At 68.3% G+C, this 55,767-nt stretch carries 52 protein-coding genes and 7 tRNA genes (2 of these 59 only partly in view); 38 read left to right on the top strand and 21 right to left on the bottom strand.

Annotated elements, in window-relative coordinates; all coding sequences use genetic code 11:
* Positions 1–258: the start of a glycine zipper 2TM domain-containing protein gene (locus VFG40_RS09410; RefSeq protein WP_324897099.1), read on the bottom strand. It extends 318 nt beyond the left edge of the window; the window shows 258 of its 576 coding nt (coding positions 1–258); its start codon is at positions 256–258; its stop codon lies beyond the left edge, outside the window.
* Positions 259–434: 176 nt separating this feature from the next.
* Here VFG40_RS09410 and VFG40_RS09405 point away from each other — a divergent pair, with 176 nt between their 5' ends.
* From VFG40_RS09405 to VFG40_RS09305, 21 genes are all read left to right on the top strand, one after another.
* Positions 435–1,229 carry a TatD family hydrolase gene (locus tag VFG40_RS09405; RefSeq protein ID WP_324897083.1) on the top strand — a complete coding sequence of 265 codons (795 nt, stop codon included), beginning with the start codon at positions 435–437 and terminating at the stop codon, positions 1,227–1,229.
* Between the two features lie 102 nt (positions 1,230–1,331).
* Positions 1,332–1,826 (top strand): MarR family winged helix-turn-helix transcriptional regulator, encoded by a 495-nt coding sequence (locus VFG40_RS09400; RefSeq protein WP_414649277.1) that lies wholly within the window; start codon positions 1,332–1,334, stop codon positions 1,824–1,826.
* Between the two features lie 4 nt (positions 1,827–1,830).
* Complete coding sequence (locus VFG40_RS09395) at positions 1,831–3,339, top strand: efflux transporter outer membrane subunit (protein ID WP_324897081.1); 1,509 nt, start codon at positions 1,831–1,833, stop codon at positions 3,337–3,339.
* Positions 3,326–4,534, top strand: a complete 1,209-nt coding sequence (locus tag VFG40_RS09390) for an HlyD family secretion protein (RefSeq protein ID WP_324897080.1) — start codon at positions 3,326–3,328, stop codon at positions 4,532–4,534. The genes VFG40_RS09395 and VFG40_RS09390 overlap by 14 nt, the downstream gene beginning before the upstream one ends.
* Positions 4,535–4,542: 8 nt before the next feature.
* Positions 4,543–6,096 carry a DHA2 family efflux MFS transporter permease subunit gene (locus VFG40_RS09385; RefSeq protein WP_324897079.1) on the top strand — a complete coding sequence of 518 codons (1,554 nt, stop codon included), beginning with the start codon at positions 4,543–4,545 and terminating at the stop codon, positions 6,094–6,096.
* 87 nt (positions 6,097–6,183) lie between these two features.
* Positions 6,184–6,687 carry a polyhydroxyalkanoate synthesis repressor PhaR gene (phaR, locus tag VFG40_RS09380; RefSeq protein WP_324897078.1) on the top strand — a complete coding sequence of 168 codons (504 nt, stop codon included), beginning with the start codon at positions 6,184–6,186 and terminating at the stop codon, positions 6,685–6,687.
* A 97-nt stretch (positions 6,688–6,784) separates the two neighbouring features.
* Positions 6,785–7,531, top strand: a complete 747-nt coding sequence (phbB, locus tag VFG40_RS09375) for an acetoacetyl-CoA reductase (protein ID WP_324897077.1) — start codon at positions 6,785–6,787, stop codon at positions 7,529–7,531.
* An 80-nt stretch (positions 7,532–7,611) separates the two neighbouring features.
* Positions 7,612–8,985 (top strand): FAD-dependent oxidoreductase, encoded by a 1,374-nt coding sequence (locus tag VFG40_RS09370; protein WP_324897076.1) that lies wholly within the window; start codon positions 7,612–7,614, stop codon positions 8,983–8,985.
* Positions 8,978–9,397: a DUF3293 domain-containing protein gene (locus tag VFG40_RS09365; protein ID WP_324897075.1), complete on the top strand. Its 420-nt coding sequence runs from the start codon at positions 8,978–8,980 to the stop codon at positions 9,395–9,397. Before VFG40_RS09370 ends, VFG40_RS09365 begins: the two co-directional genes overlap by 8 nt.
* Positions 9,398–9,497: 100 nt before the next feature.
* On the top strand, positions 9,498–10,127 hold the full coding sequence (ccmA, locus tag VFG40_RS09360) for a cytochrome c biogenesis heme-transporting ATPase CcmA (protein ID WP_324897074.1): 630 nt from the start codon (positions 9,498–9,500) through the stop codon (positions 10,125–10,127).
* Entirely contained in the window at positions 10,124–10,810 is a 687-nt protein-coding gene (gene ccmB / locus VFG40_RS09355; RefSeq protein ID WP_324897073.1) for a heme exporter protein CcmB, read from the top strand. The genes ccmA and ccmB overlap by 4 nt, the downstream gene beginning before the upstream one ends.
* 5 nt (positions 10,811–10,815) lie before the next feature.
* Positions 10,816–11,574, top strand: a complete 759-nt coding sequence (locus tag VFG40_RS09350; protein ID WP_324897072.1) for a heme ABC transporter permease — start codon at positions 10,816–10,818, stop codon at positions 11,572–11,574.
* Positions 11,571–11,774 carry a heme exporter protein CcmD gene (gene ccmD, locus VFG40_RS09345; protein WP_324897071.1) on the top strand — a complete coding sequence of 68 codons (204 nt, stop codon included), beginning with the start codon at positions 11,571–11,573 and terminating at the stop codon, positions 11,772–11,774. The genes VFG40_RS09350 and ccmD overlap by 4 nt, the downstream gene beginning before the upstream one ends.
* 20 nt (positions 11,775–11,794) lie before the next feature.
* Positions 11,795–12,271, top strand: coding sequence for a cytochrome c maturation protein CcmE (ccmE, locus tag VFG40_RS09340; protein ID WP_324897070.1), 477 nt, complete (start codon positions 11,795–11,797; stop codon positions 12,269–12,271).
* An 87-nt stretch (positions 12,272–12,358) separates the two neighbouring features.
* A complete protein-coding gene (locus VFG40_RS09335) occupies positions 12,359–14,341 on the top strand; it encodes a heme lyase CcmF/NrfE family subunit (protein ID WP_324897069.1) in 1,983 nt (660 codons plus the stop codon).
* Complete coding sequence (locus VFG40_RS09330) at positions 14,338–14,880, top strand: DsbE family thiol:disulfide interchange protein (RefSeq protein WP_324897068.1); 543 nt, start codon at positions 14,338–14,340, stop codon at positions 14,878–14,880. The genes VFG40_RS09335 and VFG40_RS09330 overlap by 4 nt, the downstream gene beginning before the upstream one ends.
* Positions 14,877–15,320 (top strand): cytochrome c-type biogenesis protein, encoded by a 444-nt coding sequence (locus VFG40_RS09325; RefSeq protein WP_324897067.1) that lies wholly within the window; start codon positions 14,877–14,879, stop codon positions 15,318–15,320. The genes VFG40_RS09330 and VFG40_RS09325 overlap by 4 nt, the downstream gene beginning before the upstream one ends.
* Entirely contained in the window at positions 15,317–16,387 is a 1,071-nt protein-coding gene (locus VFG40_RS09320) for a tetratricopeptide repeat protein (RefSeq protein WP_324897066.1), read from the top strand. The genes VFG40_RS09325 and VFG40_RS09320 overlap by 4 nt, the downstream gene beginning before the upstream one ends.
* Complete coding sequence (metX, locus tag VFG40_RS09315) at positions 16,384–17,526, top strand: homoserine O-acetyltransferase MetX (RefSeq protein WP_324897065.1); 1,143 nt, start codon at positions 16,384–16,386, stop codon at positions 17,524–17,526. The genes VFG40_RS09320 and metX overlap by 4 nt, the downstream gene beginning before the upstream one ends.
* A gap of 67 nt (positions 17,527–17,593) precedes the next feature.
* Entirely contained in the window at positions 17,594–18,175 is a 582-nt protein-coding gene (locus VFG40_RS09310; RefSeq protein WP_324897064.1) for a cysteine dioxygenase family protein, read from the top strand.
* 25 nt (positions 18,176–18,200) lie between these two features.
* Positions 18,201–18,286, top strand: a tRNA-Leu gene (locus tag VFG40_RS09305).
* A 59-nt stretch (positions 18,287–18,345) separates the two neighbouring features.
* Here the strand turns inward: VFG40_RS09305 and VFG40_RS09300 are convergent.
* Together VFG40_RS09300 and VFG40_RS09295 are read right to left on the bottom strand one after the other, a co-directional pair.
* Positions 18,346–18,579, bottom strand: a complete 234-nt coding sequence (locus VFG40_RS09300) for a hypothetical protein (RefSeq protein WP_324897063.1) — start codon at positions 18,577–18,579, stop codon at positions 18,346–18,348.
* Positions 18,580–18,765: 186 nt separating this feature from the next.
* A complete protein-coding gene (locus VFG40_RS09295) occupies positions 18,766–20,706 on the bottom strand; it encodes an SUMF1/EgtB/PvdO family nonheme iron enzyme (protein WP_324897062.1) in 1,941 nt (646 codons plus the stop codon).
* A gap of 125 nt (positions 20,707–20,831) precedes the next feature.
* Here VFG40_RS09295 and VFG40_RS09290 point away from each other — a divergent pair, with 125 nt between their 5' ends.
* Complete coding sequence (locus tag VFG40_RS09290; protein WP_324897061.1) at positions 20,832–21,950, top strand: ribonuclease D; 1,119 nt, start codon at positions 20,832–20,834, stop codon at positions 21,948–21,950.
* Between the two features lie 99 nt (positions 21,951–22,049).
* Positions 22,050–22,125: transfer RNA gene (locus tag VFG40_RS09285), tRNA-Ala, on the top strand.
* Positions 22,126–22,166: 41 nt separating this feature from the next.
* On the opposite strand, the gene VFG40_RS09280 is transcribed toward VFG40_RS09285, so the two are convergent.
* Together VFG40_RS09280 and VFG40_RS09275 are read right to left on the bottom strand one after the other, a co-directional pair.
* Positions 22,167–23,123, bottom strand: coding sequence for an alpha/beta hydrolase (locus VFG40_RS09280; RefSeq protein WP_324897060.1), 957 nt, complete (start codon positions 23,121–23,123; stop codon positions 22,167–22,169).
* Positions 23,124–23,580: 457 nt separating this feature from the next.
* A complete protein-coding gene (locus VFG40_RS09275) occupies positions 23,581–24,216 on the bottom strand; it encodes a hypothetical protein (RefSeq protein WP_324897059.1) in 636 nt (211 codons plus the stop codon).
* Between the two features lie 202 nt (positions 24,217–24,418).
* Between VFG40_RS09275 and ompR the strand changes: the two genes are divergently transcribed.
* Both ompR and VFG40_RS09265 read left to right on the top strand, forming a co-directional pair.
* Positions 24,419–25,138 (top strand): osmolarity response regulator transcription factor OmpR, encoded by a 720-nt coding sequence (gene ompR / locus VFG40_RS09270; protein ID WP_324897058.1) that lies wholly within the window; start codon positions 24,419–24,421, stop codon positions 25,136–25,138.
* Positions 25,135–26,436, top strand: coding sequence for an ATP-binding protein (locus VFG40_RS09265; RefSeq protein WP_324897057.1), 1,302 nt, complete (start codon positions 25,135–25,137; stop codon positions 26,434–26,436). The genes ompR and VFG40_RS09265 overlap by 4 nt, the downstream gene beginning before the upstream one ends.
* 102 nt (positions 26,437–26,538) lie before the next feature.
* Here VFG40_RS09265 and VFG40_RS09260 read toward each other — a convergent pair.
* A tRNA-Arg gene (locus VFG40_RS09260) sits at positions 26,539–26,615 on the bottom strand.
* Positions 26,616–26,747: 132 nt separating this feature from the next.
* Between VFG40_RS09260 and amaB the strand changes: the two genes are divergently transcribed.
* The 6 genes from amaB (at position 26,748) to murB (ending at position 32,301) form a co-directional block, all read left to right on the top strand.
* On the top strand, positions 26,748–28,283 hold the full coding sequence (gene amaB / locus VFG40_RS09255; protein WP_324897056.1) for an L-piperidine-6-carboxylate dehydrogenase: 1,536 nt from the start codon (positions 26,748–26,750) through the stop codon (positions 28,281–28,283).
* 95 nt (positions 28,284–28,378) lie between these two features.
* Positions 28,379–28,660 (top strand): DUF4190 domain-containing protein, encoded by a 282-nt coding sequence (locus VFG40_RS09250; RefSeq protein WP_324897055.1) that lies wholly within the window; start codon positions 28,379–28,381, stop codon positions 28,658–28,660.
* A gap of 20 nt (positions 28,661–28,680) precedes the next feature.
* Entirely contained in the window at positions 28,681–29,436 is a 756-nt protein-coding gene (locus VFG40_RS09245) for an SDR family NAD(P)-dependent oxidoreductase (protein WP_324897054.1), read from the top strand.
* 2 nt (positions 29,437–29,438) lie between these two features.
* Complete coding sequence (locus VFG40_RS09240) at positions 29,439–30,206, top strand: class I SAM-dependent methyltransferase (protein WP_324897053.1); 768 nt, start codon at positions 29,439–29,441, stop codon at positions 30,204–30,206.
* Between the two features lie 3 nt (positions 30,207–30,209).
* A complete protein-coding gene (locus tag VFG40_RS09235; protein WP_324897052.1) occupies positions 30,210–31,247 on the top strand; it encodes a quinone-dependent dihydroorotate dehydrogenase in 1,038 nt (345 codons plus the stop codon).
* 28 nt (positions 31,248–31,275) lie between these two features.
* Positions 31,276–32,301, top strand: a complete 1,026-nt coding sequence (murB, locus tag VFG40_RS09230) for a UDP-N-acetylmuramate dehydrogenase (RefSeq protein WP_324897098.1) — start codon at positions 31,276–31,278, stop codon at positions 32,299–32,301.
* A 64-nt stretch (positions 32,302–32,365) separates the two neighbouring features.
* Here murB and VFG40_RS09225 read toward each other — a convergent pair whose 3' ends face one another.
* A complete protein-coding gene (locus VFG40_RS09225) occupies positions 32,366–33,121 on the bottom strand; it encodes a Bax inhibitor-1/YccA family protein (RefSeq protein WP_324897051.1) in 756 nt (251 codons plus the stop codon).
* A gap of 205 nt (positions 33,122–33,326) precedes the next feature.
* Here VFG40_RS09225 and ppk1 point away from each other — a divergent pair, with 205 nt between their 5' ends.
* Positions 33,327–35,501, top strand: a complete 2,175-nt coding sequence (ppk1, locus tag VFG40_RS09220) for a polyphosphate kinase 1 (RefSeq protein ID WP_324897050.1) — start codon at positions 33,327–33,329, stop codon at positions 35,499–35,501.
* Between the two features lie 34 nt (positions 35,502–35,535).
* Here ppk1 and VFG40_RS09215 read toward each other — a convergent pair whose 3' ends face one another.
* Entirely contained in the window at positions 35,536–36,096 is a 561-nt protein-coding gene (locus tag VFG40_RS09215) for an NADPH-dependent FMN reductase (protein ID WP_324897049.1), read from the bottom strand.
* Positions 36,097–36,415: 319 nt separating this feature from the next.
* On the opposite strand from VFG40_RS09215, the gene VFG40_RS09210 reads away from it, so the two are divergent.
* Positions 36,416–38,161: a sensor domain-containing diguanylate cyclase gene (locus tag VFG40_RS09210; protein ID WP_324897048.1), complete on the top strand. Its 1,746-nt coding sequence runs from the start codon at positions 36,416–36,418 to the stop codon at positions 38,159–38,161.
* 15 nt (positions 38,162–38,176) lie between these two features.
* Here the strand turns inward: VFG40_RS09210 and VFG40_RS09205 are convergent, their stop codons facing one another.
* From VFG40_RS09205 to VFG40_RS09190, 4 genes are all read right to left on the bottom strand, one after another.
* Positions 38,177–40,462, bottom strand: a complete 2,286-nt coding sequence (locus VFG40_RS09205; protein ID WP_324897047.1) for a thiamine pyrophosphate-dependent enzyme — start codon at positions 40,460–40,462, stop codon at positions 38,177–38,179.
* Between the two features lie 111 nt (positions 40,463–40,573).
* A complete protein-coding gene (locus VFG40_RS09200) occupies positions 40,574–41,092 on the bottom strand; it encodes a nucleotidyltransferase family protein (RefSeq protein ID WP_324897046.1) in 519 nt (172 codons plus the stop codon).
* The gene (locus VFG40_RS09195) at positions 41,089–41,631 is read right to left on the bottom strand and encodes a GNAT family N-acetyltransferase (RefSeq protein ID WP_324897045.1); all 543 of its coding nucleotides are present in this window, start codon (positions 41,629–41,631) and stop codon (positions 41,089–41,091) included. Before VFG40_RS09195 ends, VFG40_RS09200 begins: the two co-directional genes overlap by 4 nt.
* Before the next feature lie 153 nt (positions 41,632–41,784).
* A complete protein-coding gene (locus tag VFG40_RS09190; RefSeq protein WP_324897044.1) occupies positions 41,785–42,954 on the bottom strand; it encodes an acyl-CoA dehydrogenase family protein in 1,170 nt (389 codons plus the stop codon).
* A 179-nt stretch (positions 42,955–43,133) separates the two neighbouring features.
* On the opposite strand from VFG40_RS09190, the gene lexA reads away from it, so the two are divergent.
* The 5 genes from lexA (at position 43,134) to VFG40_RS09165 (ending at position 50,432) form a co-directional block, all read left to right on the top strand.
* On the top strand, positions 43,134–43,754 hold the full coding sequence (gene lexA, locus VFG40_RS09185; RefSeq protein WP_324897043.1) for a transcriptional repressor LexA: 621 nt from the start codon (positions 43,134–43,136) through the stop codon (positions 43,752–43,754).
* An 11-nt stretch (positions 43,755–43,765) separates the two neighbouring features.
* Positions 43,766–44,398: a translesion DNA synthesis-associated protein ImuA gene (imuA, locus tag VFG40_RS09180; RefSeq protein ID WP_324897042.1), complete on the top strand. Its 633-nt coding sequence runs from the start codon at positions 43,766–43,768 to the stop codon at positions 44,396–44,398.
* A gap of 9 nt (positions 44,399–44,407) precedes the next feature.
* Entirely contained in the window at positions 44,408–45,844 is a 1,437-nt protein-coding gene (locus VFG40_RS09175) for a Y-family DNA polymerase (RefSeq protein WP_324897041.1), read from the top strand.
* Between the two features lie 77 nt (positions 45,845–45,921).
* On the top strand, positions 45,922–49,068 hold the full coding sequence (locus VFG40_RS09170) for an error-prone DNA polymerase (RefSeq protein WP_324897097.1): 3,147 nt from the start codon (positions 45,922–45,924) through the stop codon (positions 49,066–49,068).
* A 260-nt stretch (positions 49,069–49,328) separates the two neighbouring features.
* Positions 49,329–50,432 carry a GGDEF domain-containing protein gene (locus tag VFG40_RS09165; RefSeq protein WP_324897040.1) on the top strand — a complete coding sequence of 368 codons (1,104 nt, stop codon included), beginning with the start codon at positions 49,329–49,331 and terminating at the stop codon, positions 50,430–50,432.
* 60 nt (positions 50,433–50,492) lie between these two features.
* On the opposite strand, the gene VFG40_RS09160 is transcribed toward VFG40_RS09165, so the two are convergent.
* From VFG40_RS09160 to aroA, 9 genes are all read right to left on the bottom strand, one after another.
* Positions 50,493–50,579, bottom strand: a tRNA-Leu gene (locus tag VFG40_RS09160).
* A gap of 186 nt (positions 50,580–50,765) precedes the next feature.
* Positions 50,766–50,839 (bottom strand) — tRNA-Cys (locus VFG40_RS09155).
* Between the two features lie 48 nt (positions 50,840–50,887).
* Positions 50,888–50,963: transfer RNA gene (locus VFG40_RS09150), tRNA-Gly, on the bottom strand.
* 157 nt (positions 50,964–51,120) lie between these two features.
* Positions 51,121–51,196, bottom strand: a tRNA-Gly gene (locus VFG40_RS09145).
* Between the two features lie 51 nt (positions 51,197–51,247).
* The gene (locus tag VFG40_RS09140; protein WP_324897039.1) at positions 51,248–51,889 is read right to left on the bottom strand and encodes a CDP-alcohol phosphatidyltransferase family protein; all 642 of its coding nucleotides are present in this window, start codon (positions 51,887–51,889) and stop codon (positions 51,248–51,250) included.
* 78 nt (positions 51,890–51,967) lie between these two features.
* Positions 51,968–53,794 (bottom strand): excinuclease ABC subunit UvrC, encoded by a 1,827-nt coding sequence (gene uvrC, locus VFG40_RS09135; protein ID WP_324897038.1) that lies wholly within the window; start codon positions 53,792–53,794, stop codon positions 51,968–51,970.
* 64 nt (positions 53,795–53,858) lie between these two features.
* Positions 53,859–54,344: a low molecular weight protein-tyrosine-phosphatase gene (locus VFG40_RS09130; protein ID WP_324897037.1), complete on the bottom strand. Its 486-nt coding sequence runs from the start codon at positions 54,342–54,344 to the stop codon at positions 53,859–53,861.
* A complete protein-coding gene (kdsB, locus tag VFG40_RS09125) occupies positions 54,323–55,093 on the bottom strand; it encodes a 3-deoxy-manno-octulosonate cytidylyltransferase (protein WP_324897036.1) in 771 nt (256 codons plus the stop codon). Before kdsB ends, VFG40_RS09130 begins: the two co-directional genes overlap by 22 nt.
* Positions 55,094–55,156: 63 nt before the next feature.
* Positions 55,157–55,767, bottom strand: partial view of a 3-phosphoshikimate 1-carboxyvinyltransferase gene (gene aroA / locus VFG40_RS09120; protein WP_324897035.1) — the 3' end only. 703 nt of this gene lie beyond the right edge of the window; only the last 611 of its 1,314 coding nucleotides appear in the window; its start codon lies beyond the right edge, outside the window — the gene reads right to left on this strand; the stop codon is at positions 55,157–55,159.

Genomic DNA, 55,767 nt, shown 5'->3' with positions numbered 1-55,767 from the left:
GCCGGCGATCTGGTGCTCGTCTTTCGGAGCTGTCGTGTGGGTGACGGTTTCGTCGTGGCAGACCTCCCGCGGGTTGCTGACCGTCTTGCGCACCGGATCGACGCTGACCACCTTGGCGTACTTCGGGCCGGTTGCCGCTTCACTTGCGGTGCCAGCCGTGCCTACATCCGCGCTGGCGTCCCGGTTGCATGCTGCCAACCCGGAAGCCAGTGCCGCTGCGATGCCCACCTGAAGCACGTTGACTATCAACCGATTCATCATGACTCTCCTCGTTAAGAACCCCCGCGAGGCAGCGCGAATTGCGCCCCTTCGCATTCACGACGTTATTGAAGCCGTCCGTAACTGAATAAGACCTAGCTCGTCACGTTATCCGGCGTTTACTGCGTCACGATTCCACACTCGCCGTTCACACGGCGTCACAGTGCAACCGCCCCATGACATTTCTCGTTGACAGCCACGTGCACCTTGACGACGAACGGTTCGATGAGGACCGCGACGCAGTGATCGAGCGCGCGGCGCGCGTCGGGGTGCGGGACATGATCGTTCCATCCACCGACCACGCCAGCTGGTCACGTATCGGCAGCATCGCACGAGCTCACAAGAACCTCTTCCCGGCGTTCGGGCTGCACCCGATGTTCCTCACCCACCACCGCCTGGAACATCTGCAGGCATTGGAGGGTTGGCTCGATCAACAGCCTGCGGTGGCCGTCGGGGAGATTGGCCTGGACCTCTCCGATCCCGCGCTGGACCGGAAGGCACAGGATCGCTATTTCGAGCGCCAACTGGCGATTGCCCGCGAGCGCGATCTGGCGGTGATCATCCACGCACGGCGGGCGGTCGAAGAGGTGCTGCTCGCGCTTCGTCGACATCCCGGATCCACGGGCGTGGTGCACAGTTTCTCCGGCAGCGAGCAACAGGCTCAGCGACTGATGGACATGGGGTTTTGCCTGGGCCTCGGCGGCCCGGTCACCTACCCGCGCGCGCAACGTCTGCACCGCATCGTCTCGGCCATGCCGATCGATTTCCTGATGCTCGAGAGCGATGCGCCCGACCAGCCAGGCGTCGACCACCGCGGCGAACGTAACGAACCGGCCTTTCTCTCGACCACCGTGCGCGAGATCGCGGCGCTACGGCAGGAAAGCGAGGCAAGCATTGCGCAGGCCACCACGGCCAATGTCGAGCGCGTGTTCCGGCTCACCCGTTTTCGCGAGCGAAGCACGCCCACGTAGGACAAACGCCTTGCGGCCCGGCGACGCAGCTTGCTATCGTTTTATTTCATCAATGAAATATGAGCTGGTGAAATGGCGTCGCTGGGAAAGTGCATCCAGATGATGGACGAAGGCATCGGCCGGCTCGGCGCGACGCTCCCCGGCATGCCGGCAGAGCAGGCCCGGCTGAGCCGGTTGATGCTGATGACCGGGGGCCGCCTGCAGGAGGAGCTCGAACTCACGTTGCATCCGCACAAGCTGAACCACAGCGAGTTTCTCACCCTGATGATTCTGTACAGCCGGCCGGACGGGCGTTCCACGCCTGGCGAGCTTTGCGAATACACCTCCCAGGGGGCGACCAACATGACGCGGATCGGCAATGCGCTGGTCGATCGCGGGCTGGTGGTCCGGGCGCCTTGCCGGGAAGACCGGCGTCGGGTCGAGGTGCACATCACCGCCGCCGGTCGGCGCTTCGTGCAGAAAATGCTGCCGACGCTGTTTCCCCGTGTGAGTGCGATGTTCGCCGGTTTCAGCGATCACGACCGTCGCCATCTCGACCGGCTGCTGCGCAAGCTGGCCAAGAATCTGGACCACCTGCACGACCCCGAAGCTGCATGAACCGATGATCATGATGAATTCTTCGATGACATCCGGCCGTCGCGCCAGGCGGGCCATCATGGTGGCCGCCATGGCGGGCGCCCTCGCCTCCTGCGCGATGCCGCCGCGACCCGTGGACCACCCCACGCTGCGCGATGACGTTCCGCTCGCGGGGCTGCCGACGCAACCAAGCGCCGACTGGCCGCGAAGTGACTGGTGGGCGGTTTACCGTGATCCACAGCTCGATGCTCTCGTTGCCATGGCCACGGACAAGGCACCTGATCTTGCGGCGGCGCGCGCACGCCTGGGGAGTGCAGAGCAGTCGGTGCGGGCGGCGGCGGCACAGGCCGGGCTCAACATCAATGGCAGCGCCCAGGTCGCGCGTCAGCGACTAAGCGAACACGGCCTCATCCCAAGCCGCTTTCTCGGATTCACCTGGTACAACCAGGCTGACTTAGGCGTGCAGCTGCAGTACGACTTCGACTGGTGGGGCAAGCAGCGCGCTTTGGTCGAAGCGGCGGTGGATCAGGCGCGTGCGGCCGAGGCGGAACGCAGTGCCGCAGCCCTGGCAATCCAGTATGCGGTGGCCGAAACCTATTTCGGCTGGCAGGCGGACCAGGCGCGGCTCGCGCTGGCCGATCAGGTCGTGGCGGTGCAGCAGGAGCTCGCAGATATCGCGGCGTTGCGGGTACGTCAGGGCGTGGATCTACCGGATGACTCCGATCGGGCCCAGGCTCAGCTGGCTGCGGCGCGCGAGCAACGTGCGGCGGTCGCAGGCTCGACGCAGATCCGCCTGGCCGCGCTGGCTTCGCTGGTTGGTGTCGCGCCCGAGGGCCTGCCGCCCCTGTCGCCGCGCCCGTTGCCGGCCGTCGACGCCGGCCTGCCCGCGGGTGCCAGTCTGGACCTCATTGCGCGCCGCCCGGATATCGCGGCCACCCGCTGGCAGGTGGAGGCGGCGCTGAAGAAGACCGACGCGGCTCGCGCGCAGTTCTTTCCAGACCTGAGCATCACCGCGCTGGCCGGCCTGTCGAGCATTGATCTGGGCGAGTTGTTCACCGCGAGCAGCCGCACCTTCGCCGTTACGCCGGCACTGCACCTGCCGATCTTCAATGGTGGCCTGCTCAAGGCCAACTATGGACTCAGCCGGACCCAGCTCGACGGCGCCATCGCCCAGTACGACCGCACCGTACTGCAGGCCGCACGCGAGGTTTCCACCCAGGCCCTGACGGCCCAGATGCTGCAGGCACGACAAACGCAGCAGTCGCTCGAGCTTGCCGCCGACCAGCGCGTGCTCAATGCCGCGCTGGCGCGAGCGCGCCAGGGTGTGCGCGACGCGCGCGAGTCGCTGGCCGCGCGTGCGCAGCTGATCCAGCGCCGCGACATGGCGGCCCAGTTGCGGGCGCAGGCGGTATTGACCGATCTGGCCCTGATCAAGGCGCTCGGCGGTGGCTATCGCGCGCCCGTTCAGCCTGCTGCGTACGCCGATTCTTCCTCACCTGAAAAAGCCGGAGCCCATGCCCATGAGCGCGACTGAGCCTTCCCATCAGCCAGACGCGTCGTCTGACGACAACGACAGCGGCATGGCGGCCAAGAACCCGGCCAAGCGCCGGCGCGCCTTGCTCATCGTCGCAAGTGTCTTCGTGCTGGCCGCAGCGGGATGGTTCCTTCTCTGGCTGCTGGTCTTGTCCAAGCGGGAAAAGACCGACGATGCGTACGTCGGCGGCAACCAGGTGGCGATCTCGGCCCAGGTTCCCGGCACGGTGGTGGCGATCATGGCCGACGACACGCAGCGCGTTAAGGCGGGCCAGGTCCTCGTCAAACTCGACAGCACCGATGCCGAGGTCCGCCTGCAGCAGGCGCGCAGCGCGCTTGCGCAGGCGGTCCGCGGGGTGCGCCAGCAGACCGAGAGCGCCTCCGGTGCCCAGGCGCAGGTGCAGGCCCGCCGCCTCGAGCTGGACAAGCTCCAGGCCGATCTGCGCCGGCGGTTGCCGCTGGTTGCCGCGCACGCCGAGTCGCCGGAGATCATTCAGCACCTTCGCGACGGCATCGCCCAGGCCAGGGCGGCGCTGGATGCCGCGAAAGCGCAGGCATCGGCGGCCAACGCCGCCGTCGAAGGGACCGACGTAGCGAAGAATCCGGCCGTGATGCAGGCAAGGGCAAATTTCCGCGCCGCCTGGGTCGCGACTCAGCGAAACGCGATCTATGCCCCGGTGTCCGGATTTGTCGCGCAACGCAGCGTGCAGCTGGGCAACAGCGTGCAACCGGGACAGCAACTGATGACCGTCGTGCCGCTGCACGACCTCTGGGTGGATGCCAACTTCAAGGAAAGCCAGTTGCAGCACATCCGGCTGGGGCAGCCAGCAAAGGTGGAGGCGGACATCTACGGCGGTGACGCCGAGTACCACGGGAAGGTCGTGGGCATCGGCGCAGGCACCGGCAGCGTGTTTTCGTTGCTGCCGGCGCAGAACGCGACAGGCAACTGGATCAAGGTGGTTCAGCGCGTGCCGGTGCGCATCGCGCTGGAGGACGCCGAGCTGGACAAGCATCCGCTTCGCGTAGGGCTGTCGACCACCGTCACCGTCGATATCAGCAACGACAGCGGCACCGTACTGCCGCAGGCACCCGCCAGCCAGCCGGTGGCCTCGACCGACGTCTACGACCAGATGGCCGCGCGGGCGGACGCGGAAGCCGACCGTGTCATCGAAGCCAACCTGCCCACCGCTCCGTGAGCTGACCCATGGCCGCCACGCCGAATGACGCCGCGCCGCTGAAGCCGCTGCAGGGCAGCGCGCTGGTGCTGTTGACGATCGCCGTTGCCTTCAGCACGTTCATGGAAGTGCTGGACATGACGATCGTCAACGTCGCCGTGCCGCATATCGCGGGCAGCCTCGGCGTCAGCCCGAGCGAAGGCACCTGGACGATCAGCTCCTACGCACTGGCCAGCGCCATCATGCAGCCGCTCACGGGCTGGCTTGCGCGCCGCTTCGGCGAGGTGCGGACTTTCGTGGTGTCGGTGATGCTGTTCGTGGTGTTTTCGATGCTCTGCGGGCTGGCCACCTCGATGCCGATGCTGGTGATCGGCCGCCTGATGCAGGGCGCCGGTTCCGGTCCCATGGTGGCGCTGTCGCTGACGCTGCTGTTGTCCAGCTATCCCAAAGAGAAGCAGGGTATTGCGCTGGCGCTGTGGGCCATGACGGTCGTCGTCGCGCCGATCTTCGGCCCGATCCTCGGCGGCTGGCTGACCGACAATTTCTCGTGGCCGTGGATCTTCTACATCAACCTGCCCGTCGGACTGCTCGCCGCGGCGATCACCTGGACGTTGCTGCGCAAGCGCGAAACGAAGACCTTCAACACGCCGATCGACGTGATCGGACTGGTGCTGCTGGTGGTTGGCGTCGGCGCGCTGCAGTTCATGCTCGACAACGGCAACGACCACGACTGGTTCTCCTCGCCAATGATCGTCACGCTGGGCATCGTGGCGCTGGTCTGCCTGACCTTCCTGATCGTGTGGGAGCTGCATGCGAAGCACCCGGTGGTGGAGCTGTCGCTGTTCCGCGAGCGGAACTTCACCGCCGGAGTGGTCGGGCTGTCGCTGGGCATGATGGCGTTCTTCGGCATCAACGTGGTTTTCCCGCTGTGGCTGCAGACCACGCTCGGATACACGGCGACCTGGGCAGGCCTGGCCACGGCTCCGGTGGGTATCCTGGCGTTCATCGTGGCCCCGATCCTGGGCAGGAACATGCACCGGCTTGACCTGCGCGCCGTGGTGACGTTCGCCTTCGTGATGTTCGCCATCACCTCCTACTGGTTTTCCACCTTCGACAGCGGCGCCTCCTTTTCCACTCTGGTGCTGCCGCGCTTCGTGATGGGTATCGCGATTCCCTGCTTCTTCATCCCGCTCAACCAGGTCTATCTTTCCGGCCTGCCAGCGTCCGAGATCGCCAGCGCATCCGGCCTTGCCAACTTCTGTCGCACACTCGGCTCAAGCGTCTCCACGGCGCTCTCGGTCACGCTGTGGCAGCACCGCGGCGAGTTCCACCACGCCACACTCACCGAACAGATCACTCCCAGCCATCCAGCGGCCACCGGCTTCCTGCAGCAGCTGTCGCATGCCGGCTTCTCCCGCATGGAGAGCCTGGGTGTGGTCGACCGACTGCTCAACCGCGAGGCGCTCACGCTGGCGGTCAACGACGTGTTCTGGGTCTGTGCGCTGCTCTTCGTGCTGCTGATCCCGGTGCTGTGGCTGGCCAAACCCCCGTTCGGCAGCGCAGGCGGCGGGGTCGGTCACTGAGCGCAAGGACGGCCGACGATTTTGCTGCACCGCAGGGTGCAGCAATCGCGCTGGTGCGCCGCAATACCTTCTGCTACGTTGCAGCGCATGGCACAAACACTCCGCATCATCAAGAAGTATCCGAACCGTCGGCTCTACGACACGGAAATCTCCAGCTACATCACGCTGGAAGAGATCCGGCAGTTGGTGCTGGACGGCGAAACCTTCGAGGTTCGCGACGCCAAGAGCGGCGAAGACCTCACGCGCTCGGTGCTGCTGCAGATCATCTCCGAGCACGAGGAGAAGGGTCAGCCGATGCTTTCGCCGCAGTTGCTCAGCCACATCATCCGCTTCTACGGCGACTCGCTGCAGGGATTCATGGGCCCGTACCTGGAGCGCAGCCTGCAGGTATTCCTCGATCAGCAGCAGCAGTTCCGCACCCAGCTGAACAGCCTCATGGGCCAGACGCCCTGGTCGATGGTGAACGATCTTACCGAGCGCAACATGGACGCCTGGAAATCGATGCAGCGCGGGTTTCTCGACGCTGCTTCCCAGACCAAGCCGGCCGCCGCTCCCCCGGGCACGCCGCCACGCGGCGGCAAGAAAGCCTGAATCGCCGGGGCGCGCGCACGCCGTCCCGACCGCCCTCTCCCGGGCTGACCGCTGCAGCACAGCACGTGCTGCCGTGCGGCATTGAGGACCAGCAAGCATGAGCAAGCGACTGGCCGTCGTCACTGGCGGCATCGGTGGTCTCGGCACAGAGATATGCCGTCACCTGGCACGCGACGGGCGCCGCGTGATCGCCGTGGATCTGGCTGCCCGCGAGGACCGCGTCGAGGCGTTCCTGTCCGACATGGCCAGCTTCGACGGAGCCGTCTCGTTCGCCCCCGTGGACGTGAGCGATTTCGACAGCTGCCGCACCCTGGTCGACCGGGTACAGGCGAGCCACGGCGACATCGACATCCTCGTCAACGCCGCCGGCATCACCCGCGACGCCAGCCTGCGCAAGATGTCGCCGGAACAGTGGCACCAGCTGATGCGCGTGAACCTCGACGGCATGTTCAACACCTGCCGCCAGGTGGTCGAAGGGATGACCCAGCGGGGCTTCGGTCGCATCGTCAATCTCAGCTCGGTGAACGGGCAGACCGGCCAGTTCGGGCAGACCAATTATTCGGCCGCCAAGGCCGGGGTGCACGGTTTCACAATGGCGCTGGCGCGCGAAACCGCGCGCAAGGGAGTCACCGTGAACACCGTGTCGCCCGGCTATTGCGACACACCGATGGTCGCGGCGGTCGCGCCGGAGGTCCGTGCGCAGATCGTGGCCGATATCCCGGTGGGGCGGCTCGGCTCGCCGGCGGATATCGCGCGGGCGGTGGGTTTCCTCGCTGCCGATGATGCCGGCTACATCACCGGTGCCAACTTGCCGGTCAACGGCGGGTATTTCATGAGTTTCTGAGTCGCTCGGCGGCGGATCCAGGCCGCCGCCCACGTACCTCGTCGGCCTCTCCCCTTCGCCCGATCGCGCCGGACCCGCCCTTGCCCTCTTCCACCATCACACTTGCCGGCGGCGGCCTGGTCGGCGCCTTGCTCGCGCATCTGCTTGCGCAGCGGGGCTTCGTCGTCGACGTGTTCGAGAAGCGTCCGGATCCGCGCCGGGCGGGCTACGAAGCCGGCCGCTCGATCAACCTGGCGCTGGCCGAGCGCGGCCTGCACGCGCTTCGCACGGCAGGGCTGGCCGAACGGGTGCTGGCGCACGCGGTGATGATGCGCGGTCGCATGGTGCACGTGGGCTCCGCTCCACCGGTGCTGCAGCGCTACGGGATGGATGACAGCGAAGTGATCTGGTCGGTATCACGGGGCGTGCTCAACATGCTGACGCTGGATGCAGCCGAGACGGCCGGGGTGCGTTTCCATTTCGGCCACGCGCTGGGTGACGTCGACTTCGCTGCACAGCGCATGCGCGTCACCGACGGCAGCGGAGAGCAACGCGATCACGCCTTCTCGGTACTGATCGGGGCCGACGGTGCGGGGTCCGCCGTGCGCGCTGCAATGAATCGGCACCGCCCGCTGGGGGAACGGGTCGAGGCGCTCGGACACGCCTACAAGGAACTGGAGATCGCGCCGGCCAGCGGCGAGCCGGGCGCCTTTGCGCTGGAGCCGCACGCCCTGCACATCTGGCCGCGGGGCGGTTACATGTGCATCGCCCTGCCCAATCCGGAGGGCAGCTTCACGGTAACGCTGTTCCTGCCCGGGGTCGGTCCGTTCCCGAGCTTCGCGACGGTGCCCGACGCGCCGAGCGCACGGCAGTTGTTCCAGACGCAGTTCGCCGACCTCCTGCCGCTGATGCCCCGTTTCGACGAGGACTTCGCCGCGCATCCCGCGCCCAACCTCTACACGCTCTACCTCGACCGGTGGCACCTGGACGATCGCGCGGTGCTGCTGGGCGACGCTGCGCACGCCATCGTGCCATTCCATGGTCAGGGCATGAACTGCGGCCTGGAAGACGCGGTCGAACTCGCCGACCTGCTCGCCGAGCATCCGGCTGACCCGGGCACGGCTTTCGCCAGCTTCCAGCAGCGGCGCAAGCCCAACGCCGACGCCATCGCAGCGATGGCGCTGGAGAACTACATTGAGATGCGCGACTCGGTCGCCGATCCACGCTACCTCGCCCGACGCGCCCTGGGCGCCAGGCTGGCCGACGCCGCGCCCACGCAGTTCATGACCCGCTATCGCATGGTCACCTTCACCCGCCTGCCTTACGCCTATGCGCTGGAACGTGCACGCGCGCAGGATGCCGTGCTCGACCAGCTGATCGAGCGCGCCGGCACCGCCGGTGAGGTCTCGACGGAAAGCGCCGTTGCCGCGCTCACGACCGCACTGCCACCGCTGGTGAACGTCGTTCGTGGATGAGACGCTGGAGGAAAGCTATCGCCAGACCGACTACCACGTTCGGCTGAGCACGGGCGGCAGCGCCGTCATCCACGTCGACACGCCGCTTCCGGCATCTCTGCAGACACGCGTGGGGACCCATCCCTGGGGCGTGATCACCGGCTGGAACCCGATGTCCCTTCGTGCTCCACGCGCGTTCAACCGGGCCGCGCAACGGGCGCTGCTGGCGGATCTGCGCGCCGAACCGGCATTGCTGTGGCTGCGACCGGCGATCGGCGTCGGCCGCGGCGACTGGAAGGAGCCGAGCCTGTTCGTGGCCGGGCTCGATGCGCGCACGCTGGACCGGCTCGGCCGACGCTATCGGCAGCTGGCGTACCTGGTCGGCGTCGGGTCCGGCCGCTCGCAGCTGCGCTGGGTGCGTTACCCCAGGTGATCCGGCCGACGCCGATAGCCGCGCGGCTGGCCCGGCGCACGGTTTCGGCGACAGCGCGCCACATGGACAAGCCGGGCAGGCATTGCGGACAATTGACCGGATGACCGCCGCCGCCCTCCCCCTGCTGGAAGCTCGCGCACTGAGCTTCCACCGCCAGGACGAACCCGTGTTCGGCCCGCTGCAGTTCCGGTTGCGCGCGGGCGAGCTGGCTCTCGTGGAAGGTGACAACGGCAGCGGCAAGACCACCCTGATGCGCGTGCTTGCCGGCCTGCTGCATGTGGACGAGGGCGAGCTGCTGTGGTGCGGCAAGCCCCTCGATCGTGATGCCTGCCAGGGCGAGATCGTCTTCATGGGTCACCAGTTGGGGCTCAAGGGCGACCTTACCGCCCGCGAGAACCTGCGCGTGGCGATCGGCCTGCACGGCTGCGTGGGCGGGCTGGCTCCCGACCTCACCTTGCAGGCGGTGGGACTGGCCGGGTTCGAGGACGAGCCGGTGCGCCAGCTTTCCGCAGGGCAGAAAAAACGGGTGGCGCTGGCGCGGCTGGTGCTGCTGCCGGCGCGCCTCTGGCTGCTCGACGAGCCCTACGCCAACCTGGATCGCCATGGCATTGCCCTGGTCAACGAGTTGCTGGGGCGGCATCTGGACGCCGGCGGTGCAGCCCTGGTGACCAGCCACGGCGCGGTCGGCTTCCACGGCGGCGAACCGCAGCGCATCCGGATGCACGCATGAGCCGCGCTCCCCTGTCGCGCGCCTGCGCCGCCGTGTTGCGGCGAGACCTCACGCTGGCCTGGCGTCGCCGTGGCGATATCGCCATGCCGGTGCTCTATGCGCTGATCGTGACCACGCTTTTCCCGTTCGCGCTGGGTCCGGACAACGCCCTGCTGCAGCGAATCGCCGGCGGCGCGGTGCTGGTGACAGTACTGCTGGCCATGCTGCTTGCGCTGGACGGCATGTTCCGCAGCGACATCGAGGACGGTTCGCTGGAGCAACTGGTGCTGGCGCCGCAGCCGCTGGCGCTGATGCTGGGCATGAAGATCCTCGCCCATTGGCTCACCACCGCATTGCCGCTGATCGTGATCGCGCCGGTATTGGCGAGCATGCTGCAGCTGCCTGCGGCCATCATGCCGGTGATGCTGCTCGCCCTGGTTCTGTCCACGCCCATGCTCAGTCTGCTCGGCGCCGTGCTGGTGGCGCTGACGGCCGGCACGCGACGCTCTGGTATGCTGCTCGCCCTGATGTTGCTGCCGCTTTGCGTGCCCGTGGTCATCTTTGCCGCCGGTGCGATTTCCGCGGCTCAACAGGGCCTGCCCTGGGTCGCCCCGATCGCCTGGCTGGGCGCCGCACTGGCGCTGACCCTGGTGCTCGCACCGCTGGCCTGCGCTGTCGCCCTCCGTATTGCCTTGGACGCGTAACGTCTATGTCCAGCTGGATTCCGCTCTGGTTGCACCGGCTCGGCTCGCCGCCGACCTTCTACCGATTCGCCGGGGCACTGCGCCCATGGATGCTGGCGCTTGCGCTGCTGCTGGGCGCGATTGCGCTGTACGGCGGCCTGGTGCTGGCACCGCCGGATTACCAGCAGGGTGACGACTACCGCATCATTTTCGTGCACGTTCCCAGTGCGTGGATGGCGCTGTTCATCTACGCCGTGATGGCAGTGGCCTCGTTTATCGCGCTGGTGTGGCGGATCAAGCTGGCCGAGGTGGTGGCGATGGAGTCCGCTCCGATCGGTGCGGCGTTCACCCTGATCACCCTGGTCACCGGCTCGCTCTGGGGCATCCGGATGTGGGGCACCTGGTGGACCTGGGACGCGCGCCTTACCTCTGAACTGGTGCTGCTGTTCCTGTATCTGGGCGTGCTGGGGCTGTACCACGCGTTCGAGGACCGCCGGCAAGGTGCCCGCGCCGCCGCGTTCCTGGCGCTGATCGGCATCATCAACGTGCCGATCGTGCATTTTTCGGTGAACTGGTGGAACACCCTGCATCAGGGCTCCACCGTGCGTCTGCTGGGGCCCTCGAGCATGAGCGATGCCATGATCTGGCCGCTGCTGACCATGATGGTTGCCACCAAGTGCTATTACCTCGCCAGCCTGTTCGCCCGCGCGCGCACCGACCTGCTGGCGTTGGAGAGCGGCAAGGAATGGGTTCGCCAGATCGCCATCACTGAGGGCCGCGCATGAGCGATTTCTTCGCCATGGGTGGCTATGCCGCCTACGTGTGGCCGTCGTATGCAGTGTTCCTGCTGGTGCTGCTGGCCGATGCCATCGCCCCGACCATGCGCCGGCGCCGGCTGCTGCGCGAGCTGCGCGCGCGGATCGCGCGACAGGCCGCGCGGCACAACCGCGACGGCGCCAGCCCGACGGCGCCCGAGCGCCCCTGATCATTCGTCCGAGCAGTCCCATGAACCCCACCCGCAAACGTCGGCTCATCATCGTTGTCCTGGTCCTGGCCGCCGCCGCCGTGGCCTCCGGCCTGACCGTGTTCGCGCTGCAGCAGAACATGAACTATCTGCTCACCCCGAGTCAGGTGCAGTCCGGCGAAGCCAGCGGCTACAAAACCTTTCGCCTGGGCGGCATGGTCAAGCAGGGCTCGATCCAGAAAGCAGGCGACTCGCTGAAGGTGACCTTCACGGTGATCGACGCGAACGGCGCGATGCCGGTCGAATACACCGGCATCCTGCCGGACCTGTTTCGCGACAACCAGTCGGTGATCGCCACCGGGCACATGGACAATGCGCACTTTGTCGCTACCGAAGTACTGGCCAAGCACGACGAGACCTACATGCCCCAGGAACTCAAGGACGCGATGGCCAAGGCGCATGAGGGCAAGAAAGTGGCCGGTGGCGACGATGCCATGAAAGGCACGGACAGCCGTTGAGCGGTTCGTCATGCTGCCAGCTGCACGCGCACTACCGCTCCCGTCGCACCCCCGCCGCATCGCGCGGCCCGCACCCGGTATTTCGTCATGACCCCTGAACTCGGCCAGCTCGCCCTCGTCCTCGCCCTGCTGCTGGCCCTGGCTCAGAGCATCGTTCCGCTGCTGGGCGCGTGGCGCGGCAACCGCGCCATGGTCGCCGTGGCGCGTCCGGCCGCGGCGGGCCAGGCCGCGTTCGTGCTGGTGGCGTTCGCATTGCTGGTCTGGGCCTTCCTGCGCTTCGACTTTTCCGTCGCCTACGTGGCGGACAACTCCAACCTCGCCCTGCCGTGGTACTACCGCATTGCGGCGGTGTGGGGCGCGCACGAAGGCTCGATGCTGTTGTGGGTATTCATCCTCAACGTGTGGACGCTGGCAGTGGCGGCACTGAGCCGCAACCTGCCGGAGGTGTTCGTGGCGCGCGTGCTGGCGGTGCTCGGGCTGATCGCGGTGGGGTTTCTGGCCTTCATCCTGTTCACCTCCAACCCGTTCGCGCGACTGCTGCCGATGCCGCTGGACGGCGGCGACCTCAACCCGGTACTGCAGGACCCGGGCATGACCTTCCACCCGCCCGTGATCTACATGGGCTACGTCGGTTTTTCGGTGGCGTTCGCGTTCTCCATCGCGGCACTGCTGGGCGGCGAGCTGGAGCAGGCCTGGGTGCGCTGGGCACGCTCGTGGACCAACGTGGCGTGGGCTTTCCTCACCGCCGGGATCGTCGCCGGCAGCTGGTGGGCTTACGCAGAGCTGGGCTGGGGCGGCTGGTGGTTCTGGGATCCGGTCGAAAACGCCAGCTTCATGCCCTGGCTGGTGGGCACGGCGCTGATCCACGCGCAGGCGGTGACGGAGAAACGCGGCTCGCTGCGCGCCTGGACCATCCTGCTGTCGATCTTTGCGTTCTCGCTGTCCCTGCTGGGCACGTTCCTGGTTCGCTCGGGCGTGCTGACCTCGGTCCACGCGTTCGCCTCGGACCCGCGCCGCGGGCTTTTCATCCTGTGCTTCCTGCTGGTAGTGGTGGGCGGCTCGTTGCTGCTGTACGCGCTGCGGGCGCCGAAGGTGGCCGGCGGCAAGGCGTTTGCGCCGGTGTCGCGCGAGTCCGCCATCCTCGTGGGCAACCTGATGTTCACCGTCGCCGCAGCGATGGTGCTGCTCGGCACGCTGTTTCCGTTGATCGGCGATGCTTTCAATCTCGGACGCATCTCGGTGGGCCCGCCGTACTTCGGCTTCCTGTTCACGCTGCTGATGGTGCCGGTGGTGCTGCTGCTGCCGTTCGGCCCGTTCCTGCGCTGGGGCCGCGGCGAGGGTGGCGTGCTGCGCGCTATCGCGCTGCGCGCAGGCATCGGCGCCGTGGCCTGCGCGCTGGTGGCGGCCGTGTTCGTGCATGGACAGCTCAAGGCGATTGCCGGCGTAGCGGCTGCCGTGTGGTGCGCGGTGGGCACCCTGCTGTACGTCTACAAGCGCTTCCGCGAGATGCCGCGGGGACGTCGCTATCCGGCGGAGATGGGCGGCATGCTGCTGGCGCACTTCGGCCTGGGCGTGTTCCTGGTGGGCGTGCTGCTGTCCGAATCGCTCAGCGTGACCCGTGACGTTCGCATGGCGCCCGGCGACGTGCAGACGGTGGGCGCGTATGCGTTCCGCTTCGATGGTGTGAAGCAGACCAGCGGCCCGAACTGGCGCGGCAGCCAGGGCACCGTGAGCGTAATCCGCAACGGCGAGACGCTCGCCGTGATGCACCCGCAGAAGCGCACCTACACCCGCGAGCAGGTGCAGACCGAGTCGGCGATTGATCCGGGTTTCACCCGCGACCTCTACGTGGCGCTCGGCGATCCGATGGATGCCAGCAATCCGGCTGGCGCATGGGCCATGAGGCTTTACTACAAGCCGTTCATCCGCTGGCTCTGGGCCGGCGGGCTCTTCATGATGCTGGGTGGCTTCCTGGCCGCGGCCGATCGCCGCTTCCGCGTGCGCCGCAAGAGCGAGTCGTCCGAGGCTGCCGCGCTGCCGCTGGCAACGGCCCGCGAGTCCCGCGCATGAGCCGGCTGCTGCCTTTCGTCGCTTTCCTTGCGCTGTGTGGCCTGTTCGGGTTCGGCATCTGGTGGAACAGTCATCACGACCAGACCGCCATCCCTTCGCCGCTGATCGACAAGCCCGCACCTGCGTTCGCATTGCCCGAGCTCGACGCACCCGAACGCACCGTCACCAAGGCCAGCCTGCTGGGCAAACCCTACCTGTTGAATGTGTTCGCCAGCTGGTGCATCGAGTGCGGCGTGGAGCACCCGCTGCTGCAGGCGGAGGCCCCCACGCTCGGCGTTACCCTGGTCGGCTACAACTACAAGGACCAGCCGGCGGACGCAAAGGCGTGGCTGGCCCGCCACGGCAATCCCTACGAGGTGCTGATGGCCGACCTGAGCGGCAAGACCGCGATCGATTTCGGCGTCTATGCCGCGCCCGAGAGCTTCCTGATCGATGCGCAGGGCGTCATTCGCTACAAGCACATCGGGCCGTTCACGCCCGAGGTGATCGAGAAGGAACTCAAGCCGGCGATCGCGGCGCTTTCGGAGAAATCGTCATGAAGCCGCTGTTGCTGGTGTTCGCCCTGCTGCTGGCGGCCTTTTCGGCGGCGCTGCCGGCGCAGGCGATCGAGCCACTGCCCTTCAAGGACCATGCGCAGGAGCTGCGCTTTCAACAGCTCACCGCCGAACTGCGTTGCCCGATGTGCCAGAACGAAACGCTCGCCGACTCCAACGCACCGATCGCGCGGGATCTGCGCCACCAGGTGTTCGATCTCATGCAGCAGGGCAAGAGCGACGCGCAGATCAAGCAGTACCTGGTGGACCGCTACTCCGACTACGTGTTGTACGACCCGCCGGTAAACCCGGCGACCTGGCTGTTGTGGTTCGGTCCGTTGCTGATCCTGGCGGCGGGCACCGTGGTGGTGGTGCTGACCATCCGCAAGCGCAGCCGCGCCGGCACACCCACCACCGGCACGATCGACCACGGGGACGACTGGTGAAGATTGCTTTCTATATTGCGGCCGCCGCGATGATCGCTGCGGCCCTCGCGCTGCTGCTGTGGCCGCTGATGCGGCACGGTCGGCAGGCACGGGAGCGTTCGCTGGGCGTGTTTGCGCTGGCGCTGGCGATCGCCTTCGTGCTGCCGCTGGCGGCGGCGGGGCTGTATCTGATGGTCGGCACGCCGCGCGCACTGGACGGCGTGGCAAGGCAGGCACCGCCGATTGACGTGAACCAGGCGCTGGCCGAACTGCGTGCCCACCTGCGCCAGGCGCCGGACGACGCCCAAGGCTGGTTGCTGCTGGCGCAGACCAGCGCGTCGCTGGGCCAGAGCGACGCCGCCCGCGACGCCTACGATCAGCTGCTGCGGCTCATGCCGGACAACACGGTGGCGATGGTTGGCTGGGCCGAGGCCGACTCGATGAGTCGCGCGGATCACCGCATCGAGGGCCGCTCGCGCAGCTTGCTGCAACGGGCGGTAGCACTGGAGCCGGACAACCAGCGCGGGTTGTGGTTGCTCGGCATCAGCGAGTTCCAGCTGGGTCGATTCGAGCAGGCCGCGGCGACCTGGCGCCGGCTGCAGCCGTTGCTGGAGCCTGGCTCGAACGTAGCCAAGGCGGTCGCCGAACAGATTGCCGCCGCCGATGCACGCGTGGGCGGCACCCGCGCTCCCGCGTCGCCCGCCTCCGCCGCTACACCCGTCACAGCGGCGGCAGCGGCGGGGCCTTCGCTGGAGGTCAAGGTCAGCCTTGCGCCCTCGCTGCGCGACCAGGTGCGCATGGGGGACGTCGTGTTCGTCTACGCCCGCGCGGAGCACGGCGCACCGATGCCGCTGGCCGTGGCGCGGCTGGATGCAGACCGGCTGCCGACCACGGTCACGCTGACCGACGCGATGGCCATGGCCCCGCAGCTGAATCTGTCCTCGGCCCAGCGCGTATTCGTCGGTGCGCGGCTCAGCCACAGCGGCCAGGCGGTGGCCAAGCCGGGTGATCTGGAAGGCGATGCCGGGGTAGTGGCGGTGCAGCATCACGAGCCGCTGGACATCGTGATCGACCGGGCCCTCCCATGAGCGACGCCCGCCGATACGCCGCCCTGCCCTCGCCATTCCCGATGAAGCGCGGCGGCGAGCTCCACGGCGCCCGCGTCGCCTACGAAACCTGGGGCACGCTCGCCCCCGGGCGGGACAACGCGGTATTGATCCTCACCGGCCTGTCGCCCAGCGCGCATGTCGCCGCCAGCCCCGAAGATCCGTCACCGGGCTGGTGGGAAGCCATGGTGGGGCCCGGCAAGGCGATCGACACCGACCGCTGGTTCGTGATCTGCGTGAATTCGCTGGGCAGCGACAAGGGCTCCACCTGCCCCGCGTCGATCGATCCGGCCACCGGAATGCCGTACCGCCTGCGCTTCCCGGAGCTGTCTCTGGAAGACGTCGCCCATGCCGCGCACGTCGTGGTCGACCAACTGGGCATTGCCAGGCTGGCCTGCCTGATCGGATGCTCGATGGGCGGCATGAGCGCGCTGGCCTACATGCTGCTGCATCCCGGCAGCGTGCGTGCGCATATCAGCGTGGACACCGCGCCACAGGCCCAGCCCTTCGCCATCGCGATCCGTTCGCTTCAGCGCGAGGCGATCCGGCTGGATCCGAACTGGAACGGCGGCAACTACGACATCCACGGCGTCCCCGCGGCCGACGGCAGTGCGCCCGGCGCGCCCGGCCGCTACCCCGACATGGGCATGAGCATCGCGCGCAAGCTCGGCGTCATCACTTACCGCTCGGCCATGGAGTGGAACGGCCGCTTCGCCCGGATCCGGCTCGATCCGGAGCAACGCGAGGAGCAGCCATTCGGCGTGGAGTTCCAGGTCGAGTCCTATCTGCAGGGACACGCCGAGCGCTTCGTCCGCACGTTTGATCCGAACTGCTATCTGTATCTCTCGCGCGCCAGCGACTGGTTCGACATCGCCGAGTACGGGGCCGGCAGCGTGTCGGCCGGGCTCAAGCGCATCCACATCGAGCGCGCGATGGTGATCGGGGTGAGCACCGACATCCTGTTCCCGCTGGAGCAGCAGGAGCAGATCGCCGACGGCCTGCGCCAGGCAGGAGCCGAAGTGCAATTCGTGGCACTGGATTCGCCCCAGGGACACGACGCGTTCCTGGTCGATATCGACAACTACAGCCGCGCGATCGGTGGATTTCTGGGCGCGCTGTGATCTCCCGCCGTTCGCCGGCGCGGCGCGCTGATAAGATGGTGCGGTCCCACGCCGTACCGAGAACGCCATGCTTGCCCAGGAATTCCCCGGCTGTCGCCAGTTGATCGACGCCATCGATCACGCTGTGATCCAGCCCACCACGGCCGCGATCACCGACTCGCTGCGCAACAGCCTGTGCCGGCTGATCCGCAGCCAGCAGGTGCAGCTGCCCGAGTGCGTGTTCGAGCCGGCGCAGGGACGCTATGCGCGGCGGGAGCTCTACCGCAGCGAGGAGCTCGGCTACTGCGTCGTGGCGATGACCTGGGGCCCGGGCCAGGGCACGCCGATCCACGACCACTGCGGCATGTGGTGCGTCGAAGGCGTCTGGAATGGTGCGCTGGAGGTGGTGCAGTACGAGCGCCTCGCCGATGTAAACGGCCAGTACCGGTTCCAGCCCGTCGGTTCGATCCAGGCCGGCCCCGGTTCCGCCGGCAGCCTGATCCCGCCACACGAGTACCACGCCATCCGCAACCCGAGCGATGACGCCATCGCGGTCAGCCTGCACATCTACTCCGGCCGCATGACCCAGTGCGCCACCTTCCAGCCGGCTGAGGGCGCGCAGTGCTATGAGCGCCAGGATCGCCAGCTGGGGCTCGACCCCCTGCATTGAACCCGGCATAATCGCCGCCTGTTCAGCCGGTGTGGCGGAATGGTAGACGCGGCGGACTCAAAATCCGCTGGCAGCGATGTCGTGTAGGTTCGAGTCCTATCACCGGTACCAGTCAAGAAAAAACCCCGCCTCGCGCGGGGTTTTTTTGTCGCCAGATCGCCCGGAGGAGCTCAGCCGATCGGCGGCACGTCGTCGGCGTCATGCCAGCTGCCGTCGCACTCCTGTACCTGCACCGGTGGATGGCTCAGTCCCCATGCGCGACCAAGCTTGGAGCGCATCGCCATCGCCGCCCGCACCGCCTCGGCGCGACTGCCGAAGGTACCCACCCTGCCCACGTCGTGCCGCACGATCCACGGCATGTCGTCGGCATAGGGAACAAACAGCTGAACCGGATGGGGATCCATGGCACCTTCCTCGACAACGCGTGACGGACCAGATGGCCGGGTCACCCCGCGACGCGGCGCGCCCGTTGCGACCTGAAGCAAGTCGTGAAGCAGTTGCCTGGCACGCCCCCTCGGCAAGGCCGTTCCAACAATACCGCGATTTGTCAAGCGCTCAAGAGGCGGCGCGAGCGAATAGTCGGCCGTCAGTCAGAGTTCCCGCGCCACCCGGAACCCCACGCGGGCACTACGCACCTGTCCCTCCACGCCTTGCCGATAAGCGGACCGATCCTGGTCCGGGGCACTGCCCCAGGAGCCGCCCCTCACTACGTGAGCACTGCAGCCGGGATTGATCCACGCACTTCCGTCGCGTGGCGCACGCAGGTAGCTGTCATGCCAGCAATCGGCGACCCACTCCGAGACATTGCCGTTGATGTCATACAGTCCGAAAGGATTCGGCTTGAAGCTCATCACGGGCGCGGGACCCCAGTAGCCGTCGCGATAGGTGCGGAAGGCGTTGCTCCAGCGGCGCCCGTTGCGCGACCGGTCCAGGCCGCCGGTGAGGTTCTCAACCCGCTGCTCGGGGCTGCCATCCCCCCACCAGTACCGGGTGCGCGTTCCGGCGCGCAGCGCGTATTCGAATTCGGCCTCGCTGGGCAGCCGATACGCCTTGCCGGTGCGCTTGGCCAGCCATTCCACATAGGCCCGGGCGTCGTTCCAGGACACATTCACCACCGGCAGCGCGTCGGCGGCGCTGTGTCCGGCGTAGTCGTCCTCCCAGCTTGCGCGGGGATCCTCGCGCAACACGCCGCTGCGCTCGTCGTAGATGCTCGATCCGCCCAGCGCCAGCGACTGCGGCCGGTATCCGCTGCTGCGAACGAATTCGCGGAACTGGCCCACCGTGATTTCGGTACGTCCCAGTGCGATGCCCCGCGACAACGTCACCGGATGCTGCGGCGACTCGGTGTCGGCGCGGTCCGGCTCGTTGTCCGCTGCGCCCATGCTGAAGCTGCCCGTCGGTATCACCACCATCGCCGGCGCCTTGCCCGGCATGTCGACGAAATTGTCCGCAAAGGTCTGGCCGGGCCGGTAGTTGGCGTAGAGGCGGGCGTTCACCAGTCGCTCCTGGAAATCCTCCAGTCCCGGCAGGTCGGGGCGGATCGCCCGGGCCTCGCCGGCCAGCTTCTCGGCCAGCGCGAGATTGCCGGAGTCCAGCGCGGAGCGCGCCTGTGCCAGCAGTCCGTTCGTGCGCTGGTCGCGCATTCCCTCCACCCGTGCGCGCACGTCGCGCAGCGGCAACGAGTCGGCCTGGATCGCCTGCGCCTCGGCCAGCGCCTGGTCGGCACCGGCAAAGTCATTCTGCGCCACCGCCGCCAGCGCACGATCGAGCACGGCGCGCTGCACCTGCAGCAGCCCCTGCTGGGCCACCGCATTCTGCGGATCAAGCGTCAGCACCTGCCGGTAGACCGCCAGCGCGTTGTCATCCGCCGGACGGTCGGCCTTGCCCTGCTCCAGCAGCGCGGCCGCACGCGCCAGCATCGGTCGCACCTTGACCAGGGTGGCGAGGCTATCGGCGAGGGTTTCGACATCCTCGTCGGCGCCCGGAAGTTCGCGCAGCGAATCGAGCAGATCGCCGGCCGCCTCGGCATCGCCTACCGCGATGTCCTGGCCAACGGCCGCCACCAGACGGGCCCGCGCCTCGTACAGGCCCTCGAGCGCGCGACGGCTGTCCGGCTTGAGCTTCAGCGCCTGCTGGTAGAGCGCCGCCGCGCTGTCGCTGGCGCCCGCCACCTGCCCGGCATGCAGCGCCTTGTCGGCGCGTGCCAGAAGCGCCTGCACCTCGGGCGGATCCTCGCCCTTCTGCGCCGGGATGTCCGGGTTGCGGTGCGCCGTGCGCGCCGCGATCACCTCCGCCGGCGCCAGCGTCAGCGGCGGTCCGGCATCAATCTCTCCCGGCGACACCAGCGCACGCTCGCGCACCGGCGTGGGCGAGGCAGCGCCCAGCGACATCGAGCGCCGCGGCGCGACGTCTTCCGGGTTGACGTGGAAAACCCGCGGGAAGAAGTGGTACGTCAGCGCGAACGCCAGCACGAGCACGCCGATCGCACCGCCAAGGGTGCGCTGTCGGGCGACGTTGGTGCTGCTGGCCATCTTGGGGCGTCCTCGTGGGGGCTGCTATCGTGCCATGCCCTCTGCGGGCAATCGACCTCTGCCGGCGCCGCGCTGCCGTTCGTGCCGGCCGCTCCGCCTGCCTTCTCTGTTCAAGGATCCGCTGCATGCCGCTTCCCGCCCTGCCCTGCGACGCCGAATGGATCGACCAGCGCGATGCGCTGGAGCGCTGGCTGGCCGCGCTGCCGCCGGGCGCGATTGTCGGCATGGACACCGAGTTCATGCGCCGCAACACCTTCTATCCGCAACTCGCCCTGCTGCAACTTGGCTGGGAAGGGCGCCATGCGCTGGTCGATCCGCTCGCTTTCGAAATCGGCGACGCGCTGCGACCGGCGCTGCAGACGGGCGATGCGGTGGTGGTGATGCACAGCGCCGGCGAAGATCTGGAAACACTTGCGCCGATGCTGCCGGGCGGTCCGCGCGTGCTGTTCGACACGCAGATCGCGGCCGCCTACGCCGGCATGGGGCTGGGCATCAGCTACCGCGCGCTGGTGGCGGAGCTGTGCGCGGTGGAGCTTGACAAGGGCGAAACCCGCTCGGACTGGTTGCAGCGCCCGCTCACCGATTCGCAACGGCTCTACGCCACGCTCGACGTGGTGTACATGAAGTCGATCCACGCGCAGCTGAGCGAACAGCTGCGCCAGCGCGACCGCACCACCTGGCACGCGGAGGATTGCGAGCGGCTGAAGCATCGGGCCGGCCAGCGCGAGGGCGAACCGCAGCCGCAGCGAGGCATGCGTGGCGCTGCCGAGTGGCCGCGCGCGCAGCAGGCGCGTCTGCGCCGCATCCTGCTGTGGCGCGACCGCGCCGCCAGGACGCTCGACCGGCCGCGGCCGTGGCTGCTCGAAGATGCCCTGGTGATGAGCCTGGCCCAGCATCCGCCAGCCAACCCGGCCGAACTGGATCAGCGCACGCGCGGCCAGCGCGCGCTGCGTGCGCCACAGCGCACGGAGCTGTTCGATCTGCTCCAGCCACCGGTGGACGACGCTGAGCTGGACGCCACCGCAGCGATTCCCGCCCATCCCCAGGGCGAAGCGAAAAAAGCCCTGGCGGCGATGAAGGATTGCGTGGACGCCCTGGCAGGCGAACTGGACCTGCCCAGCGGGCTGGTTTGCCCGCGCAAGGTACTGGAGGAATACGTGGTCACGGCCGAGTGGCCGGAGTTCCTCCAGGGCTGGCGCCATGGCGTGCTGCACGAGCGCCTGGCAGCACTGCTGCCGGGATGATCGCCCCTTCGACCGAGCGCGAACGTCGGCAAGCGCGTACCGTCGTGGCGGGGGGTCTTGGCGCGCCCCGGAGCCGCTGCTACCATGCGCCGCTCATGTGGGGCCATAGCTCAGCTGGGAGAGCGCGTCGTTCGCAATGACGAGGTCGGGAGTTCGATCCTCCCTGGCTCCACCACGAATTCAGGGCCGGAACGGCAACGTTCCGGCCCTTTTTTTTCACCAGATCGAGCGCAGGAAGGCATCGACCGCAGCGGTGTAGGCGGAGGGCTGGCCGAGCGTCTTGTTGATCTCCTCGTGCGACAGATCCTCTTCCCGCACCAGGCTGCGGCCACCCAGCGACTGCAATTTGTCGGCAAAGGCGTGCGCTTGCGGGCAGGAGTCGCGGCGGCGGCTCGAGCACACTGCCATGACCGGCACCGCCGCCGCCGAGAGATGCTGGTACGGCGATGCCGCGAACCAGTCGGCGGGATTGGCACCGAAGGCCTGGTCGTAGAGCGGCAGATGCGGCCCGCGCATGGTCCGAACCACGTCAAGGCAGGCGCTGTCCAGCGAGACGGTGCCACGCCAGTCACGCGCCCCCTGTTCGTGCGCCAGGGACGGCCTAGCCGTCAGCAGAGTCACCAGATGCGCACCGGCTGAATGCCCCATCAGGGCAAACCGGTCCGGATCCCCGCCCCACTCCCTCGCGCGCCGCTGTGCCATGCCCAGGGCGCGCGCCAGATCACGGGCCTGCTCCAGCGGCGGGGTGTCCGGCAACATGCGGTAGTTCACCGAGATAACGATTGCTCCGCGCGGCACCCAGTAGGCGACCTTGTTCGCCACCACGCCAGGGGCAGCCTTGTCGCCGATGCGCCAGGCGCCGCCATGGACCAGCAGGATTACCGGTGCATCGTGCGCCCGCTCCGGCGCATAGACATCGAATTGTTGCCGCGGGTCGTTGCCGTAGCGCACGTCGCGCACCACCCGCGTGCCCGCGGGCAGCGGTGCCTCCGTGACTAATGCCGTGGGCCGCTCGCGCCGGCGTTCGGTCCAGCTGCCGTGCGACTGGGCCGCGACGTGCCCGGCCAGCAGCAACAGGCACGCACCAATCCACAAGGTGTTGATATGTCGATTCATCCCAATCTCTCCAAGGCAATTTTTCAAAGCGCCGCGGACGCTGCTGGAGGCGCCCACGTGCATGCTCGATCGGCGCCGCGACCTGGACAAACGACGCACCGGGTCGCAGGCCTCAGCCGCGTGGGTCATCCTGGAACGCCAGCCACGCCAGTGCAGACGGCCCGGCCACCCGTATCGGTCGTGCCATCTGGGCGATCCCTCTGCTCGGCGACCACCTGCATCCGCGCGGCGGGCTGACGCACCTCGACCTTTTCCATCGCCACCGTGGTCGTTGTCAGCGAGCACAACCAGGCATTCCCCGGCCGGTGGCGCTGCCGGACCACGCTAGGGCCGGCAGGACTGCGTGGGCGATCACTGCACCCCTGTAGTGTTGGCTCGGGCGCTGCTTTCCCGGCCTCAAACCGGCCACTATGCGTGCTGGCAACGGGAGCCTGTCAATGGCCCCCACGCGCGGTGAAGCAAAAGACACGTCAAGCGCTGAAAACCGGACTCTCATCGTGCCGGCGATGGTGACTCACCGGCGACGGACGCGGTCGCCGCAGCCGACAGAGTTACCGTCCGCGTCCGCGCAGCTGCCGGTGTAGGTGACACCCTCGCCGCGGGTGTAAGTGGTCTGGCCGCTGTAACTGGCGCCTGCCGCGGTGGTGATCGAGGTGTTGTGCTGGGTGATGCCGTCGGCGGTGCTGGTGCTGGCCTGGTAACTGCCGCGCGCGCCATTGGCGCTTGTCTGCGCGCTGCCACTGACGTTGCCGCCGGCGCTGCGCGCATAGGACCCGCTGCGGCTCACCGTGCCGCCGGCCGCCGTGCTGCCCGCGCCATCGTGCCAGCGGTTGGCGGAGCCATCGGCATTGAGGGTGTAGCCGTTTGTCCCGCGGTAGGTACCGCCGCCGGCACCCTGCGCCGAGCGGACGGCCCTGTGTGTCACGCTGCCATCGGCCCCGGTGGCGGTGTGACCGCCGCGCCAGGCCGAGCCGCGACTGCCGACTGCGGCCGCTGCACGCACGTGGGTCAGGCCACCCTGGTGGTTGGCGAACGTGCCGCTCAGATGGGCCCGCCCGGAGCGCTGCGCCGAAACCGGCACGGCAACGACAAACGCAGTCGCGGCGACGACAGCGAGGGAGGCGAGACGGAACTGGGTCGAGATGCTCATGGTGCACTCCTGCGTATGACGAGAGGGGTGCCGCGCGCCAGGACGCCGGCCAGCCGACTGTCATGCCGTGACGGGTCGCCAGGCATGTCCGATTGCGCCGGCTTGTGAGCGGATGTTGCCGCGTCGGCAATCCGAAACAATTGCTTGCAAACAGCCGCCAGCGCGGCTTGTAGCTACGCTGCAGGCACGGGATAGTCGCGCCATGGACTCGCCCCACATCCTCGTTGTCGACGACGACCTGCGCCTGCGCGACCTGCTGGAGCGCTACCTCGCCCAGCAGGGATTTACTGTGCGCGGCGCCGGCCACGCCGCGGGCCTGCGCCGGGAACTGGCGACCCACCACGTCGACCTGGTGGTGCTCGACCTGATGCTCCCGGACGCCGACGGCCTGGAATTATGCCGAAGCCTGCGAGCCGAAGGCGTGCAGACACCGATCATCATGCTCACCGCCAAGGGCGACGACGTCGACCGGATCGTCGGGCTGGAAATCGGCGCGGACGACTACCTCGGCAAGCCCTGCAACCCGCGCGAACTGGTGGCACGCATTCGCGCCGTGCTGCGGCGGCAGCCAAAGGCGGTCATTGGCGCACCGCAGGTGGAGCAAGCCAGCGTGCGCTTCGGCCGCTTCTGTTTCGATCCCGCCACGCGGCAACTGCTCGATGAGGAGGTGCCGGTGAAGCTCACCAGCGGGGAGTTCGCGGTGCTGGCCGCGCTGGTGGCCCATCCATTCCAGACGCTCAGCCGCGAACGTCTGATCGCGCTGGCCCGGGGCCGCGAGCACGAGGCATTCGACCGCAGCATCGACGTGATGGTGTCGCGCCTGCGCCGCTGTCTGGAAGACGATCCGCGCCAGCCACGCTGGCTGCAGACCGTATGGGGCGAGGGCTACGTCTTCGTGCCGCAGGGAGGCGGCGAGGCATGAGACGCGGACCGACCACCTTCAGCCTGGTGCTGGCCTTGCTGGTGGCCTCGCTGGTGCTGGCACTGACACTTGGCGGCGCGCTGTCGACCCGGGCCGGCCTGCATGCGCTGGGCGATTCCTTCGGCCGCCTCGTCGTTGCCACGGCCAGCTCGACGGAGGCACTGGCCGGACGCGACGACGCCGACGCACGCGCCGCGCTGCAAGAGCTGCGGCGCACCGGCGTGCGCCTCTCCACCGAAGCGCCACCGGCCACGCGGCGCGCCCCGGTTCCGGTGCTGCAGGACGTGGGCCGCGCCGCCGGCGAATTGCTCGGCGATCCGACGCGGGTGGTCGTGGTGCAGCAGGCGCAGGCGCAGATCTGGGTGCGCAGCTCGCGCCGCCCGGATCAGTGGATCGTGATGCAGGGGGTAGGTTTGCGCCGCCAGCTGATCCGCTCGACGCTGGCACTGATGCTGTTCGCCGGACTGGTGGTGCTGGCTGTCGCGGCCATCGCGGCACACATGCTGACCCGCCCGCTCGAGCGACTGGCCGCGCACGCGCCCGCGTTGCTGGGCGGCCAGTCGCTGCGCGAGCAGTTGCGCGGCAGTCCGCGCGAGGTCCGTGACCTCGCCAAGGCGCTGGGCGATGCCGGCGAGGAATTGCGCCAGAGTGCCCGCGAGCGGGAGCTGATGCTGGCGGGCATCTCGCATGACCTGCGCACCCCGCTGGCGCGATTGCGACTGGCACTGGAGCTGGGCGATGCCGGCGATGCGAGCCGCCGAGATGCGATGGTTACCGACCTGGACGAGCTCGACCAAGCCCTCGCCCAATGCCTGGCGTTCGTACGAGACGGCAGCGACGAAGCCGTACTCGACGTCAACCTTCCCACCGTGATCGGCCAGTTGCTGGCACTGCGCAGCGTGCCCGAAACATGGCGTTACGACGGGCCCGGCCACGCCGTGCTGCGGGGGCGGCCCACCCAGCTGCGTCGAGCACTGGGCAACCTGATGGACAACGCCGAGCGCTACGGCAGCGCGCCTTTCGCCGTGCGGGTACATGCGCAAGGCCATGCCGTCCGCATCGAGATCGAGGATCACGGCCCCGGCGTGCCGGAAGCGCTGCTTGCCCGCCTTGGCCAGCCGTTCCTGCGCGGCCATCCGTCGCGCGGCGGCGCCGCCGGCACCGGGTTGGGCCTGGGCATCGCGCGGCGCGCGGCCGAACTCAGCGGCGGACGGCTGCAACTGGCCAACCGCCAGGGCGGTGGCTTCGTCGCCACGCTGCTGCTACCGGTTGCCGATGGCGAGGTGCCACGCGCCTGAAACGCTACGGCGACGTCATCCGGCATCCTGCCGATGGTCGAAGCGCCGGCGCCGGCTCACAGCGAAGAGCCGGCGCATGGCCGGGTTCTTGCCTTGACGAAATGGTGCCCTCGAGACGATTCGAACGTCCGACCTGCCCCTTAGGAGGGGGCCGCTCTATCCAACTGAGCTACGAGGGCAGCGGCGGGATTTTCGCATGGATGGGCGCGATCGCGCGACGGGCCGGGCTCGGCCGCATGGGAGCGCCCTGCTAGAATGAGGGTTTTAACCGCGGCGCCTGTCGGCGTTGCGCAGGTTCCCAAGGAGTCAGCATGTCCCACGAAATCCTCAAGGCACTCGGCCTTTCCGCAGAGTTGTCCGGCACGTATCTCGGTCAGGGCGAGTGGTCCAAGACCACCGACGCAGGCACCCTGCAGCCGGTGAACCCGGCTACCGGCGAGGTGATTGCCAGCGTGCATGCCTCCAGCGCGGCGGACTACGAGGTCATCGTCAAGCGCGCCCAGGAAGCCTTCAAGATCTGGCGCACCACGCCCGCCCCGTTGCGCGGCGAAGCCGTACGCCTGTGCGGCGAAGCGCTGCGCAAGCACAAGGACGCACTGGGTTCGCTGGTCTCGCTGGAGATGGGCAAGATCAAGCCCGAGGGCGACGGCGAAGTGCAGGAGATGATCGACATCGCCGACTTCGCGGTCGGCCAGAGCCGCATGCTGCACGGCTACACCATGCATTCGGAGCGCCCCGGCCACCGCATGTACGAGCAGTACCAGCCGCTCGGCATCGTCGGCATCATCAGCGCGTTCAACTTCCCGGTTGCGGTGTGGGCGTGGAACGCCATGCTGGCCGCCGCCTGCGGCGACATCTGCATCTGGAAGCCGTCGCCGAAGACCCCGCTGACCGCCATCGCCACGATGAAGATCTGCAATGAGGCGCTGAAGGACGGCGGCTACCCCGACCTGTTCTTCCTGTTCAACGATGCCGGCAGCGACCTGGCCCAGGCCTTTGTCGACGACAAGCGCGTGCACCTGATCAGCTTCACCGGCTCGACCAAGGTCGGCCGCATGGTCGGCGAGCGCGTGGCCCAGCGCATGGGTCGCTCGCTGCTGGAGCTGGGTGGCAACAACGCGATCATCCTGGACGAGTCGGCCGACCTGAAGCTGGCGATTCCCGGCATCGTGTTCGGCTCGGTCGGCACCGCTGGCCAGCGCTGCACCTCCACCCGCCGCCTGTTCGTGCACGAGTCGATCTACGACAACGTGCTCGACACGCTGGTCAAGGCGTACAAGCAGGTCGAGGGCAAGATCGGCGATCCGAACGTGTCGACCACGCTGATGGGTCCGCTCAACAGCCAGGAGGCCGTGAGCGCCTACCTTGCTGCGATCGAGAAGGCCAAGGCCGCCGGCGGCACCGTGGCGACCGGCGGCGCCGCGCTGACCGACCGCAAGGGCAACTTCGTGCTGCCGACGATCATCACCGGACTGAAGAACTCCGACGAGGTGATCCAGACCGAGACCTTCGCGCCGATCCTGTACGTGATGAAGTTCAGCACGCTCGATGAGGCGATCGAGATGCAGAACGCCGTGCCGCAGGGTCTGTCCTCGGCAATCTTCACGCAGAACCTGAAGGCTGCGGAGAAGTTCCTCTCCTCGGCCGGCTCGGACTGCGGCATCGCCAACGTCAACATCGGCACCTCCGGTGCGGAGATCGGCGGCGCGTTTGGCGGTGAGAAGGAAACCGGCGGTGGTCGCGAGTCCGGCTCGGATGCGTGGAAGGTCTACATGCGCCGCCAGACCAACACCATCAACTACTCCGATTCGCTGCCGCTGGCACAGGGCATCAAGTTCGACCTGTAAGCGCAACTGAAGGGGTACGCGGGCGCCGTGCTCGCGTACCCTTGGTGGCACCGCCACCCTTCCCGTCCGTATTTCCGGGGGTTTTCGAGATGAGCATGACGTCCGCCCCTCGCAGCACTTGCACCCTCGCCGTGGTCAGCCTGTGTTTCGGCATTGCCGCCTGGACCGTGTTTCCCTTCTTCGGCGCCATCGTCGCCGTCATCTGCGGCCACCTCGCGCGACGCGAGATCCGCCAGACGCTTTCCGAGCCGCTCGACGGCGACGGTTTCGCCGTGGCCGGCCTGGTGCTCGGCTACGCGCAGCTGGTGGTGGCCGTGGTCGGCATGGTGGCCTTCTGGGCGGTGTTGCTGGGCCTGATCCGGCTCGCCTGGACATGATCGACCCCGACGCATCGGAGATGCCTTTCCGCCTTGACGGCTACCGCGTGGTGGTCGCCGGCGGCAGCCGCGGCATCGGTCGCAGCATGGCGCTCGCATTCGCGCGCGCCGGCGCGGCGGTGTCGGTCTGCGCACGCGGCGAAGCCGCACTGGCCGACGTGGCGCAGGCGATCCGCGCACAAGGCGTGGTGACCCACGCGCAGCGCTGCGACCTCGCCGAAGGCTCCGCCATCGACGAGTACATCGCCGCGGCCGCCCGCGCACTCGGCGGCATCGACGTGCTGGTGAACAACGCCACCGGCTATGGCTTCGCCGACGACGACGACGGCTGGGCAGCGAACTTCCAGGTCGACCTGATGGCCGCCGTGCGTGCCTCGCGGGTGGCGCTGCCGCACCTCAAGCGCAGCGACCGCGGCAGCATCCTGCATACCAGCTCCATTGCCGCGCTGCGCCCGCGCGCCAGCGGCGCGCCGTATGCCGCGATCAAGGCGGCGCTGACGCATTACACGCACTCGCAGGCACTGGCGCTGGCGCCCGAGCGGATCCGCGTCAACGCCATTGCGCCCGGATCGATCGCGTTTCCCGACGGCCTGTGGGAACGGCGCAAGCAGGACGAGCCGGCGCTCTATGCCGCGACCCTGGCGAAGATCCCGTTCGGTCGTTTCGGTACGCCCGACGAGGTGGCGCACGCGGCGCTGTTCCTCGCCTCGCCCTGGGCCGGCTGGATCACCGGGCAGACGCTGGTGGTGGACGGCGGGCAGATGCTCAACGGCTGACCATGAACGAGCTGCACGCCACCGACCGTTTCAGTGACCGCGTCGCCGACTACGTTCGCTATCGCCCGGATTACCCGGCTGCGCTGCTCGACTGGCTGAAGAACGAGCACGGCGTGGATGGTTCGTGGGACGTCGCCGACGTCGGCGCGGGCACCGGAATTTCGGCAAAGCTCTTCCTCGACGCCGGCCACCGCGTCGTTGCCGTGGAGCCCAATGCGCCGATGCGCGCGGCCGCCGAGCAGTGGCTTGGCTCGAACCCGGCCTTCCATGCACGGGATGGCCGCGCCGATGCCACCGGCCTGGCCGGGGCCAGTATCGATCTGATCGTGGTGGCACAGGCCTTTCACTGGTTCGCCGAGGTGGCGACGCGGCGCGAGTTCGCCCGCATCCTGCGCCCTGGGGGGCTGGCTGTGATCGTCTGGAATACGCGGCGCCTCGACGGCACGCCGTTCCTCGAAGGCTATGAGGCGCTGCTGCAGCACTACGGCACCGACTACACCCGCGTGGCCGAACGCTATGCCGACGAGCCGCGCATGCGCGCCTGGTTCGGCGCAGGCTTCCGCGGCGCGGCCCGTTTCGATCACGGCCAGCGGCTGGACTTCGACGCGCTGAAGGGCCGCCTGATGTCCTCCTCTTACGCGCCGGCACCCGGCCATCCGCAGCACGCACCGATGCTCGCCGCCCTGCGCGAACTGTTCGAGGCCACCGCGGTGAACCGCCGCATCGACTTCACCTACGACACCCGCGCCTACGTGGGCCACCTGAGCTGACGCATGTATTCCACTCTCCGCTCCCTGTTGTTTGCGCTCGATCCGGAAACCGCCCACGGCGTTTCGTTGTATGCGCTGGACGTGGCTCACCGCAGCGACCTGCTGCGCTTTGTCGCCAGGCCGCCAGCGGAGTTGCCGGTGGAGGCCTTCGGCATGCGCTTCCCCAACCCCGTCGGCCTGGCCGCCGGGCTGGACAAGAACGCTGATCACCTCGATGCGCTCGGCGCGCTGGGCTTCGGCTTCGTCGAGGTGGGTACCACCACGCCGCGACCGCAGCCGGGCAACGACAAGCCGCGCATGTTCCGCCTGAAGGAGCACGAGGCGATCATCAACCGGCTCGGTTTCAACAACGCCGGCGTCGATGCGCTGGTACGCAACGCGGAGAAATCCGCCTACCGCGGCGTGCTCGGCATCAACATCGGCAAGAACAAGGACACGCCGAACGAGAAGGCGGTCGATGACTACCTCTTTTGCCTGGAGCGCGTGTACGCGCGCGCCAGCTACGTCACGGTGAACATCTCCTCGCCCAACACCCAGGGCCTGCGAGACCTGCAGGAAGAGGAAACCCTGCGCCGCTTCATCGGCACCCTGCGCGAGGCGCAGGAGCGACTGGCAGCGCAGCACAGCGCACGCAAGCCGATGCTGCTGAAGATCGCTCCCGACCTCACCGAAATCGAGCTGGACGCCATCGCTGAAGTGCTGCTGGCCAGCCAGGTGGATGGCGTGATCTGCACCAACACCACCGTCGACCACAATGCGGTGGCCAGCGATCAGCAATCGCAGGAAACCGGCGGCCTGTCCGGCCGCCCACTGATGGCGCGCGCCACCGCCGTGCAGCGCGGCATGGCCGAACGGCTCAAGGGCAAGGTCGGCATCATCGGCGTGGGCGGCATCCTGGAAGGCGACGACGCGGTGACCAAGCTCGATGCCGGCGCCTCGCTGGTGCAGATCTATTCCGGGCTGATTTATCGCGGCCCGGCGCTGATCGCCGAATGCGTCGAGGAAATCCGCCGCCAGCGCGGAGCGCACAATGGCCTCTGATTACACCCTGCCCGCCCAGCGCATCGACATGGGCGGCTACGCACTGATCGAGAACGCGCCGCTGGCCCATCGCAACACGCTGCGCGTGGCCGCCAAGGCACACCTGCTGGCGGAGATCCGCGATGCCAGCAAGCTGCCCGAACTGCTCGCCTTCCCTGCCGTCAAAAGCGGCCCGGTGCTGGTGCTGGGCGAAGGCAGCAACGTGCTGTTCGCCAGCGACTACCCCGGCACCGTGCTGGCGATGGCCACGCAGGGCGTGCAGGTGGAAGCGGACGGCGACACCACCCGCGTGGCCGTGGCCGCGGGCGAGCGCTGGGACGATTTCGTGCGCTGGACGCTGGGCCAGGGGCTGGCCGGGCTGGAAAACCTGATCCTGATTCCGGGCACCGTCGGCGCTTCGCCGATCCAGAACATTGGCGCCTACGGCACCGAGGTGGCGGAGTTCATCGAGAGTGTCGAAGCGTGGGACACCCGCGAGCAACGCGTGGTCACGCTGGACCATGCCGCCTGCGCATTCGGCTACCGCGACTCGTTATTCAAGCGCGAGGCCGGCCGCTACATCGTCACCGCGGTGCGCTTCGCCCTGCCGCGCACCCGCGAGCTGCGGCTGGACTACGCCGGCATCCGCGAAGAGCTCGAGCGCATGGGCGTGGCCAAGCCGGCGCCGTTCCACGTCGCCGAGGCCGTGGTGCACCTGCGCTCGCGCAAGCTGCCGGACCCGGCGGTGATCGGCAACGCCGGCAGCTTTTTCAAGAATCCCCTGGTCGACGCGGCCGTGGGCGAGGCCTTGAAGCGCGAACATGCCGGGCTGGTGGCCTGGCCCGGAAAGGATGGCCGCTGGAAGCTCTCTGCCGCCTGGCTGATCGAGGCCGCGGGCCTCAAGGGCCACCGCGAAGGCGACGCCGGCACCTCGCATCGCCATGCGCTGGTGCTGGTCAACCACGGCCACGCTACCGGCCCCGAGCTGTGGGCGCTGGCGCAGCAGGTGATTGTGCGTGTGCGCGACACGTTCGGGGTAACGCTGGAACCGGAGCCGGTCATCGTCGGCGGCTGATCAACCCGGCAGAAACGAAAAGGCCGGCATGCTGCCGGCCTTTCGCGTCATGGAATCACTGTTTTCAGCGACGCGCCTTGGACAGCAGGCGCAGGATTTCCATGTAAAGCCACACCAGCGTGACCATCAGCGCGAACGCGCCGAACCATTCCATGTACTTGGGCGCACCCTGCGCGGCGCCGCGTTCGATCATGTCGAAATCGAGCACCAGGTTGAGCGCCGCCAGACCCACCACCAGCACGCTGAAGCCGATGCCCATCGCGCCGCTTTCATGGATGAAAGGAACCTGGATGCTGGTGAATGCGCGCAGGCCGATATCGACTAGGTAAAGCAGCGCGATGCCGCCGGTGGCTGCCACCACGCCCATGCGGAACTTGTCGGTCACCTTGATCACGCCGGTGCGGTAGAGCAGCAGCATCGCCGCCAGCACGCCCACCGTGAGCATGATCGCCTGCAGCACGATGCCGGGAAAACGCAGCTCCATGAACGCGGAGATGCCACCCAGCGCAAATCCCTCGGCAAGGGCGTACAGCGGCGCCGTGACTCCAGCCCAGCGCGGCGCGAAACTCGACACCATCGCCAGCGCAAAGCCGACCAGCAGACCGCCCCAGAGAAACGGCGAGACTGCAGCGAGCGCGGCCTGCATGTCGCCGCCGGCCGCGGCCTCGGCGAAGCGGTTCCAGGTCCAGCTGCCGGTAACCACGGCCAGCAGCAGCAACAGGCCGGTCTTGGCGATGGTGCCGTTCATGGTCATCCGCTCACCGACCGCGAACGGTCCCTGGAACGTTTTCTGCTGCAGGACAGGATTGCTCGATCGCATGGACAACTCCTCGCAAGGCGGTGGCGCGCGCGCCATGCGCGGCCAGCTCCGGCCCATGGTACCGCGGGCAACGCCACGGCGAGTACGCTTGCCGCACGGACCGCCGAGGCGCGCTGTCACGTGCACGTCAACTGCCTGTCGCAATATGTCCGAACGATGACGCCCTCCCCCGCGCGCGCCCGCTGCCACACCGACCGAGCCGACGATGACCCCGCGTAAATTTTCCACCCCGTCCACCGATGCGGCCCTCTCCAGCCCGCCGGCACGCCCGGCGGCGGCAGGCACCGGCCCGGCCCCGGTGGATCTGGCCGATCCCGCGCTGTACATCCATCGGGAGCTCTCGCAGCTGCAGTTCAACATCCGCGTGCTCGACCAGGCGCTGGACGAGAGCACGCCGCTGCAGGAGCGGCTGAAGTTCCTGCTGATCTTCTCCAGCAACCTGGACGAGTTCTTCGAGATCCGCGTGGCCGGATTGAAGGACCAGATCGCGTTCGACCACGAGCTGGTGGGGCCTGACGGAATCCCGCCGAAGCAGGCACTGGCAATGATCAGCGAAATCGCGCATCAGCAGATCGAGCGCCAGTACGCGATTCTCAACGACCGCATCCTGCCGGAGCTGGCGGCGCAGCAGATCCGCATCATCCGCCGCAACGAATGGACGCTGAAACAGAAGCAGTGGGTGCGCCGCTACTTCCGCCACGAGGTTGCGCCGCTGGTCACGCCGATCGGGCTCGATCCGACCCATCCGTTTCCGCTGCTGGTGAACAAGAGCCTCAACTTCATCGTGCAGCTGGAAGGGGTGGATGCGTTCGGGCGCGATTCGGGCCTGGCGATCGTGCCGGCGCCCCGCGTACTGCCGCGGCTGATGCGCCTGCCGGACGATATCTGCGACGGCGGCGAAAACCAGGTGCTGCTGTCGTCGGTGATCCACGCCCACGTCGACGAGCTGTTCCCCGGCATGCAGGTGCACGGCTGCTACCAGTTCCGCCTGACCCGCAATGCGGATCTCGCGATCGACCCCGAAGATGTCGACGACCTCGCCCGCGCCCTGCGAGGCGGCCTCTACACCCGCCGCTTCGGCGATGCCGTGCGGCTGGAGGTGGCCGACAACTGCCCGAAACTGCTGACCGACTACCTGCTCAAGCAGTTCGGCCTGTCCGCACCGGAGCTCTACGAGGTGAACGGGGCGGTGAACCTGTCGCGGCTGTTCGGGGTGGCCAGCAAGGCCGGCTTCCCGCACCTGCAGTACAAGCCGTTCACGCCGTCGATTCCCAAGGCGCTGAAGAAGTCCGACGACATCTTCGCCAGCATCGGCCGGCAGGACGTGCTGCTGCTGCATCCGTACGAGTCGTTCACCCCGGTAGTGGACATGCTGCGCCAGGCGGCCAAAGACCCGGCGGTGCTGGCGATCAAGCAGACCCTGTACCGCAGCGGCGCCACCTCGGAGATCGTCGAGTCGCTGGTCGATGCGGCGCGTGCCGGCAAGGAGGTCACCGCAGTGATCGAGCTGCGCGCGCGCTTCGACGAGGAATCGAACCTGTCGCTCGCCGCGCGCCTGCAGCAGGCCGGCGCGATGGTGATCTACGGCGTGGTCGGGGTGAAGACGCACGCCAAGCTGATGCTGATCCAGCGCCGCGAGGGCACCGAGCTGGTGCGCTACGCCCACCTGGGCACCGGCAACTACCACACCGGCAACGCGCGCCTTTACACCGACTACAGCCTGCTCACCTCCGATCCGGTGCTGTGCGAGGACGTGCACAAGCTGTTCAGCCAGCTCACCGGCATGGGCAAGGTGCAGCCGATGAAGAAGCTGCTGCATGCACCGTTCACGCTGAAGAAAAGCCTGCTCGACCTGATTGCCCGGGAAACCGCCCATGCCGAAGCCGGCCGCTCCGGGCAGATCATCATCAAGGTCAATGCGGTGACCGACGCGCGGGTGATCCGCGCGCTTTACAAGGCCAGCATGGCGGGGGTGAAGATCGACCTGATCGTGCGCGGCATGTGCTGCCTGCGTCCGGGTGTGCCGGGGGTGTCGCACAACATCCGCGTGCGTTCGATCATCGGGCGCTTCCTGGAGCACAGCCGCGTCTACTGGTTTGCCAACGACGGCGACGACATCATGTATCTGGCCAGCGCCGACCTGATGGAGCGCAATCTGGACCGCCGCGTGGAAACCGGCTTCCCGATCGAGGGCAAGAAGCTGATCCAGCGCGTCAGGCGAGAGCTGGAGATGTACCTGGCCGACAACGCCAGCGCGGCGATCCTGCAGGCGGACGGCAGTTACGTGCGCGCCCAGCCCTCCCCCGGCCAGAACGTGCGCAACGTGCAGAACCAGCTGCTCGACAAGCTCTGCGGCACAGCGGCCGCATCCGGCGGCTGAGTTGCCGGGCGCGCGTACGCGCTGGTGAGCGGGCTCAATCCGTGCGCTGCAGGCGGATCCATGCGGCAAGGCGATCGACGAAGTCCTGCAGGAATTTGCGCGTGTCGTCGCTGGCGACGTTTCCTTCGGCGTCGATCAGGTCATCGCTCTTGAACTGCACGAACACCTCCGGCTGCGCCAGCACGGCCACGTCGAGATAAGCCAGCACGTTGCGCAGGTGCTGCTGCGCCAGCGCACTGCCGGTCGCACCGATCGAGGCTCCTATCACCGCACCCGGCTTGCCGGCGAAGGAATTGGTGCCCCACGGGCGCGAGGCGATATCGATGGCGTTCTTCAGCACGCCGGGGATCGAGCGGTTGTACTCGGGCGTGACGAACAGCAGCGCGTCCGCCGCCTCGATGCGCGACTTCAGCGCCGTGCATTCGGCCGGGTAGTCGCTGTCGAAATCCTGGTTGTACAGCGGCAGCGAGCCGATCTCGATGAACTCGAAGCGCAGGTCGTCCGGCGCCAGCTTCTGTACTGCCCGCGCCAGCCGGCGATTGATCGACGCCTCGCGCAGGCTGCCGACCAGTACGGCTATCGAATGCGTGGCCACGGCGTGCTCCTGTCGGTAGTGGAAAGGGATCCGTCCGCGGGGCGGATCGACCGACAGCGTGAACGTGCTCCCGGAAAGATCGCGTGACCGCAGCGACCACCGCCCTCGGCTCCGGTGATGACAGCGATGGCACGGCATGTGCTTGCGAGCTCGGGTGGCACGCGCCGTACCCGCCTGCGGCGGTCGTCGGTGCGTGGCCTCACGCGGACGTTTCCCCGGCACTGGCTGGGCACCTCCGGAGGGAGGAGATGCTGCTGCGTAGTGGACGGCATGGTGCCGTCCCGCCTTCGGCATCGGCAACCAGGGGGAGGTAGAGAACATGCATTGGCCCGGTTCCGGCCACCGGCAGCGCAATCGCCTGATGGCGCGTGCGTTGTGCCTGCTGATGTTGCTGTGGATCGGCACGGTGCACGCCGCCATGCCGATGAGCGGCGCGTGGCGGGACGTCCGCGACGGCGACACGCCGGCCCAGGTGCTGGCGGAGTACCGCCAGAACGCCCTGCAGCGATTTGATCCGGACCTGCTGCGGCGTTTCCCGCACGGGCCGCTGGGCACCTGGATCGTGCTGGCGCCGCAGCCGCCCTGGGTGGAGGAGGCGCGGGTGTTGAGCGTTTATCCACCGCCGGTGGGAACGGTGACCCTCTACGACCAGAACGGACCGAAAGTTTCACTCGCGCTGGATGATTTCCGGGCCGCCGTGCACGGCCACGGGCGGCTGGCTTTCCTGCTGCGCACGGAGGTGCCGGCGTCGGCGCCGATCCTGTTGAAGTTCGAACCCTCGGCCCGCGCCGCCGCTCCGGTGGCGTTCCGGCTGCAGAACTGGAGCCACTACCTGCAGCGCGATTCGCACTGGCTCGTGTTCGCCACCGCCAGCCTGACCGTGCTGCTGGCGATGGCGCTGATGACGCTGTGCTTTTCGGTGCTGCTGCGCGACGTGACCTTTGCCTGGTACGCCGGCTACGTCCTTTGCTACGCGCTGATGCAGGGGATCCAGACCGGGTTCGTCTATCACCCGCTGGAGATGGACTGGCTGAGCGGGCTGTCCACCACCGTGAACACGGCGGCGGTGGCCCTGTCCGTGGCGTTCGCCTCGATGTTCATGATCCGCTTCTGCGAACTTCAGCGGTATGCGCCGCTGCTGCGGGTGCCGGTGCTGGCGCTGGCGGTGGGCATGGTGGCGGTGGTGCTGATGCGCTGCAGCCAGTGGCCGCCGCTGGAGAACGTCGGCCAGTTGCTGGTGAACCCGCTGCTGACGCTGGGCACGGTCCTGCTGCTGGTCGCTTCGGTGCTCGCTGCGGCGCGCGGCTCGCGGCACGCGTGGTTCTTTCTCGCCGGCTGGACGCCGCTGCTGGCGCTGACCGCCATGCGCAGCGCCCAGATCAGCGGCGCGCTCGCGGCGCTGGACTGGCTCAACGACGCCGGGCTGGTGGTCGGCGCGTTCGAGGCGATCGTGCTGTCGTTCGGCCTCGCCGACCGAGCGCTGATGATCCGCCGCGATCGCGACGAAGTACGCGTACTGGCCGACCGCGACTCGCTGACCCAGGTGTTCAACCGCCGCGCCTGGAGCGAGGCGGCGATCCAGGCCATGAGCGACCCGGCGCGTCCGCAGTCGCTGCTGTTCCTGGACCTGGACTACTTCAAGCGTCTCAATGATCGCCTCGGCCACGCCGCTGGCGATCACGCGCTGGTAGCCGTGGCCGACGCGTTACGCCAGGAGCTGCGCCCGGTGGACCTGCTCGGGCGCTACGGCGGCGAGGAATTCGTGGCGCTGCTCGATGGTGCCGGCGAGGCGGAATCCATGCAGATCGCCACGCGCCTGTGCCGCCGGGTGAACCGGCTGGAGATCCCCGTCGACGGCGAGAACCTGATGCTCAGCGTAAGCATCGGCGTAGGCATCCGCCGCAGCGACGACTCGATCGACAGCCTGATCGCGCGCGCCGACCAGGCGATGTACGCGGCGAAGCTGGCCGGTCGCAATCGCGTCTGCCTGGAGCCACGTCCGGGCCAGCCGGAGGCACCGCCGCGACCGGGCAGCGTCGCGCGCACACCGCGACGCTCCTCCTAGCCGGGGCCGCGCGGCTCAGGCCAGCGCGCGCGCCGCGGCCACCACGTCGGCCTCGCCAGGCAGCACCAGCAAGGCGGCGCCGGCCAGCGGGGTGAAGGTGTCGGCGCCGACCACGCGCGTCAGCGGCGTGGCACCGAAGCCCGCCTCGACGATCGCGGTGATCACACCCTCGCCCACGCCGGCGCTCTTGCGCCCTTCGTCCAGCACCAGGATGCGCTTCGCGCTCTTCGCCTGTGCCGCGATGAAGGCGTCATTGAGCGGCGCGAGCCAGCGCAGGTCGACCACGCGCACCTTCCACTTCAGCTCGGCCTCGATCGTTCGCGCGGCACGCAAGGCCATCGGCACGCCGTTACCAAAGGTGAACACCACCAGGTCGTCGGCGTCCTCGTCATACACGCGGCCCTCGCCCAGCGTCATCGCCTCGCCCGGCGCGGGATAGGCGAACTGCCAGCCGCCGTCGCCGGCCTCGTACAGGTCTTTGGTCATGTACAGCGCGATCGGTTCGAGGAACGCGCACACGCGCCCGTCGACCTTCGCCAGCGCCATCATCGTGCGCAGCATGCGGGCGGCGTCGTCGCCGCGGCTGGCGCATCCCACCACCAGGCCCGGGATGTCGCGCAGCGCGGTGATCGAGTTGTCGTTGTGGAAATGGCCGCCGAAGCCCTTCTGGTAACCCAGCGAGGCGATGCGCATCACCATCGGGTTGCGGAACTGGTCGTTGGAGAAGAACTGCAGGCTCGATGCTTCGCCGCGGATCTGGTCCGCCGCGTTGTGGAAGTACGCCAGGTACTGGATCTCCGGGATCGGCAGCATGCCCATGTTGGCGTAGCCCTGTGCCAGGCCGAGGATGAGGGTTTCATCCAGCAGCGTGTTGAACACGCGGGTGTTCTTGAACGCCTTGTGCAGACCCTTGGTGACGGTATACACGCCACCCTTCTGCGCCACGTCCTCGCCGAACAGCAGCGACTCGGGGTACTTCGCCATCACCTCGTGCAGCGCCTGGCCGATCTGGATCGCCAGATGCCGCGGCGGCTGGTTTTCCGGCAACTTCGCCTCGCCACCGAATACGGCCAGGCGCTTGTCCGCATAGTCGGCGCGCTCGGCCTCGGCCTTCACCTTGGCCGGGCTGTACGGCGCCAGCGGCGCCATCACGTCGTCCAGGCGCTCCAGCTTGGGCCGGCGATCGGCCTCGTCGGCCGCCTCGAAACAGTGCTTGCGCGTCGCCTCGTACAGGTTGAGCAGGTCGTCCTTCGAGTACAGGCCGGACTCCAGCGCAATCGCCGCCGAGCGCAGCAGCGGATCGGTCGATTCCACCGACACCAGCTCTTCGATCGAGCGCCACTCGATCTCGAAGTCGGTGCCGGCGTGACCCATCACGCGGGTGGTCTTGAGGTGCAGGAAGGTCGGTCGACGCGTGCGGCGGCAGTGCTCCACCGCACGCTGCACCTGGGCGTAGCCGGTGGCCAGATCCAGGCCGTCGGCGAAGAAGTAATCAAGATCGGCACGCGCCTGGTAGTTGCGGGCGACCCAGCCGGTGGGCGTCTTCACCGAGATGCCGATGCCGTTGTCCTCGCACACGAACAGCACCGGCGCGGGCAGCTTCTGGTAGGCGGTCCAGCCCGCCGCGTTGAACGCGGTCTGCGCGGTGGCGTGGTTGCTGGACGCATCGCCGAACGAGCAGATCGCGATGGAGTCGTGGGGAATGGGCAGCGTATGGCCGATGCGTCGTGCATGGTCGATGGCCACGGCGGTGCCCAGCGCCTTGGGCAGGTGCGAGGCGATGGTCGAGGTCTGCGGCAGCACCCAGAGCGGCTTGCTGCCCCACACCTTGTGGCGGCCGCCGGAGGCCGGGTCGTCCTTGCTGGCGGCGAACGACAGCGCCGAATCCATCACCGGGTCACGCGGTTTTCCATCGGTGCCCGGCAGCTTGCGGAAGCGCTCGGCCATGAAGCCGCCGGAGCGGTAGTGCAGGAACGCCGGATCGGTATGGCGGGTGAGCCGCGCCACCATCGCGTTGCCCTCGTGGCCGGACGAACCGATCGTGTAGAACACTTTATTCTGCACGCGCAGCACGCGCGCCATCAGGTCGAGGTGGCGCGAGATCAACTGGGATTCGAACAGCTCGCGGAAGCCGCGCGCATCGAGCGCACTGCCCGGCAGCACCGGCTCAGCGTCATGCGGCGCGACGGGCAGTACCTCGCCCTGCCACAGCTGCACGAATTCGGTGAAGTTCTGATCGACGATCTCGGCGCGGTTGAAGCCCTTGTGGCGGGCGGCGATGGCAAACGGAATGGCAGTCATGGAATCTCGTCAACAGGCGGCCGCGGCGGCGACCATCGGGAAAGTATCGAGTGGAACCGGCGCATACGCCACGGTGCGGATCGCGATGCACGCACGGCAGCGCCATGCCGTTCAGCCATCGACGCCGCGCGGGCGCTCCGGTGGCAGCATCGGAAACGGTGGCGCGAGTGCGCGCAGCGCCGCGGCGCGACGCAGATCCTTGTCACGGCCGAAACTCTCGAGGATTCGGATCTGTTCGGCCATCGCCGGCACCGGCACCGCCAGGCCGTTCAGGCCCGCCAGGGTCAGCTGACCGGGACGGACCGGCTCCCAGCCCTGCCCCCGGTTCAGCTCCAGCGCGCCCATCACCTCCACCGGCAGCCCGGGGAAGGCAAAGCGCGCGAAATGCGAACGGAAGCGGTCGCTGTCGATCGGCGCATGGCCCGGCTCGCGCCGGGATGCCCACGCCGCGATCAGCCGCCCCGCGTCCTCGCGCGACACCAGCACGTCGACGTCGGCCACGCTCACCTCGGCGCCGAGCAGCAGCGCCGCCGTGCTGCCGATCAGGCACCACGGATCAAGGCAATGCACGTGCAGCTCAGGCACCACGTCCACCAGCGTGGCGTACAGCGCAGGCGAGACGTGGCTCATGCGCGACGTTGTTGCCAGGCGGCGCGGCTCTGGCCCCATACCTCGACCGCCAGATCCTGGTACGGCTCGGGCAGGCGGCCGGGGCCGATCAGGGAAGAGCCGAGGCGACGGGCAACCTCCTGCGAAGCGATGTTGTCCGGCGCGATGGTGTGGATCACCTCGCTCCAGCCCAGGTGATCAAACGCCCAGTCGATGGCTGCCGCCGAGCCTTCGGTGGCATAGCCCCTGCCCCACGCATCACACAGCAGGCCCCAGCCCACCTCGGGGCCGGGCCAGCCTTCGGGCTGCCACGGACCGAGCCGGCCGATCCAGCGACCGCTGGATCGTTCGATCACCGAGAACATGCCATAGCCCTGGATCGCCCACGCCCCGGCCATGGAAAGAAAACCGCGCCAGGCGACGGCGCGCGGCTGCGGGCCACCGATGTGCCGGGAGTTTTCCGCGTCGCCCATCAGCTGCGCCCAGCCCTCGAAATCCTCCGCCCGGGTCGGGCGCAGGATCAGGCGATCGGTTTCGATGTGGATTTCAGGAACGTGCAATGCCTGACTCCCGGCGGCGTACGCGCTTGGTGCCCGTCATTCCCGCGCAAGCGGGAACCCACTTTGCCCTGGCTACGGGAGGAAAAAGGGATTTCCGCTTGCGCGGGAATGACGCCGATCGAACAGGGCGCCGGACACGGCCGGCGCGCAAGATCAGAACGCGTTGATGCCGGTCAGTTCGCGGCCCACCACCAGCTGGTGCACGGTCTCGGTGCCCTCGTAGGTGATCACCGATTCCAGGTTCAGCGCGTGGCGGATCGCCCCGTGCTCGGTGGTGATGCCGGCGCCGCCGAGCACGTCGCGGCAGTCGCGCGCGATGTCGATGGCCATGCGCACGTTGTTCCACTTGGCCAGGCTCACCTGGGTCGGCTGCAGCTTGCCGGCGTCCTTCAGGCGGCCGAGCTGCAGCGACAGCAGCTGGGCGGTGGTGATGCGCCGGGCCATGTCGGCCAGCTTCAGCTGGATCGCCTGGTTGGCCGACAGCGGGCGACCGAACATCGTGCGGTTGGCGGTGTAGTCGAGCACTTCCTTCAGGCAGGCCTGGGCGGCGCCGATCGGGCCCCAGGTGATGCCGTAGCGGGCCTGGTTGAGGCAACCCAGCGGGCCCTTCAGACCCTTCACGTTGGGCAGGCGGTTGGCGTCGGGCACGCGCACGCCGTCGAAGAACAGCGCGCTGGTCACCGAGGCGCGCAGGCTCATCTTCTTGTGGATTTCCTGCGCCTTGAAACCGGCCGTGTCGGTGGGGACGATGAAGCCCTGGATGCCGTCCTCGGTCATCGCCCAGACGATGGCGATGTGCGCGAGGTTGCCGTTGGTGATCCACATCTTGGCGCCGTTGATGACCCAGTCGCCGCCGTCCTTCTTGGCGTGGGTCTTCATGTTGGCCGGATCGGAGCCGCCGTGCGGCTCGGTCAGGCCGAAGCAGCCGATGATCTCGCCCGCGGCCATGCCCGGCAGGTACTGCTTTTTCTGCTCTTCCGTGCCGTAGGCGAAGATCGGGTACATGCACAGCGAGCTCTGCACCGAGGCGAAGCTGCGCAGGCCCGAATCGCCGCGCTCCAGCTCCTGGCAGATCAGGCCGTAGCTGACGCCGTTCATGCCGCCGCCGCCGTACTCCTCGGGGATCGTCGCGCCGAGCAGGCCGAGCCCGGCAATCTCGGGGATCAGTTCCTTGGGAAAGCGGCCCTGCTCGAAGCAGTCGCCAATGATCGGCAGCACCTTTTCGTCGACGAAGCGGCCGACGGAGTCCTGCACCATGCGCTCCTCGTCCGTGAGCAGCGAGCGGACGTCGTAAAGGTCGAGCGGATCAAGACGGACAGCCATGAAGCCTCCAGCGGGTCGAGTAATCCGCCCATTCTAGCCTGCGCATACCGGCCCCGGCGATGACGCAGCGCCGCAGGAATGCCGCCCGCGGGCGCCGTCGCAGCCGTTGAGAAGCCGCTGCGCTCTCCTGCCGCCCATGCCGCTTGGCGGCCTCTCCATTTGGTGCAATTATTTACACCATGTCACTCACCGCCCGCCAGGCTGCCATCCTCGATTTCGTCCGCCAGCACCTGGCGGCCGAAGGCATGCCGCCCACGCTGCAGGAGATCGGCACGGCGTTCGGGCTGGAGCACGTCAATGCAGTGGTCAAGCACCTGCGCGCGCTGGAGACCAAGGGGCAGATCGCCCTGCTGCCCAACCGCGCCCGCGGCATCCGCCTGGTGGATGACGGCGCGTCCCGCGAAAGTCGCCGCGACGACAGCCTGCAGTTGCCGCTGATCGGCCGCGTCGCCGCCGGCCAGCCGCTGGTATCGGAAGCCAGCACCGAACGCGTGCTGCGGCTGGACCCGGCGCTGTTCCGGCTGCGTCCGGATTACCTGCTGCGGGTGCAGGGCGACTCGATGCGCGACGACGGCATCCTCGACGGCGACCTGATCGGCGTGCACGCCACGCCGGTGGCCGAGCACGGCCAGACCGTGGTGGCACGGGTCGGCGATGGCTTCACGGTGAAGCGGCTGTACCGCCGCGGTCGCCAGGTGCGGCTGCTGCCACGCAATGCCGAGCACGCGCCGATCGACCCCGACCCGCGCGAGGACTTCGCCATCGAAGGCCTGTTCGCCGGCCTGATCCGGCCCGGTTGAGCATGAATCCGGTGGCCGCCCCTGCCGACGCGTCCCTGACGACGCTGTTCGACGCCCGCCGCTTGTGGCGCGGCCGCGCGCGCCCGACCCAGGCCGACGGCATCCCGACCGGGCTGGCCGCGCTGGACGACGCGCTGCCGCAGGGTGGCTGGCCGCCCACCTCGCTGAGCGAAATCCTGCTGCCGATGGACGGCGTGGGCGAGCTGCAGCTGGTGCTGCCCGCGCTGGCCACGCTGGCCAGCCGCGATCGGCCGGTGATGCTGGTCACGCCGCCGTACCTGCCCGGCGTGGCCGGCTGGTCGGCGCGCGGGCTGGACATGCGCCATGTCGTCATCGTGCAGGCCGCTTCGTCCATCGAGACGCTGTGGGCGATGGAGCAGAGCCTGCGCAGCGCTGCCTGCTCGGCCGTGCTCGGCTGGCCGCCGCAGGCGGACGATCGCGCCCTGCGCCGGCTGCAGGTGGCCGCCGATACCGGGCAGACGCCGGCGTTCGTGTTCCGCGACCGCCGGCATGTCGAGCACGCCTCGCCAGCGGCGCTGCGGATCGAGCTGGAGACCCGCCCCGCCCCGCAGCTGCGCGTGCGCAAATGCCGCGGCGCCCAGCCACCGGCGCACCCTGTTCCCCTGCCGCGCCGGGGCGCATGAGCGCGCGCCATGTTGTGGGCCTGCATCGTGCTGCCGCATCTGGCGCTGGATACGCTCCAGCGTCGCCGTCCGCCCGGCGAACAGCCACTGGTGCTGATCGACGGACCACTGCAGGCGCGGCACGTGCTCGACGCCGATGCCGCGGCGCAAGCGACCGGCGTGCGTGCCGGCCAGCCGTTGACCACCGCGCAGGCGCTGTTGGCACGCTTCGAGGCGCTCGCCCACGACCCGGACCTCACCGCCCAGCAGCACGACTTGCTGGCCGCCTGGGCCTACCGCTACAGCGCCGAGGTGCTGCGCCTGCCCGATACCGGCGGACGCGGCGCGGTGGCGCTGGAAGTACAACGTAGCCACCGGCTGTTCGGCCACTGGCCGGACTTCGAGAAAAAGCTGCGCGACGATCTCACCGCCATGGGCTTTCGCCATCGCCTCGCGCTGGCGCCCACGCCACTGGCCGCACGCGCTTTGGCCGAGGCGTCCGATGGCGCGGCCATCGACGATCCGGGACGCCTGCGCCAGCGGCTTGCGCGCCTGCCGCTGCGTCATGCCGGGCTGCCGGGCCGCAGCGAAGAGACCCTGGCCGGGATGGGCGTGCACCAGCTCGGTGCGCTGCTCGCGCTGCCCCGCGCCGGCCTGCGCCGGCGCTTCGGCGCGCCGCTGCTGGACCACCTCGACGACCTGCTCGGCGACAGCACCCATCCGCTGCCGCGCTACCTGCCACCGGACCGCTTCGACCTGCGCATCGAGTTCAATTTCGACGTGGAGAACATCGCCTCGCTGGCCTTCCCGCTGCGCCGGCTCACCGGCGACCTGGCCGACTTCCTCGCCGGTCGCGACGGCGGCGTGCAGCGCTTCGTGCTCAGCCTCGGCCACCGCGGCCACGCGCCCACACGGGTGGTGGTCGGCCTGCTGCAGCCCGAGCGTGCGCCGGCCGCGCTGTTCGAACTGGCGCGCGGACGGCTGGAGCGGGTGGCCCTGGCGCATCCGGTGGTGTTCCTGCGCCTGCGCGCCACCGAGCTGCCGCCGTTCGTACCGGGCGGGCGCGACCTGTTCGACCAGCGTCCGGAACACGCCATCCCGCTGGAGCAGCTGCAGGAACGCCTGCGCGCCCGGCTGGGCGACAGCGCCGTCTACCGGCTGCAGGCCACGGTGGATCCACGGCCCGACCAGGCGCAGCGGATCATGCCGGCCAAGGCTGACCACGTGGCGCCGACCACGCGGCCGCGCCCAACCTGGCTGCTGCCCCGGCCGATCCCGCTGCGTGGCCACGGCCTACGCATCCTGGCCGGGCCGGAGCGCATCGAAAGCGGCTGGTGGGACGGCGGCGACCTGCGCCGCGACTACTACGTGCTGGAAACCGCCGACGGCCAGCACGCCTGGGCGTTCTGCCCGCCGGGCGAACGTCCCCGGGACGAAGGCTGGATGCTGCACGGGTGGTTCGCATGAGCGCCGGCAAGCGCCCGCACCTGCGCGTGGTCTCCTCGCTCGACGCGCCCGCCACCACGCCATCGTCTGCACCCGCGATGCCATCGACATCCAGCGCGGCGGCCAACACACCACCGCCGGGCTATGCCGAGCTGCACTGCCTCTCGCCCTACTCCTTCCATCGTGGCGCCTCGCATGCGCAGGAGCTGTTCGCCCGCGCCCAGGCGCTGGGCTACACCGCGCTGGCGATCACCGACGAGTGCTCGCTGGCCGGCATCGTGCGCGCGCTCGACGCGCAGGACGACACCCGTCCCACCAAGGGCGAACCGCCTGCCGTGCGGCTGATCGTCGGCGCCGAATTCCAGCTCGAGGACGGCCCCAAGCTGGTGCTGCTGTGCGAAGACCACGCCGGCTACACCCAGCTGTGCCGCGTGATTACCCAAGGCCGGCGCCGCGCCGACAAGGGCAGCTACCGGCTGACTCGTGCCGATTTCGCCCAAGGCCTGCCCGGCACGCTGGCGCTGTGGCTGCCGGACGCCACGCCCGATCCCGAACACGGTCGCTGGATGGCACAGACCTTCGCCGGCCGCTGCTGGCTGGCGGTGGAACTGCATCACGGCCCGGACGATCGGCAGCGGCTGCACGCGCTCACCGAACTGGCCGGCGTGCTGGAGCTGCCACTGGTCGCCAGCGGCGACGTGCACATGCACGTGCGCAGCCGCCGCGCCTTGCAGGACACGCTCACCGCCATCCGCCACCGCGCCAGCGTGGCCGAGGTCGGCGACAAGCTGTTCCCCAACGGCGAGCGCCACCTGCGTCGGCGCGAGGTGCTGGCGGCGAACTATCCTGCCGCGCTGATGGACGAGAGCCTGCGCATCGCCGCACGCTGCACCTTCGACCTGCGCACCATCAACTACACCTACCCGAGGGAACTGGTGCCCGAAGGCCACAGCGCCCGCTCGTGGCTGCGCCATCTCACCGAGGACGGCATGCGCTGGCGCTGGCCGGAAGGCGTGCCGCAGGTCATCCGTGCGCAGATAGAGCGCGAGCTCACGCTGATCGCCCAGCTGCAGTACGAGGCCTACTTCCTCACCGTGGCGGACATCGTGCGTTTCGCGCGCAGCCGGCAGATCCTTTGCCAGGGCCGCGGCTCGGCGGCCAATTCGGCGGTCTGTTTCGCGCTCGGCATCACCGAGGTGAACCCGGGCAGGATCGACCTGCTGATGGAGCGCTTCATCTCCGCCGAGCGCAACGAGCCGCCGGACATCGACGTCGACTTCGAGCACGAACGGCGCGAGGAGGTGATCCAGTACATCTACAAGAAATACGGCCGTGAACGCGCCGCTTTGGCCGCCACGGTGATCCGCTACCGCGGCAAGAGCGCCATTCGCGACGTAGCCCGCGCGCTCGGCCTGCCGCTGGACCAGGTCAACCAGCTCAGCCACATCTTTGCCCGTGGCCAGGGCGACACGCCGGCGCATGTGCTGCTGCGCGAGGGCGGCTTCGACCCCGACAGCCCGCTGATCCGCCGCTTGCTGAAACTCACTTTCCAGCTGCTCGACTTCCCCCGCCACCTGTCCCAGCACGTGGGCGGCTTCGTCATCAGCGACGCCGCGCTGGACAGCCTTGTGCCGGTGGAAAACGCGGCCATGCCCGACCGCACCATCATCCAGTGGGAGAAGGACGACCTCGAATCGATGCGCATGCTCAAGGTCGACTGCCTCGCGCTGGGCATGCTCACCTGCATCCGCAAATGCCTGCACCTGCTGCGCACCGAGCGCGGCCGCGACTTTCCCACCCTCGCCTCGCTGCCGCAGGACGACGAGCCCACGTACGAGATGATCCGCCGCGCCGAGACTACCGGCGTGTTCCAGATCGAGAGCCGCGCCCAGATGGCCATGCTGCCGCGGCTGCAGCCGCGCGAGTTCTACGACCTGGTGATTCAGGTGGCGATCGTGCGGCCCGGCCCGATCCAGGGAAACATGGTGCATCCGTACCTGGCGCGCCGGCACGGTCGCGAACCGGACATGTGGCACCACCCCGATGTCGCCGCCATTTTCACCCGCACCATGGGCGTGCCGCTGTTCCAGGAGCAGGTGATGAAGCTGGCCATTGTCGCGGCTGGCTACACCGCCGGCGAAGCCGACCAGCTGCGCCGCTCGATGGCCGCATGGAAACGTCACGGCGGCATGGAACCGCACCGCCAGCGCATCACTGCCGGCCTGCTCAAGCTCGGCTACGCCGAGGAGTTCGCAGCCCAGCTGTTCGAGCAGATCAAGGGCTTCGGCTCGTACGGTTTTCCCGAGTCGCATGCGGCCAGCTTCGCCAACCTGGTCTACGTCAGCTGCTGGCTGAAATGCCACGAACCGGCCGCATTCGCCTGCGCCCTGCTCAATTCGCAGCCGATGGGCTTCTACGCGCCCAGCCAGATCGTGCAGGAGCTGCAGCGCGTCAGCCGCGTGGCCGTGCGCCCGGTCGACGTGCGATACAGCCAATGGGACTGCACGCTGGAAGACGATCCGCGCCATGCACGGGGGCAACCTGCGCTGCGACTGGGCCTGCGCATGGTCAGCGGGCTCGGCGAAGCGGCCGGGCTCGCCATCACCGCGGCCCGCGATCAGCAGCCTTTCCGCGATGCCGAAGACCTGTGCCTGCGCGCCGATCTCAGTCGCCCGCATCGCGAGGCGCTGGCCGAAGCCGGCGCCCTGCGCGGCCTGGCCGGCCATCGCCACCGCGCCCGCTGGGCGGTCACCGGCGTGCAGGCACAGCTGCCGCTGTTCGAAGGCCAGTCCAGCGCCGAAGCACCCGCCGCCCTGCCCCTGCCCAGCCTCGCCCAGGACACCGCCGCCGACTACGCCAGCACCGGTCTCAGCCTGGGTCCGCACCCGCTGCGCCAGCTGCGCGCCCAGCTGCGCGCCCGGCGCTGCCGCGATTCACGCCAGCTGCAATACGCCCTGCACGGCAGCCATGTCCGTGCCGCCGGCCTGGTCATCACCCGCCAGCAACCGGGCACCGCCAGCGGTGTCATCTTCGTCACCATGGAAGACGAGCACGGCCCGATCAACGTGATCGTCTGGCAGCACGTCGCCAGCCAGCAACGCCGCCCCCTGATCAGCTCCCGCCTGCTGATGGTGGACGGCCAATGGCAACACGTCGGCGGCGTCCGCCACCTCCTCGCCCACCGCCTCACCGACCTCAGCGACCTGCTCGGCAAACTACAGGCGGGGTCGAGGGATTTTCACTGAATACGGAGCCACGCCGGCGCGCGGCCACAGGCACCGCGTCTGGCATCACGCGGGCGCCCGCGCGCGTCCGTGGAGGTACCCGATGTCGATGAACACGCATCCCTAGGTACTGGGGCTCGAAAAGGACGGCGTGCATTGCCTCAGGCTCACTGTGCGCCATCCGTCCGCTCCGGTTAACGTTCCAGCTTTAACGTAACCGGCCGATACCGACGCAGGGAGACCCGACCAGAGTGTCGGGCGGGGCGGGGTTGTTGATGTCCATGTTTTCCAAACTGATCGATATCCTCGGCAGCAGCAACGCAAAGCGCAGGGCGCGACTCACCCAGTGGCTGATCGCCAGCATGGTTTACCTCGGGGCAGCGACACTGCTGATCACCGGCGTGGGCCAGGGCTGGATGAACACCACGGCACTGTCGCTCTGGCTCGGCTTCGTCTTTGCCGTCGTGGTAATCAGCTACGCGTTGCTACGCAGCGGGTGGACAGAACGTTTTCGCGACCCTTCCGTGACGGTGTGGCAGCTCTCGATGGGCGTGCTCGCCGTGAGCTGGGGCTATCTCATCTGTGGCCCCATGCGCACTTCGGCGCTGTTTCCGATCATGGTGATATTTGCCTTCGGTGCTTTCACCCTGCGCTGGCGACAGATCACCTTCCTTACCGTGCTGGCATTGTCCAGCCTGATCGTGGCGGTGATCTTGCGCACCCTGTTCCCGCATTGGGTGCCGGCGCGCGGAGAGGTGCCACCGATGCGGCTGGACATCAACAACGTGCTGATGCTCGTTGTCGTACTGCCGGCACTCGCCGTCGTCGCCACCCGACTGTCCGGACTGCGACGCAAACTGAGCGAGCAGCGCGCGGCCCTGACCCAGGCGCTGCTCGAAGTGGAGCGGCTTGCGGTCAGCGACGAGCTCACCGGCATTGCCAACCGCCGCTCCACCCGACTGATGCTCGAGCGTGACGTCTCGCTCTCGTCACGGGCCATCACTCCGTTTTGCCTCGCCATTGTCGATATCGATCACTTCAAGCGAATCAATGACGAGCTTGGCCACGGCGCCGGAGACGACGTGCTCAAGGCCTTCGCCCATTGCGTCACCGCGCAATTGCGCAGCTCAGACTCGGTCGGTCGGTGGGGCGGCGAAGAGTTCGTCGTAGTTACGCACGGCAACCTGGAAGGCGCCGCTCGCCTGATGGAACGCATCCGCCACGCGGTGCGGACAGACTGCCACGCGACCCGCCCAGTCGCCTTTTCTGCCGGCATCGCCCAGCATCGGCCGGACGAAAGTGCCGATGAGCTCCTGGCCAGAGCGGACATTGCCCTCTATGAGGCAAAGCGCGCCGGCCGCGACAGATACATGGTCGCTGCCTGAGTTGGCACAAGGCGCGCCGGACGGTCATGCGCTATTGCAGGGGTCCGCACAGAGCGATGATGGTGCCCGGACCCGGGATCGAACCGGGATACCCGTGAGGGTGAGGGATTTTAAGTCCCTTGCGTCTACCAGTTTCGCCATCCGGGCAGGATGCGTGCGGAGCCTTGCCCAGTTGCATCAAGGCTGTCCGCAGCGCCGAAATCGTAGCACGCAGGCCGTGCCTGGCGGCCGCTGCCCAAGCAGTCCGCACGCACGTCCAAGGCGGGTTTTCCGCGCAACAAAAAGCCCGCTTGCGCGGGCTTTGGGAAAGCTCTTGAGAGCTTCGTGCTGCGATGGAGGCCTGGGTCGGAATCGAACCGGCGTACGCGGCTTTGCAGGCCGCTGCATGACCACTCTGCCACCAGGCCATCGTTCAAAAAAACAAAACCCCGGGCTACCGAGGCTTTGCCAAAAACTGGAGCGGGAAACGAGACTCGAACTCGCGACCCCGACCTTGGCAAGGTCGTGCTCTACCAACTGAGCTATTCCCGCGTCTGAGCCCGAAATGATAGCAGAAGGATGGCAATTGGGAAGGGCCCGGTGCATCCACGTTCCGATAGCGCGAACCATGGTTGCCACGCGCGGCAACCGCCCTGCGCCCAGAACGACAAAGCCCCGGACCAGGTCCAGGGCTTTGAAGAGATGAATCTGGAGCGGGAAACGAGACTCGAACTCGCGACCCCGACCTTGGCAAGGTCGTGCTCTACCAACTGAGCTATTCCCGCATCGGAGTCGCGCATTCTAGCGGCTGATCTCCATGCGTCAACCCCTCCGGCTCAGGAATCACCGCCCGGCTGCACCGGGCGATCCATGTCGCCGCGCAGCGCCGGCCAGGCAGCGCGCACGTAGTAAAGCCCGGACCAGATGGTCAGCACGCCGGCAACCACCAGCAACACCTCGCCGACGTGGTACAGGCGCAGCGTCTCGGCGTCGTGCTGCACGATCAGCACGGTCAGCGCGACCATCTGCATGACCGTCTTGAGCTTGCCGATGAAGGCCACTTTGACTGCCGCGCGCATGCCGATTTCGGCCATCCACTCGCGCAGCGCGGAGATGCTGATCTCGCGCCCCACGATGATCGCGGCAGTCACTGCCATCACCACCCCGAACCAGTCGTTCTGCGGCAGCGTGGGGCCGTAGTGGGACTGCAGCACGCGATGGTGCGACTCCACCAGCATGAACAGCGTTACCGCCACCATCAGCTTGTCGGCGACCGGATCCAGGAAGGCACCGAAAGCCGAGGTGAGTTTCATGCGTCGGGCCAGGTAGCCATCGAGCCAGTCGGTGACCGCAGCCAGCAGGAACACCAGTGCCGCCAGCACGTTGTGCCCCCGGAACGGCAGGTAGAAGGCCGCCACCATCACCGGCAACAGCGCCACGCGGAACAGGGTGAGCCAGGTCGGCAGGTTGATGCGCATGACGGGTCGGATCCTCGGGTAGCTCAGGCCGGAAGTGTCGCACGCCGCACGGTGAGCGCCACGCCAATGGCGACGGACTCAGGGATGCAGCGCGGCATAGATGCGCTCGGCGAGGCCCCGATCGATACCCTTGATGGTCATCAGCTCTTCCACCCCGGCGCCCTCCACGCCGGCCAGGCCGCCGAACGCCTTGAGCAATGCGGTGCGACGGCGTGCACCGATGCCGGGCACGTCTTCGAGGACGCTGCGCTCGCGCGCCTTTTCGCGACGCTTGCGGTGTCCGCTGATGGCAAAGCGATGCGCTTCGTCGCGTACCGCCGCGACCAGGTGCAGTGCGGGTGACGACGAGCCGGGATGGATCTCCTGGCCAAGCCCGGCCAGCACCAGGGTCTCTTCGCCCGCGCGGCGCCCTGGCCCCTTGGCCACGCCGACCACCGCGATGCCGCCGACGCCCAGCTCGCCGAGGACGTCAAGCGCCTGTTTCACCTGCCCGGCGCCGCCGTCGATGAGCAGGATGTCCGGCCGCGCGCCCTCGCCGTCGGCCAGCTTGCGGAAGCGCCGCGTGAGCGCCTGATGCATGGCCGCATAGTCGTCGCCCGGCGTGATGCCGGTGATGTTGAAGCGCCGGTAATGCGACTTGTCCGGGCCTTCCGGCCCGAACACCACGCACGACGCCACGGTCAGTTCGCCACCGGTGTGGCTGATGTCGAAGCACTCGATGCGCTTGGGCGACTCGGCCAACCCGAGCAGCTTCTGCAGGTCGTCGAAGCGCGCGCCGAGCGTCTGCCGGCTGGCCAGTCGCTGGGTCAGCGAGGCCTGCGCGTTGCGCTCGGCCATCTGCAGGAACTGGGCCCGCTCGCCGCGCACCCGGGTCTTGATCTCTACCGCGTGCCCGGATTGCTGTGCCAGCAACTCCGCCAGGATGGCCTCGTCGGCCATGGTTTCACCCAGGATCAGCTCGCGCGGCACGGGTCGGTCCAGGTAGTACTGCGCCACGAACTGGGCCAGCACGTCGGCCGGCTCGGCCTCGAACGGCAGGCGCGGGAAGAAATCGCGCGTGCCCAGGCTGATGCCATCGCGAAAGAACAGCACGCTCACGCAGGCCATGCCCGACTCGATCCGGCAGGCGATCACGTCCATGTCGGCACTGGCGCCCTGCACGTGGTGCTGCGCCTGCAGCCGGCGCAGCGCCGCCACCTGGTCGCGCAGCGTCGCGGCGCGCTCGAAATCCAGCCGCGTGGCGGCCTGCTCCATCGAGGCGGCAAGCTCGTCGATGACGGCGCTGCTGCGGCCTTCCAGGAACATCTCGGCGTGGCGCACGTCGACCCGGTAGTCGTCCACGCCGATCAGTCCGACGCATGGGGCGGTGCAGCGACCGATCTGGTGCTGCAGGCACGGCCGCGAGCGGTTGCGGAAATAGCTGTCCTCGCACTGGCGGACCTTGAACAGCTTCTGCATCAGGTTGAGGCTCTCGCGCACGGCATAGGTGCTCGGATATGGCCCGAAGAACCGCCCACGCAGGTTGCGCGCGCCGCGATGAAAGGCCAGGCGCGGGTAATCCTCGCCGCCGGACATGTAGATGTAGGGATAGCTCTTGTCGTCGCGAAGCAGGATGTTGTAACGCGGCTTCAGCGACTTGATCAGCTGCGACTCGAGCAGCAACGCCTCGCCTTCGGTACGCGTGAGCGTGGTTTCCACCCGCGCGATCTGCGAGACCATCGCCGCGATACGCGGCTCCATCCGCGGCTTCAGGAAGTAGCTGCCGACCCGCTTCTTGAGGTTGCCGGCCTTGCCCACGTAGAGCAGTTCGTCGTCCACATCGAAATAGCGGTACACACCCGGCGACGTGGACAGCGTTCGAACGAAGGATTTGCCATCGAAGGCGGGTGCGTGCGCAGGAGACATGGCGGCAATTGTATCGCGGGTGCCCAGGACATCCGTGGCCGCCGAGCGCGCGCTGACGTCGCGTTCAGGCGCGCCGGTAACGACCGAGCAGGCCCTGCGCTCCGCGCTCGGCGAGCGCGATAACGTGGCGGAAATCACCCGCGTCGCCATGGTATGGATCCGGCACTTCGGCCAGGTCATCGAGCCCGGCGGCGGACAGGAAAAGCCCCACGCGCTCGCGCAGATGGGCCGGGCAGCGCGCCCCCAAATCGGTCAGATTCGAGCGGTCCATCGCCAGCACCCCGTCGAACCGGGCGAAGTCGCCCACCTCCAGCTGCCGTGCCCGATGCGCCGACAGGTCGTAGCCGGCCATGCGCGCCGCTTCGATCATGCGCGCATCGGCCGGCTTGCCGGCGTGCCAGTCGCCGGTGCCGCACGAATCGACCCGCAGCGGACAACCTGCCTGAGCGAACCGCGTGCGCAACACCTCCGCCACGACGGGCGAGCGACAGATGTTGCCCAGGCAGACGATCAGCAGTGCGGGCGCGTTCACCGCGGGTCGCTCGCCCACTGCTCGGCGCGCTCCAGATCGGCCTGCGTGTCGATGCCCGGCGGGAACGGTTCGGGCGTCAGCCGCACGGCGATGGCGTGGCCATGCTCGAGCACGCGTAGTTGCTCCAGCGACTCGGCCTGCTCCAGCGGCGTGCGCGCGAGCCCCGCGTACTGGTGCAGGAAACCGGCGCGGTAGGCGTAGATGCCGATGTGGCGCAGGAACGGCACGTCCTGCGGCAGGCTCTGGCGGTCCGCGGCAAAGGCATCGCGTGCCCACGGCAAGGGGGCACGGCTGAAGTACAGCGCGCGGCCGCGGCTGTCGCGCACCAGCTTCACCACATTGGGATCGAACAGCTCGTGCGCCTCGGTGATCGGGGTGGCGAGCGTGGCCATGGGCGCGTCGTCGCGCGCCAGCGCCAGCGCCACTTCGCGGATGCCAGCGGCCGGCGCAAACGGCTCGTCGCCCTGCAGGTTCACCACGATCGCGCCTTCGCCCCAGCCATAGCGGGCAGCACACTCGGCCAGCCGGTCGCTGCCGGAGGCGTGGTCGCTGCGGGTCATGCAGATTTCCACGCCCTGCCCTGCCAGTGCATTCGCCACACGCGCGTCGTCGACGGCGACGACCACCTGCGACGCACCCGCCTGCAGCGCCCGCTGCGCCACCCGCACCACCATCGGCACCCCGGCGATTTCACGCAGCGGCTTGGCCGGCAGCCGCGTGGAGCCGTAGCGCGCGGGAATGGCCACGATGAATTCGGGAGTGCTCATGAGATCCACGGGGTCGGTACGGAACCGCCAGCGTAACCGCAGCGCAACAACGAACGGAATCGGTCAGCCGGCGTCCGACAGCGCGAAGCCGCAGCGGTTGGCCAGCATCATGAAGCCCGGAAACGACGTCGCCACGTTGCCGCAGTCGCCGATGCGGATCGGCGCCGCCGCCCGCAACCCCGCGACGGCGAAGCTCATCGCGATGCGATGATCGCCATGGCTGTCGACCGCGCCGCCGCCGATCCGGCCGCCGCGGATCACCGCCCCGTCCGGCTGTTCGTCTACCACCACGCCAACCGTGCGCAACCCTCTGGCCATGCTGGCAAGCCGATCGGACTCCTTCACGCGCAACTCGGCCGCGCCGCGTACCACCGTGGTTCCTTCGGCCGCAGCGGCCGCGATGAACAGGGCCGGGAACTCGTCGATCATGTCCGGCACCAGCGCCTCGGGCAGTTCGACTCCATGCAGTGGTGCGTAGCGCACCCGCAGGTCGCCCACCGGCTCACCGCCACTTTCGCCCTCGTTCTCGACGCTGATGTCCGCCCCCATCAGTCGCAGCGCGGTCAGCAGGCCGGTGCGGCGAGGATTGAGGCCGACCGCGGGCAGCAGCAGCTCGGAGCCGGGCACGATGCACGCGGCGACCAGGAAAAACGCCGCCGACGAGAAGTCGGCCG

The organism is Dyella sp. (genome assembly GCF_035685805.1).
In the GTDB taxonomy this organism is placed as follows: domain Bacteria; phylum Pseudomonadota; class Gammaproteobacteria; order Xanthomonadales; family Rhodanobacteraceae; genus Dyella_A.
This window is presented reverse-complemented; position numbering and strand designations above follow the sequence as displayed.

Bases quoted from the DNA above. Each gene is read 5' to 3' on its own strand.
- phbB (WP_324897077.1), top strand. From the start codon at position 6,785: ATGAGCAAGCGACTGGCCGTCGTCACTGGCGGCATCGGTGGTCTCGGC.
- ppk1 (WP_324897050.1), top strand. From the start codon at position 33,327: ATGACCCCGCGTAAATTTTCCACCCCGTCCACCGATGCGGCCCTCTCC.
- VFG40_RS09295 (WP_324897062.1), bottom strand. From the start codon at position 20,706: ATGGCCAGCAGCACCAACGTCGCCCGACAGCGCACCCTTGGCGGTGCG.
- VFG40_RS09385 (WP_324897079.1), top strand. From the start codon at position 4,543: ATGGCCGCCACGCCGAATGACGCCGCGCCGCTGAAGCCGCTGCAGGGC.
- VFG40_RS09325 (WP_324897067.1), top strand. From the start codon at position 14,877: ATGAAGCCGCTGTTGCTGGTGTTCGCCCTGCTGCTGGCGGCCTTTTCG.
- VFG40_RS09240 (WP_324897053.1), top strand. From the start codon at position 29,439: ATGAACGAGCTGCACGCCACCGACCGTTTCAGTGACCGCGTCGCCGAC.
- VFG40_RS09200 (WP_324897046.1), bottom strand. From the start codon at position 41,092: ATGAGCCACGTCTCGCCTGCGCTGTACGCCACGCTGGTGGACGTGGTG.
- amaB (WP_324897056.1), top strand. From the start codon at position 26,748: ATGTCCCACGAAATCCTCAAGGCACTCGGCCTTTCCGCAGAGTTGTCC.
- VFG40_RS09335 (WP_324897069.1), top strand. From the start codon at position 12,359: ATGACCCCTGAACTCGGCCAGCTCGCCCTCGTCCTCGCCCTGCTGCTG.
- VFG40_RS09275 (WP_324897059.1), bottom strand. From the start codon at position 24,216: ATGAGCATCTCGACCCAGTTCCGTCTCGCCTCCCTCGCTGTCGTCGCC.
- VFG40_RS09190 (WP_324897044.1), bottom strand. From the start codon at position 42,954: ATGGCTGTCCGTCTTGATCCGCTCGACCTTTACGACGTCCGCTCGCTG.
- uvrC (WP_324897038.1), bottom strand. From the start codon at position 53,794: ATGTCTCCTGCGCACGCACCCGCCTTCGATGGCAAATCCTTCGTTCGA.
- VFG40_RS09265 (WP_324897057.1), top strand. From the start codon at position 25,135: ATGAGACGCGGACCGACCACCTTCAGCCTGGTGCTGGCCTTGCTGGTG.
- metX (WP_324897065.1), top strand. From the start codon at position 16,384: ATGAGCGACGCCCGCCGATACGCCGCCCTGCCCTCGCCATTCCCGATG.
- VFG40_RS09350 (WP_324897072.1), top strand. From the start codon at position 10,816: ATGTCCAGCTGGATTCCGCTCTGGTTGCACCGGCTCGGCTCGCCGCCG.
- VFG40_RS09400 (WP_414649277.1), top strand. From the start codon at position 1,332: ATGGACGAAGGCATCGGCCGGCTCGGCGCGACGCTCCCCGGCATGCCG.
- VFG40_RS09405 (WP_324897083.1), top strand. From the start codon at position 435: ATGACATTTCTCGTTGACAGCCACGTGCACCTTGACGACGAACGGTTC.
- lexA (WP_324897043.1), top strand. From the start codon at position 43,134: ATGTCACTCACCGCCCGCCAGGCTGCCATCCTCGATTTCGTCCGCCAG.
- ccmA (WP_324897074.1), top strand. From the start codon at position 9,498: ATGACCGCCGCCGCCCTCCCCCTGCTGGAAGCTCGCGCACTGAGCTTC.
- ccmE (WP_324897070.1), top strand. From the start codon at position 11,795: ATGAACCCCACCCGCAAACGTCGGCTCATCATCGTTGTCCTGGTCCTG.
- VFG40_RS09235 (WP_324897052.1), top strand. From the start codon at position 30,210: ATGTATTCCACTCTCCGCTCCCTGTTGTTTGCGCTCGATCCGGAAACC.
- kdsB (WP_324897036.1), bottom strand. From the start codon at position 55,093: ATGAGCACTCCCGAATTCATCGTGGCCATTCCCGCGCGCTACGGCTCC.
- VFG40_RS09225 (WP_324897051.1), bottom strand. From the start codon at position 33,121: ATGCGATCGAGCAATCCTGTCCTGCAGCAGAAAACGTTCCAGGGACCG.
- ccmD (WP_324897071.1), top strand. From the start codon at position 11,571: ATGAGCGATTTCTTCGCCATGGGTGGCTATGCCGCCTACGTGTGGCCG.
- VFG40_RS09395 (WP_324897081.1), top strand. From the start codon at position 1,831: ATGATCATGATGAATTCTTCGATGACATCCGGCCGTCGCGCCAGGCGG.
- VFG40_RS09175 (WP_324897041.1), top strand. From the start codon at position 44,408: ATGTTGTGGGCCTGCATCGTGCTGCCGCATCTGGCGCTGGATACGCTC.
- VFG40_RS09140 (WP_324897039.1), bottom strand. From the start codon at position 51,889: ATGCGCATCAACCTGCCGACCTGGCTCACCCTGTTCCGCGTGGCGCTG.
- VFG40_RS09390 (WP_324897080.1), top strand. From the start codon at position 3,326: ATGAGCGCGACTGAGCCTTCCCATCAGCCAGACGCGTCGTCTGACGAC.
- VFG40_RS09250 (WP_324897055.1), top strand. From the start codon at position 28,379: ATGACGTCCGCCCCTCGCAGCACTTGCACCCTCGCCGTGGTCAGCCTG.
- murB (WP_324897098.1), top strand. From the start codon at position 31,276: ATGGGCGGCTACGCACTGATCGAGAACGCGCCGCTGGCCCATCGCAAC.
- ompR (WP_324897058.1), top strand. From the start codon at position 24,419: ATGGACTCGCCCCACATCCTCGTTGTCGACGACGACCTGCGCCTGCGC.
- VFG40_RS09310 (WP_324897064.1), top strand. From the start codon at position 17,594: ATGCTTGCCCAGGAATTCCCCGGCTGTCGCCAGTTGATCGACGCCATC.
- VFG40_RS09170 (WP_324897097.1), top strand. From the start codon at position 45,922: ATGCCATCGACATCCAGCGCGGCGGCCAACACACCACCGCCGGGCTAT.
- VFG40_RS09330 (WP_324897068.1), top strand. From the start codon at position 14,338: ATGAGCCGGCTGCTGCCTTTCGTCGCTTTCCTTGCGCTGTGTGGCCTG.
- ccmB (WP_324897073.1), top strand. From the start codon at position 10,124: ATGAGCCGCGCTCCCCTGTCGCGCGCCTGCGCCGCCGTGTTGCGGCGA.
- VFG40_RS09165 (WP_324897040.1), top strand. From the start codon at position 49,329: ATGTTTTCCAAACTGATCGATATCCTCGGCAGCAGCAACGCAAAGCGC.
- VFG40_RS09290 (WP_324897061.1), top strand. From the start codon at position 20,832: ATGCCGCTTCCCGCCCTGCCCTGCGACGCCGAATGGATCGACCAGCGC.
- phaR (WP_324897078.1), top strand. From the start codon at position 6,184: ATGGCACAAACACTCCGCATCATCAAGAAGTATCCGAACCGTCGGCTC.
- VFG40_RS09245 (WP_324897054.1), top strand. From the start codon at position 28,681: ATGCCTTTCCGCCTTGACGGCTACCGCGTGGTGGTCGCCGGCGGCAGC.
- VFG40_RS09300 (WP_324897063.1), bottom strand. From the start codon at position 18,579: ATGGATCCCCATCCGGTTCAGCTGTTTGTTCCCTATGCCGACGACATG.
- VFG40_RS09210 (WP_324897048.1), top strand. From the start codon at position 36,416: ATGCATTGGCCCGGTTCCGGCCACCGGCAGCGCAATCGCCTGATGGCG.
- VFG40_RS09205 (WP_324897047.1), bottom strand. From the start codon at position 40,462: ATGACTGCCATTCCGTTTGCCATCGCCGCCCGCCACAAGGGCTTCAAC.